The sequence below is a fragment of the Flavihumibacter solisilvae genome (assembly GCF_000814475.1).
In the GTDB taxonomy this organism is placed as follows: Bacteria; Bacteroidota; Bacteroidia; order Chitinophagales; family Chitinophagaceae; genus Flavihumibacter; species Flavihumibacter solisilvae.
The window spans coordinates 115,344-173,014 of record NZ_JSVC01000021.1 but is presented as its reverse complement, the minus strand read 5'-3'; the positions used below and the strand labels follow the sequence as shown (position 1 = coordinate 173,014).

At 47.0% G+C, this 57,671-nt stretch carries 46 protein-coding genes (2 of these 46 cut by a window edge); 24 read left to right on the top strand and 22 right to left on the bottom strand.

Annotated elements, in window-relative coordinates:
• From pyrF to OI18_RS18605, 4 genes are all read left to right on the top strand, one after another.
• On the top strand, nucleotides 1–96 hold the 3' portion of the coding sequence (pyrF, locus tag OI18_RS18620; RefSeq protein WP_039142556.1) for an orotidine-5'-phosphate decarboxylase. Its footprint begins 708 nt before the window's first position; only the last 96 of its 804 coding nucleotides appear in the window; the start codon falls outside the window, past its left edge; its stop codon occupies nucleotides 94–96.
• Between the two features lie 69 nt (nucleotides 97–165).
• Entirely contained in the window at nucleotides 166–1,344 is a 1,179-nt protein-coding gene (locus tag OI18_RS18615) for an acyl-CoA dehydrogenase family protein (RefSeq protein WP_039142555.1), read from the top strand.
• Nucleotide 1,345: 1 nt separating this feature from the next.
• A complete protein-coding gene (locus OI18_RS18610; protein WP_039142679.1) occupies nucleotides 1,346–1,852 on the top strand; it encodes a shikimate kinase in 507 nt (168 codons plus the stop codon).
• Nucleotides 1,845–2,237, top strand: coding sequence for a DUF423 domain-containing protein (locus OI18_RS18605; protein ID WP_039142553.1), 393 nt, complete (start codon nucleotides 1,845–1,847; stop codon nucleotides 2,235–2,237). The genes OI18_RS18610 and OI18_RS18605 overlap by 8 nt, the downstream gene beginning before the upstream one ends.
• On the opposite strand, the gene OI18_RS18600 is transcribed toward OI18_RS18605, so the two are convergent.
• Entirely contained in the window at nucleotides 2,217–4,133 is a 1,917-nt protein-coding gene (locus tag OI18_RS18600; RefSeq protein ID WP_039142551.1) for a sensor histidine kinase, read from the bottom strand. The genes OI18_RS18605 and OI18_RS18600 overlap by 21 nt on opposite strands.
• A 48-nt stretch (nucleotides 4,134–4,181) precedes the next feature.
• Between OI18_RS18600 and OI18_RS18595 the strand changes: the two genes are divergently transcribed.
• Nucleotides 4,182–6,731, top strand: a complete 2,550-nt coding sequence (locus OI18_RS18595; RefSeq protein ID WP_039142550.1) for an FtsK/SpoIIIE family DNA translocase — start codon at nucleotides 4,182–4,184, stop codon at nucleotides 6,729–6,731.
• Nucleotides 6,732–6,846: 115 nt separating this feature from the next.
• A complete protein-coding gene (gene lolA1, locus OI18_RS18590; protein ID WP_039142677.1) occupies nucleotides 6,847–7,500 on the top strand; it encodes an outer membrane lipoprotein periplasmic chaperone LolA1 in 654 nt (217 codons plus the stop codon).
• Nucleotides 7,501–7,557: 57 nt separating this feature from the next.
• Here the strand turns inward: lolA1 and OI18_RS23955 are convergent, their stop codons facing one another.
• A complete protein-coding gene (locus tag OI18_RS23955) occupies nucleotides 7,558–8,544 on the bottom strand; it encodes an AraC family transcriptional regulator (protein WP_052273378.1) in 987 nt (328 codons plus the stop codon).
• Between the two features lie 40 nt (nucleotides 8,545–8,584).
• Nucleotides 8,585–9,148, bottom strand: coding sequence for a UbiX family flavin prenyltransferase (locus OI18_RS18580; protein ID WP_039142548.1), 564 nt, complete (start codon nucleotides 9,146–9,148; stop codon nucleotides 8,585–8,587).
• A gap of 36 nt (nucleotides 9,149–9,184) precedes the next feature.
• On the opposite strand from OI18_RS18580, the gene OI18_RS18575 reads away from it, so the two are divergent.
• A complete protein-coding gene (locus tag OI18_RS18575) occupies nucleotides 9,185–9,709 on the top strand; it encodes a thioredoxin family protein (RefSeq protein WP_052273377.1) in 525 nt (174 codons plus the stop codon).
• A gap of 580 nt (nucleotides 9,710–10,289) precedes the next feature.
• On the opposite strand, the gene OI18_RS18570 is transcribed toward OI18_RS18575, so the two are convergent.
• On the bottom strand, nucleotides 10,290–11,546 hold the full coding sequence (locus OI18_RS18570; RefSeq protein ID WP_039142546.1) for an aminotransferase class I/II-fold pyridoxal phosphate-dependent enzyme: 1,257 nt from the start codon (nucleotides 11,544–11,546) through the stop codon (nucleotides 10,290–10,292).
• A gap of 122 nt (nucleotides 11,547–11,668) precedes the next feature.
• Between OI18_RS18570 and pafA the strand changes: the two genes are divergently transcribed.
• The 4 genes from pafA to OI18_RS23950 all read left to right on the top strand — a co-directional run bounded on the left by pafA (nucleotide 11,669) and on the right by OI18_RS23950 (nucleotide 18,165).
• Nucleotides 11,669–13,306: an alkaline phosphatase PafA gene (gene pafA, locus OI18_RS18565; protein WP_039142544.1), complete on the top strand. Its 1,638-nt coding sequence runs from the start codon at nucleotides 11,669–11,671 to the stop codon at nucleotides 13,304–13,306.
• 104 nt (nucleotides 13,307–13,410) lie between these two features.
• A complete protein-coding gene (locus OI18_RS18560; protein ID WP_039142542.1) occupies nucleotides 13,411–16,275 on the top strand; it encodes a M16 family metallopeptidase in 2,865 nt (954 codons plus the stop codon).
• Nucleotides 16,276–16,306: 31 nt separating this feature from the next.
• On the top strand, nucleotides 16,307–17,371 hold the full coding sequence (locus OI18_RS18555) for a radical SAM protein (RefSeq protein WP_039142540.1): 1,065 nt from the start codon (nucleotides 16,307–16,309) through the stop codon (nucleotides 17,369–17,371).
• Nucleotides 17,371–18,165 carry an FkbM family methyltransferase gene (locus tag OI18_RS23950; protein ID WP_052273375.1) on the top strand — a complete coding sequence of 265 codons (795 nt, stop codon included), beginning with the start codon at nucleotides 17,371–17,373 and terminating at the stop codon, nucleotides 18,163–18,165. The genes OI18_RS18555 and OI18_RS23950 overlap by 1 nt, the downstream gene beginning before the upstream one ends.
• A gap of 26 nt (nucleotides 18,166–18,191) precedes the next feature.
• Here the strand turns inward: OI18_RS23950 and OI18_RS18545 are convergent, their stop codons facing one another.
• From OI18_RS18545 to OI18_RS18525, 5 genes are all read right to left on the bottom strand, one after another.
• Complete coding sequence (locus OI18_RS18545; RefSeq protein ID WP_039142538.1) at nucleotides 18,192–19,250, bottom strand: class I fructose-bisphosphate aldolase; 1,059 nt, start codon at nucleotides 19,248–19,250, stop codon at nucleotides 18,192–18,194.
• 119 nt (nucleotides 19,251–19,369) lie between these two features.
• Entirely contained in the window at nucleotides 19,370–20,437 is a 1,068-nt protein-coding gene (fbaA, locus tag OI18_RS18540; RefSeq protein WP_039142536.1) for a class II fructose-bisphosphate aldolase, read from the bottom strand.
• A gap of 109 nt (nucleotides 20,438–20,546) precedes the next feature.
• The gene (locus OI18_RS18535; RefSeq protein ID WP_039142534.1) at nucleotides 20,547–21,653 is read right to left on the bottom strand and encodes a hypothetical protein; all 1,107 of its coding nucleotides are present in this window, start codon (nucleotides 21,651–21,653) and stop codon (nucleotides 20,547–20,549) included.
• Nucleotides 21,654–21,657: 4 nt separating this feature from the next.
• A complete protein-coding gene (locus tag OI18_RS18530; protein WP_039142532.1) occupies nucleotides 21,658–22,449 on the bottom strand; it encodes a helical backbone metal receptor in 792 nt (263 codons plus the stop codon).
• Nucleotides 22,450–23,153: 704 nt separating this feature from the next.
• Nucleotides 23,154–24,515 carry a pyridoxal-phosphate dependent enzyme gene (locus OI18_RS18525; protein WP_039142530.1) on the bottom strand — a complete coding sequence of 454 codons (1,362 nt, stop codon included), beginning with the start codon at nucleotides 24,513–24,515 and terminating at the stop codon, nucleotides 23,154–23,156.
• Between the two features lie 50 nt (nucleotides 24,516–24,565).
• On the opposite strand from OI18_RS18525, the gene OI18_RS18520 reads away from it, so the two are divergent.
• From OI18_RS18520 to OI18_RS18505, 4 genes are all read left to right on the top strand, one after another.
• Nucleotides 24,566–25,225, top strand: coding sequence for an alpha/beta fold hydrolase (locus OI18_RS18520; protein ID WP_039142528.1), 660 nt, complete (start codon nucleotides 24,566–24,568; stop codon nucleotides 25,223–25,225).
• Between the two features lie 87 nt (nucleotides 25,226–25,312).
• Nucleotides 25,313–27,577 carry a Tex family protein gene (locus OI18_RS18515; protein WP_039142526.1) on the top strand — a complete coding sequence of 755 codons (2,265 nt, stop codon included), beginning with the start codon at nucleotides 25,313–25,315 and terminating at the stop codon, nucleotides 27,575–27,577.
• A 122-nt stretch (nucleotides 27,578–27,699) separates the two neighbouring features.
• On the top strand, nucleotides 27,700–28,542 hold the full coding sequence (locus OI18_RS18510; RefSeq protein WP_039142524.1) for an aminotransferase class IV: 843 nt from the start codon (nucleotides 27,700–27,702) through the stop codon (nucleotides 28,540–28,542).
• A 29-nt stretch (nucleotides 28,543–28,571) separates the two neighbouring features.
• A complete protein-coding gene (locus OI18_RS18505; protein WP_039142523.1) occupies nucleotides 28,572–29,858 on the top strand; it encodes a cryptochrome/photolyase family protein in 1,287 nt (428 codons plus the stop codon).
• 22 nt (nucleotides 29,859–29,880) lie between these two features.
• On the opposite strand, the gene OI18_RS18500 is transcribed toward OI18_RS18505, so the two are convergent.
• Complete coding sequence (locus OI18_RS18500; protein WP_039142522.1) at nucleotides 29,881–30,693, bottom strand: 1,4-dihydroxy-6-naphtoate synthase; 813 nt, start codon at nucleotides 30,691–30,693, stop codon at nucleotides 29,881–29,883.
• A complete protein-coding gene (gene mqnB / locus OI18_RS18495) occupies nucleotides 30,690–31,346 on the bottom strand; it encodes a futalosine hydrolase (RefSeq protein ID WP_052273374.1) in 657 nt (218 codons plus the stop codon). The genes OI18_RS18500 and mqnB overlap by 4 nt, the downstream gene beginning before the upstream one ends.
• Nucleotides 31,347–31,467: 121 nt before the next feature.
• Between mqnB and OI18_RS18490 the strand changes: the two genes are divergently transcribed.
• Genes OI18_RS18490 through fabD form a run of 3 tightly spaced genes read left to right on the top strand, consistent with a single transcriptional unit; the run spans nucleotide 31,468 to nucleotide 33,441 of the window.
• A complete protein-coding gene (locus OI18_RS18490) occupies nucleotides 31,468–31,884 on the top strand; it encodes a 6-pyruvoyl trahydropterin synthase family protein (RefSeq protein WP_039142520.1) in 417 nt (138 codons plus the stop codon).
• 26 nt (nucleotides 31,885–31,910) lie between these two features.
• On the top strand, nucleotides 31,911–32,507 hold the full coding sequence (folE, locus tag OI18_RS18485) for a GTP cyclohydrolase I FolE (protein ID WP_039142518.1): 597 nt from the start codon (nucleotides 31,911–31,913) through the stop codon (nucleotides 32,505–32,507).
• A 43-nt stretch (nucleotides 32,508–32,550) separates the two neighbouring features.
• The gene (gene fabD, locus OI18_RS18480; protein ID WP_039142515.1) at nucleotides 32,551–33,441 is read left to right on the top strand and encodes an ACP S-malonyltransferase; all 891 of its coding nucleotides are present in this window, start codon (nucleotides 32,551–32,553) and stop codon (nucleotides 33,439–33,441) included.
• On the opposite strand, the gene OI18_RS18475 is transcribed toward fabD, so the two are convergent.
• Together OI18_RS18475 and OI18_RS18470 are read right to left on the bottom strand one after the other, a co-directional pair.
• The gene (locus OI18_RS18475; RefSeq protein ID WP_039142513.1) at nucleotides 33,434–33,886 is read right to left on the bottom strand and encodes a GNAT family N-acetyltransferase; all 453 of its coding nucleotides are present in this window, start codon (nucleotides 33,884–33,886) and stop codon (nucleotides 33,434–33,436) included. The two genes, fabD and OI18_RS18475, sit on opposite strands and share 8 nt — an antisense overlap.
• A 62-nt stretch (nucleotides 33,887–33,948) precedes the next feature.
• The gene (locus OI18_RS18470; protein WP_039142511.1) at nucleotides 33,949–35,745 is read right to left on the bottom strand and encodes a serine hydrolase; all 1,797 of its coding nucleotides are present in this window, start codon (nucleotides 35,743–35,745) and stop codon (nucleotides 33,949–33,951) included.
• 78 nt (nucleotides 35,746–35,823) lie between these two features.
• Here OI18_RS18470 and OI18_RS23945 point away from each other — a divergent pair, with 78 nt between their 5' ends.
• On the top strand, nucleotides 35,824–36,321 hold the full coding sequence (locus tag OI18_RS23945; RefSeq protein WP_052273372.1) for a DinB family protein: 498 nt from the start codon (nucleotides 35,824–35,826) through the stop codon (nucleotides 36,319–36,321).
• A gap of 7 nt (nucleotides 36,322–36,328) precedes the next feature.
• Here OI18_RS23945 and OI18_RS18460 read toward each other — a convergent pair whose 3' ends face one another.
• Nucleotides 36,329–36,760, bottom strand: a complete 432-nt coding sequence (locus OI18_RS18460; RefSeq protein WP_039142510.1) for a PKD domain-containing protein — start codon at nucleotides 36,758–36,760, stop codon at nucleotides 36,329–36,331.
• Between the two features lie 234 nt (nucleotides 36,761–36,994).
• On the opposite strand from OI18_RS18460, the gene OI18_RS18455 reads away from it, so the two are divergent.
• The 3 genes from OI18_RS18455 (at nucleotide 36,995) to OI18_RS18445 (ending at nucleotide 39,085) form a co-directional block, all read left to right on the top strand.
• Nucleotides 36,995–37,438 carry a hypothetical protein gene (locus tag OI18_RS18455; protein ID WP_039142509.1) on the top strand — a complete coding sequence of 148 codons (444 nt, stop codon included), beginning with the start codon at nucleotides 36,995–36,997 and terminating at the stop codon, nucleotides 37,436–37,438.
• 70 nt (nucleotides 37,439–37,508) lie between these two features.
• Nucleotides 37,509–38,042 carry a hypothetical protein gene (locus OI18_RS18450; RefSeq protein WP_039142507.1) on the top strand — a complete coding sequence of 178 codons (534 nt, stop codon included), beginning with the start codon at nucleotides 37,509–37,511 and terminating at the stop codon, nucleotides 38,040–38,042.
• Nucleotides 38,039–39,085, top strand: a complete 1,047-nt coding sequence (locus OI18_RS18445; protein WP_039142505.1) for a nucleoid-associated protein — start codon at nucleotides 38,039–38,041, stop codon at nucleotides 39,083–39,085. Before OI18_RS18450 ends, OI18_RS18445 begins: the two co-directional genes overlap by 4 nt.
• Here OI18_RS18445 and OI18_RS18440 read toward each other — a convergent pair whose 3' ends face one another.
• Complete coding sequence (locus OI18_RS18440; protein ID WP_039142503.1) at nucleotides 39,086–40,078, bottom strand: beta-ketoacyl-ACP synthase III; 993 nt, start codon at nucleotides 40,076–40,078, stop codon at nucleotides 39,086–39,088.
• Nucleotides 40,079–40,185: 107 nt separating this feature from the next.
• Here OI18_RS18440 and ruvA point away from each other — a divergent pair, with 107 nt between their 5' ends.
• Complete coding sequence (gene ruvA, locus OI18_RS18435) at nucleotides 40,186–40,770, top strand: Holliday junction branch migration protein RuvA (RefSeq protein ID WP_039142501.1); 585 nt, start codon at nucleotides 40,186–40,188, stop codon at nucleotides 40,768–40,770.
• 82 nt (nucleotides 40,771–40,852) lie between these two features.
• Nucleotides 40,853–48,022 (top strand): T9SS outer membrane translocon Sov/SprA, encoded by a 7,170-nt coding sequence (sov, locus tag OI18_RS18430; RefSeq protein WP_240312795.1) that lies wholly within the window; start codon nucleotides 40,853–40,855, stop codon nucleotides 48,020–48,022.
• Between the two features lie 2 nt (nucleotides 48,023–48,024).
• Here sov and OI18_RS18425 read toward each other — a convergent pair whose 3' ends face one another.
• From OI18_RS18425 to OI18_RS18395, 7 genes are all read right to left on the bottom strand, one after another.
• Nucleotides 48,025–48,777 (bottom strand): SDR family NAD(P)-dependent oxidoreductase, encoded by a 753-nt coding sequence (locus OI18_RS18425; protein WP_039142499.1) that lies wholly within the window; start codon nucleotides 48,775–48,777, stop codon nucleotides 48,025–48,027.
• Nucleotides 48,778–48,810: 33 nt separating this feature from the next.
• Entirely contained in the window at nucleotides 48,811–51,336 is a 2,526-nt protein-coding gene (locus tag OI18_RS18420; RefSeq protein ID WP_160290259.1) for a PKD domain-containing protein, read from the bottom strand.
• 166 nt (nucleotides 51,337–51,502) lie between these two features.
• Nucleotides 51,503–52,264 (bottom strand): alpha/beta fold hydrolase, encoded by a 762-nt coding sequence (locus OI18_RS18415; protein ID WP_039142495.1) that lies wholly within the window; start codon nucleotides 52,262–52,264, stop codon nucleotides 51,503–51,505.
• Nucleotides 52,261–53,874, bottom strand: coding sequence for an apolipoprotein N-acyltransferase (lnt, locus tag OI18_RS18410; RefSeq protein ID WP_039142493.1), 1,614 nt, complete (start codon nucleotides 53,872–53,874; stop codon nucleotides 52,261–52,263). The genes OI18_RS18415 and lnt overlap by 4 nt, the downstream gene beginning before the upstream one ends.
• 117 nt (nucleotides 53,875–53,991) lie before the next feature.
• Nucleotides 53,992–55,494 (bottom strand): IMP dehydrogenase, encoded by a 1,503-nt coding sequence (guaB, locus tag OI18_RS18405; RefSeq protein ID WP_039142492.1) that lies wholly within the window; start codon nucleotides 55,492–55,494, stop codon nucleotides 53,992–53,994.
• A gap of 56 nt (nucleotides 55,495–55,550) precedes the next feature.
• Complete coding sequence (gene dprA, locus OI18_RS18400; protein ID WP_039142668.1) at nucleotides 55,551–56,657, bottom strand: DNA-processing protein DprA; 1,107 nt, start codon at nucleotides 56,655–56,657, stop codon at nucleotides 55,551–55,553.
• A 57-nt stretch (nucleotides 56,658–56,714) separates the two neighbouring features.
• A protein-coding gene (locus tag OI18_RS18395; RefSeq protein WP_039142491.1) for an OmpA family protein crosses the window boundary here: on the bottom strand, nucleotides 56,715–57,671 show its 3' portion. It continues 951 nt past the right edge of the window; only the last 957 of its 1,908 coding nucleotides appear in the window; the start codon falls outside the window, past its right edge; the stop codon is at nucleotides 56,715–56,717.

The window sequence follows — 57,671 nt, the reverse complement described above, 5'->3', positions numbered from 1 at the left end:
GCGATTATTTATGCCGCCGAAAATGAGTCTTTTGCCACGGAGGCCGCTGCCATTGCACAGCAATACAGCACCGAAATGTCGCAGTATTTCTCATAAGTTTCATTCCTTATTCACCGATTGACCTATTCACTTATTGACCTACATTAGCTCAACTAAATATTTGCCATGTCCACGGACCAATTTCAATCGCCCGATTACCTGAACCTGGATGAGTTGCTTTCAGAAGAGCACCTGATGGTAAGGAACGCAGTTCGCAATTATGTAAAAAAAGAGATCTCTCCGATTATAGAAGATTACGCGCAGAAAGCTGAGTTTCCAACGCAGATTGTTAAACAGTTGGGTGATATGGGATGCTTCGGCCCCACTATTCCGGTCGACTACGGTGGTGGCGGACTGGATTATATCAGCTACGGATTGATGATGCAGGAATTGGAGCGGGGTGACAGCGGTGTCCGTTCAACCGCTTCCGTGCAGGGCTCACTGGTAATGTTCCCGATCTATGAGTTTGGAAGTGAATCGCAACGCCGGAAATACCTTCCAAAACTGGCAAGCGGCGAATGGTTGGGTTGTTTCGGGCTTACCGAGCCCGATCATGGCAGCAACCCTGCAGGCATGCTGACAAATTTCCGGGATGCCGGTGACCACGTGATCCTTAACGGTTCTAAAATGTGGATCAGTAATGCGCCTTTCGCGCAAGTTGCTGTCGTATGGGCGAAGGATGAGCAGGGAGAAATTTATGGTTTGATCCTGGAGCGGGGAATGGAAGGTTTCAGCACACCGACTACTCATGGTAAATGGAGTCTCAGGGCCTCTGCTACCGGCGAATTGGTTTTCGATAATGTGAAAGTGCCGAAGGAGAATATCCTTCCCAATGTAAAAGGGTTGAAAGGGCCGTTGAGTTGTCTTACCAAGGCACGTTTCGGCATTGCCTGGGGTACGGTAGGTGCAGCAATGGATTGTTACGATGCCGCATTGCGGTATTCAAAAGAAAGGGTACAGTTCGACCGGCCGATCGGTGGTTTTCAGCTGCAGCAAAAGAAGCTTGCGGAAATGGTGACTGAAATTACCAAAGCACAGTTGATCAACTGGCGTGTAGCCGTATTGATGAATGATGGCAAGGCGTCAGCATCGCAGGTGAGTATGGCAAAAAGAAACGGCTGCGAAGTGGCTCACAATGTATGCCGTGATGCCCGCCAGATCCTCGGCGGAATGGGCATAACAGGCGAATTCCCTGTAATGCGCCATATGATGAACATCGAAAGCGTCATCACCTACGAAGGTACCCATGATATACACTTACTGATCACCGGTATGGATGTTACCGGACTAAATGCTTTCAAATAACATGCGCATTTACCTGATAGGATTTATGGGAAGTGGCAAGTCGCATTGGGGACGACTTCTGTCAGCCAGCATGAAAGTACCTTTTTATGATCTCGATGATGTTATAACGCAGCATGAGAATAAGACGATCCCCGAAATTTTCAGCGAAAAAGGAGAGGAGTATTTCAGGATGCTCGAGAAAGAACTACTTACCACACTTACAGAAGCAAACGGGAATATGGTTATTTCCTGCGGTGGCGGAACTCCCTGCTTTTTTGGCAACATCGATTTCATGAAAGATAATGGTAAAGTGATCTGGCTGAATACTTCAACGCCGGTGCTGTTGCAACGCCTGATGAAGGAGAAGAATCACCGGCCCTTGCTTCGCGATATTCCTGATTACGAAATGAAGGCCTTTATCGTTAAGAAACTGCACGACCGGAAACTCTATTATGAACAGGCACATCTCGTGCTGCCGGAAGAAACGCTTTCACTTGAACAAATAAAATCTGCAATTGAGCATGAGTAGGTCTATCCTGTCTTCAGCCGCCATTTTAGGTGCACTTGCCGTGATCCTTGGAGCCTTTGGCGCACACGGTCTAAAACAATATGTTCCGGTTGAAACGGTGTCAACTTTCGAGACCGGCGTCCGTTATCATTTCTACCACGTGTTTGCGTTACTCGCTACGGGGCTTTCAGCTATCCATTTTCCCGGCATCCGGATGAAACGCGCTGCACAGTGTTTTTTTACCGGTATCCTGCTTTTCAGCGGATCACTTTACCTGCTTACTTTCCTGAAAGCAACACAGACAGTGGGGTACAGCGGCATTGGTATTATTACACCTATAGGCGGGTTGTTCTTTGTGGCCGGCTGGCTCTTCTTACTCGGAGGATTACTCAAGCGGGATACTTAAGGTAACGATAGTTCCCTCGTGGGTACGGATGCTGAAATGCCCTTCAATGTTTTCCATTCTTTTGCGCATATTGGTAAGTCCATTGCTGAACTCGCGCATGGTGTCGGGCTGAAGTCCGGTCCCATTGTCGTGGATCTGTATAACCAGGTGCGGGCCGATTTTAAAACTTATCAGCACTTCGCTAGCCCTTGCATGTTTTACAATGTTGTTCAACGATTCCTTGATACAGAGAAAAATATTCCTCCTTTTCTCACCCGTCAGCTCAATTGACGGCAGATTATCAGGGTATTGCACCCGGTACCGGATATCAGTATTGTCGAGAAATTCAGCCGCGTACGCCCGCACATATGCGATCATATTGTCTACGGAATCATTTGAACTTTTCATTGTCCAGATGATCGTATTCATCTTAGTGATCAGGTCATTCGCAGAGTTGGAGATCTTATCAATTTCCGGCAATGTATAGTCTTTCATCTTTGCTTTGGCAAGTTCACTCATCAGCCGGATAGCAGTTACCCCTGAACCCAGTTCATCATGCATGTCGGCAGAAATGCGATTACGTTCCTCCTGTTTCGCGGCAAGGATGGCCATCTGTTTTTCCATTGCGCCTTTTTCATACTCCATAAGCAATCTTTCCTTTTCCCTCGCCCTTGCACTGATATCCTGGCGGTTTTTGAACGAAAGCGCAACAAGGAAGAATACCAGTTCGAAAAGGATTCCCATTTCATACCAGAACAATGAATCGTTAATCAGTGGTGATACAGCATTGGCAAACCGGTGCGACGAGTTGATCAGGAAAAGTGACAGCAAACCGCCGGCGAACAGGAAGGTATGGCCGATGGCAAGGTACCGCAGAATCTGGCTTCGGTTAAAAAGCGCATACCCGATAAAGAAGATCGTACTGAAAGACCATGCATATTTTATAAAATTCTCCGTCAGGTTTTGCCACCTGAACTCGTCACTGAAAAAATTAAAGAAAGTAAAGAGAATCATACCGCCGACGGTCAGCAACTGGACGCTGTAAAGCACTTTTTCAAGGCGCAGGAATTCTGCACGTGCATTCACAAACCTTCGCAGGAAAATAAAGTAGAATATGGTGCCTGTCGCCTGTAAGATGAAGTCAAAATAACTTTCAAAATAAAAATTTGATCCGGTGGGCCGTTTAAACATGTAGGCCTTCAGGAAAAACATCAGCCCCAGCAACCCTGCATATGCGGAATAGTAAAGAAACGCCGAATTGCGGTTCATGTAATACGCAGCCAGGGAATAAAAGATCATCATCAGCATTATGCCGCAGATGAGATAAGTGATAATGGAACTGAGCCTGCGCTCATTCTGGAACTGGCTGATCAGCAAGGGTAGATAATACTCGTATGTAAGCGTTGGCGTAATAGTGTTGACAGTTGTCTTGATAAAATCCAGTTCAGTAATATAAACAGCGAATTCTCCTGGCGCCAGGTCGAGTTTCCTGACCACATTCCGGTTTACTGTCTGGCCGGTGGATGAACTGGATACCAGTTCAAACTTTCCCGATCCCTGCTTCCATTTATATAAATTGATGTTGTTGAAATAAAAGCCCGGAAGAAAATACAGACTCGTGGAAGAGTCTGTATCATTTAAAATACTGAATTGAAGGAAGCAGGGTTTTCCGATATATCTCGGGCTCAGCTTCCGGTTCATAGCAAGGGGAATGGACTGCAGCCCAGGCAGCCGGAGAATGTGTTCTGTATTCACTATTCTCGTGGAATCGATAAAGATTCCCGTTTCATTACTAATTGGCCGGAACAACCGGAAAGAACTAACACGTATAGTATCCCGTCCCGGGTTTTGTAACTGGGCTGAAGCAGGCAGATTATATATGATCAGGAAAAAAAATATAAGCAGTTGCCGGTGCATAGCTTCCAAAATACAATTTCTTTTGCTGCTAAATGTATATTTGTGGCTATGGCAAATAAGCTGAAGTCCAAGAAAAAACCAATACCCGAACCGGTTGATCTGCGGCCGGAGAAAGAGGAGAAAGTTGAGGTGAAATCGCTGGTGAAAGACGAACGTACTCATAAGATCATTGGTGCGGTCCTGCTATTGCTGTCCGTTTTCCTTTTTATAGCCTTTACATCGTACCTGTTCACATGGAAGGAAGACCAGGATAAGGTTTTTCGCGGCGGAAGTGACTTCCTTTTTGGCGACGACATCAGGGTGGCAAACCTGCTCGGCAGGCTGGGAGCCTGGGCTTCACATTTTTTCTTTTATAAGGCGTTCGGGCTGGCTTCCTATTTTGTCTGCAGCCTGTTTTTTGTCTCAGGTGCCAACCTCCTTTTTGGCAAAAAATTGTTCCGCCTGGCCCGGAATGTCCGTTATGTACTTATTGGCCTACTGTATTTCAGTGTAGCGTTTGCTTTTTTTGCGAGTGCCAGCACATTTCCATGGGGAGGAGCTGTCGGTACAATGATCAGCAACTGGATGGAAAGCTTCCTTGGAACGGTAGGCACAGGAGCGATCCTGCTGGTGGGTGGACTTGCCTATTTCATCTGGCGGTTCAACCCGGTTTTCACAGTTCCCAAAATGCCTTCCCTTCCTGTGAAGAAATCGCAGCCGGAAGTTCAGCCCCTTGCCAGTGAGGAAGAAGTTGGGAAAAATGAAGATGAACCCTCACCGAAGCTTTTTATTGAAGACAAGGCTAAGAAGAATGGTTTGAAAAAAGAAAGCGGGATCGTTGTGATACCTCCCCCGCAACCAATTGACGAATTTCCACTTGAAGTAATTGAACGAGAAGAAGTGAATAGGGAAGAAGAAGAAATTCCGTTTGAACCGGAACCGTCCCTGCCACCGGAACAACCTGAAAGACTGACTCATGTGGAAATGCCACCTCCTCCCGTTAAACCGGTAATTGTTTCCGCTCCGGTAAATGATCTTGAACTTGAAATAAAACCGGCTGCCCCGGAGAAGGAGGAAGAGGACGAAGGCAGTGAGAATAAGACAGAAGAGCTTGCACCTTATGAGCCGACACTCGACCTGAGGGATTATAAATACCCGGGGATGGATCTCCTGGAAACCCATGGCAGTGAAAAGATCGTACAGGATCCTGCTGAACTGGAAGCGAACAAGAACCAGATCATCAACACACTCAAGAACTACGATATCCTGATCCAGAAGATCAGTGCCACGGTTGGCCCTACCGTGACGCTTTATGAAATTGTACCGGCTGCGGGCGTGCGGATCTCGCGCATCAAGAACCTCGAAGATGACATTGCCCTGAGCCTCGCCGCGTTGGGCATCCGGATCATAGCGCCAATTCCGGGAAAGGGAACCATCGGGATTGAAGTGCCGAATGTGAAAAAGACTGTTGTGAGCATGAAGACCCTGCTGAGCTCGGATAAATTCCAGCATAACAACTATAGCCTGCCAATCGCAGTAGGGAAGAAAATCGACAATGAGAATTTCATTGTTGATCTCGCTGCAATGCCACACCTGTTAATGGCGGGTGCGACAGGTCAGGGAAAGTCAGTGGGCTTGAACGCAATACTTGTATCGCTCTTATATAAGAAACACCCGTCGCAGCTTAAGTTTGTGCTGGTGGATCCGAAAAAAGTCGAATTAAGCCTTTACAGGACCATTGAAAGGCATTTTCTTGCCAAGCTGCCGGGCGAAGAAGAAGCGATTATTACAGATACAAAAAAAGTGATCAATACGCTTAATGCCCTGTGTATTGAGATGGACAACCGGTATGACCTGCTGAAAGAGGCGGGAACAAGGAATATCAAAGAGTACAATGAGAAATTTGTAAAGCGCAGGTTGAATCCGCAGAAAGGGCACCAATACCTGCCTTTTATTGTACTTGTTATTGACGAGTTTGCCGATCTCATCATGACCGCAGGTAAAGAAGTGGAAATGCCAATTGCCAGGCTTGCACAGCTCGCCAGGGCGGTAGGAATTCACCTGATCATTGCAACCCAGCGTCCTTCGGTAAATATTATCACGGGTACCATTAAAGCAAACTTCCCCGCGCGGATCGCATTTAAAGTTTCATCAAAGATCGATAGTCGAACCATCCTTGATGCAGGCGGTGCTGAACAGTTGATCGGAAAGGGAGATATGCTCATCTCTTACAATGGTGAGCTCACCAGGCTGCAGTGCGCATTTGTCGATACCCCGGAAGTTGAAGACGTTACCGCTTTTATCGGCGAACAACGCGGTTACCCCCAGGCATTCCTTTTGCCGGAATATGTTGACGAGAAAGACATGGAGGGAAAGGACTTTGACCTGAATGATAAGGATCCGTTATTTGAGGAAGCGGCCAGACTGATCGTCCAGAACCAGGTTGGCTCCACTTCACTGCTCCAGAGGAGGATGAAACTGGGATACAACAGGGCAGGCCGATTGATGGACCAGCTGGAAGGCGCCGGAGTGGTAGGTCCGAATCTCGGAAGCAAAGCCAGGGAGGTGATTATTAAAACTGAGGTCGAACTGGAAGAATTGCTCTCCCGGATCGTTTAGGAAATACCTTAATATTTGTTAAAGCGTTCACCGGCGTTAATCCTGGATTCCAACCATTGGTCCAATCACTGCATCTAAAAGAATATCTTTGCACCCATTGTTCAAAAAAGTACTTATGAAGAAACTTTCCATTTTGCTGGCCGTGATGTTTAGCGTGGTATCAATAAACTTTGTGATGGCTCAGAGCGATCCGGCGGCGAAATCCGTGCTTGATGCGGTTAGTTCAAAGTTTAAATCGTTTAAGGCAGTTCAGTCCTCATTCAGTCTCCAGGTTGAAGACGGAAATGGCAAGGTACAGGGTGTTAAGAAAGGGACAGTTTACATGAAAGATGGAAAATACCGGGTTAATATCACTGGACAGGATATTTATTGCGATGGCAAAAATATCTGGACTTACGACAAGGCTGCCAATGAGGTGACCATCACCAAATTTGAGCCTGGACAATCCACCATTACTCCGCAAAAACTGTTCACCAATTTTTACGATAAGGACTTCTACTATAAGATGAATGGTGAAAAGAAAGTTGGCACAAAGACACTACAGGAAATTGAGATGACTCCTACGGACAAAAGCAAGGCTTTTCATAAGGTTTACGTGTATGTAGACAAGGGAACCAAGACCATTCACAGCACGAAAGTTCTTGAGAAAAATGGCAACAAATACACATATACAGTGAGCAATATGAATTCTAAAGCTGCAATTGCTGATGATATGTTCGTATTTGACAAGAAGAAGTATCCAGGTGTCGAAGAAGTGGACCTGCGCTGACAAAGAAACTCATTTAATAAGAATCCCCGGAAAGGACGGTCGTCCGCGGGGATTTTTTTATGCTCGTATCTCGCTTGGCAGAATGTTAAACTCCTTTTTAAATGCAGCTGCAAAATTGCTGAGGTTGGAGTAACCAACCTGCAACCCGACCTCTTTTACTGTAAAATCTCCGCTCAGCAGCATATCGCGGGCCACATTCAGGCGTTGTTTCTGGTAATAAGCATATATGCTGGTGCCATAAACTTCTTTAAACAACTTTTTCAGTTTCGCAGAGCTCATGGCTGCCTCCTGGGCAAGCTGGTCAATTGTCGGGGGGCGACTGTAAACATCTTTTGTCAGCAATGATTCAACGCGCATCAACTGGTGCACATCATGTTTCGAGATCTTGGGACTGGCCATGAGCGTGCGGCTCTTCTCATACAACCTTGCAAAAAAGCGTTCGATCAGTAGCATGATCCGGTTCTGGATGGTGGCAATCCGTAGCGGACTGTCTTCTTCAGATTGCAGGATTTCATTGAAATACCGGCGGTATTCGTTATCGATCGGTTCAATAGTGTAGCTGCCTGTTTTCATATTCAGGTAGGTAGTGAGCACTTCTTCAGGATCGGTTATCCGTAAGTGTTCTGCAAGCCACTCCTTGCTGAAAATGATATTAATGCCTTTTATGGAAGTGCCCTTGCGCCCAAGGTATGAAACGTCAAAAAGAGTACTTGTGAGATAAATGCCTGCATGGTGTTCATTGCGCGTACGCAGTACTTCACCATCTATCTTGAGGGTCATTTCCTCTTCGATCTTTATGTCCTCATACCTGAGTACATAATACTCTTTAGGAATCTTCTCCCGTTTAAGATAATACTGGTCGTTAAGCTTGTAATCGGAAATGATGGCTTGTAAGCCATTGGGAAGCTCAATACATTGCAGGTAGCCGTCGGCAACGTGATGAGGGAAAATTATTTTGTTGTCCTTCACACTTGTGCCCATCGTCGCGGCAAGATCGCTTAGGAGCTTGAAATAATCGTATGAATGGTATTCAAAACTGAACAACAGACTGCAATTTTGAATTGGCAAATTAAATAAAAGCTGGCTATTCTCCGCCCCAGCGGAAAGTCTTAACAGTTAAGCCTGCTAGATCCAGTACGCGGTCCACCACTGTAGCGACAACCGCTTCGACCGTTTCCGGTTTACTGTAAAATGACGGACTGGCCGGGCAGATGATACCCCCCGCCAGTGTAATAGTCTCCATATTACGGATATGGACCAGGTTGTAGGGGGTGTCCCGGGCTACGCAGATAAGTTTACGTCTTTCCTTGAGCATTACGTCCGCCGCCCTTGTGATAAGGTCGTTTGAAATGCCGGTAGCTATTCTTCCAAGGGTACCCATTGAACAAGGAATAATGATCATGGTGGAATATTTTCCGGAACCGGATGCGAAAGGCGCGTTAAAATCGTTCTTATCAAAGAACCGGATACCGGGATAGTTGTCGTAACCGCTCGTTCCAAGTTCTGTTTGCCATACTATGCGGGCGTTGTCGGTCATAACAACAGACAATTCCTGCCATTGGTCTTTCATTGTGACCAGCTTGTCGAGCAATAGTTTTGGATACACTGAACCACTAGCGCCGGTGATAGCTATAACAATTCTTTGCATCCTGGTGTTTTATTTTTGGTAACAACAAAGTTAAACATGCGAAAGTTTATCGTCCCCATAATTCTGCTCTTCGCCGTGAATACCGCTATCGCGCAGGAATCAACGGATAAGGATATGCGATGGATCAGTCTTGCTGATGCCGAAGCTGCTGCCCGGCAGTCGCCCAGGCCCGTACTCATTGATCTTTACACCGACTGGTGCGGCTGGTGTAAGGTTATGGACAAACGAACTTATCGTAACAAGAATGTGATCAGTTACTTAAAGGAAAAGTTCTATACGGTAAAGCTGGACGCAGAAACCCGCTCGGCGGTGGATTGGCAGGGAAAGAAATATCCCTTCAACACGCAATATAAGACCAACGAGATCGCCATGGCGCTGACCGGCGGGCAGTTATCATATCCTACCACCGTGATCATCCCGGCCCCTGGTGAGACACCACAGCCCATTCCCGGCTACCTTGCCCCGAATGAGCTCGAACTGATCGTTAAGTACTTCGGCGATGGCGCGTACAAGCGGATGCCATTCCCGGAGTTTCAGAAGAAGTTCAAAAGCACATGGTAAGAATATTTTAACAAGCCTGCAACGTATTACATTTAGTTACCGTCATACCCTATACCTGTGGTAGGCGATTTGCCCCTTTTGTGTCGTTTTTACACACGTGACCTAAAAATCAGCTAGGTAAATACTTAGATCAGATTGATTCGGGTCAAAAACTCCCTTTTGCCCAAAAAAAAAATTCCCTCTTGCAACCAATGTTACCTCATTAACATCTTATATTTGAATTTTCATAGGATAAGGTTTAATGGTTAATGGTATTTGATTAGTGCATCCCGCCTCCCGGCGGGATTTTTTTTGTCCCTGTTCTATTCCTTCCTTCCTCCAAAATCAAACAATCAGTAATGACGGATTAATGCGTTCCTAATGTATCAAAGCTATTCCATGCATTCTGGGGACATCCTACAGTTATCCTGGGGTCATCTTAGGGTAAAAAGCCTAGAATAACCCTAAGATGACCCTAGGATGACCCCAGGATATATGATCTGGAAATGAACTAATCTGCAGCGATTATAAGGCCATTAAAAGGAAAGGGTACCCGGTTCTACCGAACCAGGTACCCTTTCAATTCTTGTTCCAGCCTTTTTTAGATGGCTTCAGCCATATCCGGGATCTCAGCCGCTTTATATGCGCCGGCATCCAGCTTGGCCTTAGTTTCAGTAAAAGCTTTAAGTGTAAGTTCGATATCTTCCGCGCTGTGGGCCGCTGTAGGGATCAGTCGATAAATGATCTGGCCTTTCGGGATCACAGGATATACAACGATTGAGCAGAAAATATTGTAGTTCTCACGAAGGTCAAGCACCATCGCAGTTGCTTCCGGTACATCGCCCTTCATATAAACCGGGGTAACCATGGTGTTGGTTTTGCCGAGGTCAAATCCCTTCTCCCTAAGCCCGTTCTGCAGGGTACGTGTTACGTTCCAAAGCTTTTCACGTAATTCCGGCATTGATTTCAACATCTCCATCCGCTTAAGCATCCCTTCAACGATGATCATAGGCAGGCTTTTTGCGAAGATCTGTGAGCGAGTGTTGTAACGGAGATATGCGAGTACGTCTTTAGGACCGGCGATAAACGCGCCAATGCTACCCATGGATTTTACGAATGTGGAGAAATACAGGTCAATTCCTTCCTGGCAGCCCTGCTCTTCGTCAGTACCTGCCCCGGTTGGACCCATCGCCCCAAATCCATGTGCATCATCGATGAGTATGCGAAACTCATATTTCTGCTTCAGTTCAACGATCTCCTTTAATTTGCCCTGGTCGCCACTCATGCCATATACGCCTTCCGTGATCAGCAGGATTCCGCCTCCCGTTTTTTCGGCCATTTTAGCGGCACGCTGCAATTGCTTTTCGCAATCTTCAATGTCGTTATGCTTGAAAGTATAGCTATAGCCCATGTGCATGCGGATGCCGTCAACTATACAGGCATGGCATTCAGCATCGTAAACAATAATATCCCGTCTTCCCACCAGTGCGTCTATACAGCTCATGATACCCTGGTAACCGAAGTTCAGTAACATGGCGTCTTCCCTGTTAACGAACGAGCTCAATACCTTTTCCAGCTGTTCGTGGTGAACACTGTTTCCGCTCATCATTCGGGCGCCCATCGGATAGCCCATTCCCCACTTTTCTGCAGCGATTGTGTCAGCCTTCCTGGTTTCAGGATGGTTTGCCAGTCCGAGGTAGTTGTTCAGGCTCCAAACGATCCGCTCTTTTCCGCGGAAGGTCATGCGGCTGCCCAGTTCCCCTTCGAGTTTAGGAAATGCGAAATAACCATGTGCACGTTTCATGTGCTGACCAATCGGCCCTCCATCTTTCACCAGCTTTTCGAAGATATCTGCCATATGTACAAAATAATTGTGGATTTAAAATTGTCGCAAAGGTAACTTTTTTGCGGTTTTATTATCAAATGGTTAAGGGATCCGTGAAAGTGTTGGGCCATTATCTTTGCGGAAACTAAACTTTCATGGTACGTCGTATTTGTTCCGTGTTAATTTTATCTGTATCCCTTTGTTTTTCTGCTGTTTCCGAAGCCCGCGCCCAGCCTCAGAGACCAAAACTGGTGGTTGGACTGGTAGTTGACCAGATGAGGTGGGACTATCTGTATCGTTACGCAGACCGCTACAGCGCGGATGGCGGGTTCAGGCGGATTCTCACACAGGGTTTTTCCAATGAAAATACTTTTATTCCCTATTCCCCTACGGTTACAGCGTGCGGACATGCTTCTATCTATTCCGGTTCCACTCCGGCGGTCCATGGTATAACCGGAAATGCATGGTATGATAACCACCTGAACCGTGTTGTATACTGTACTGAAGATAAAAAGGTGAAAACAGTAGGAAGCACTTCTACCGCCGGCGAAATGAGTCCGGCAAACATGCTGGCTTCTACCATTGGGGACGAATTGAAACTGGCGACAAACTTCCGTTCCAAGGTAATCGGCATTGCATTGAAGGACAGGGGCGCGATCCTGCCGGCCGGACATGCAGCAAATGGTGCGTATTGGTACGACGGCCGTACTGGTAACTGGGTGACATCTACCTATTACCGTAACGACCTTCCGGCCTGGGTATCTGATTTCAACGCTTCAAAGATGGTTGACAAGTATTACCAGCAGGGGTGGAGCACGCTTTATCCGCTTAATACTTATGTAAACAGTACCGCCGATGAAAAGGAATATGAAGGCAAACCTTTTGGCACAAACGCAAAAGGGTTTCCTTACGATCTCAAGGAAATGATCGGGAAAAATTACGGTGCAATTGCAACCACACCGCATGGTAATACGATGACGCTTGCCCTGGCGAAAGCAGCACTCAAGGCAGAAGAACTTGGACGCGATGAGTTCACCGACCTGCTTGCAGTCAGCCTTTCTTCTCCCGATTATGTAGGGCATACTTTCGGTCCGAACTCCATTGAGGCTGAGGATATTTACCTCCGTCTCGACAAGGAACTTGGCGAATTCTTCAACTTCCTGGATAAGGAAGTTGGAAAGGGACAGTACCTGTTCTTTATTTCAGCTGACCATGGTGTGGCGCACGCGCCTGGCTTCATGAAAGAGAATAAGATCCCTTCCGGACTGTTTGATGATACAAAACTGGTGACAGAGTTAAATGGTCACCTAGGCAGCCTGTTTGGCCAGCAGCAACTTGTGCTGAGTATTATGAGCTTCCAGGTACACCTGAATCATAAAGTGATCGACAGCCTTAAAATGGATGAGGGTGCAGTTTCCGCTGCTGTTATCAAATTCCTGAAGAAGCGGGATGATGTAGCCCGGGCCTTTGAACTGGAAAAAGTGGCACAAACCACCCTGCCGGCTAAGATCAAAGACATGATTACACTCGGTTACCTGCCGGTTCGTAGCGGCGATATCCAGATTCTCATTCACCCCGCGGTTTATGATGGTGGCCCTACCGGCACCGGGCATGGCGTATGGAACCCATATGATGCACATATACCGCTGGTCTGGTACGGCTGGAAAATCCCCGCCGGCAAGTCAAATCACGAAGTTTATATGACCGATATTGCACCCACGATAGCTGCATTGCTGCAAATCCAGATGCCCAATGGTTGCCTGGGTAAGCCGATAGAGGCTATTACCCGTTAAAATACCACCGCTGAACCCGTATTATAACCCGAACAGAAAAAGAGTTCGGGTTATTTTTTTTGAAGCCCATACATTAGCATTCTATTAGAATTAAACCCATTGCTATGTTCCCATCTTCATTTTTCACCCGGAGAATAATTATATTCCTGTTTCTCATAACAGGTATTTTATCAGCTGGTGCCCAGGTAAAGTTGGACAGTGAACTTAGTCCCGACCCCGCTGTCCGGATCGGAAAACTTGATAACGGCCTTACGTATTATATCAGGCAGAATAAAAAGCCTGAGCAAAAAGTAGAATTACGACTGGCACTCAATGCCGGCTCAATAAATGAGGATGATGATCAGCTAGGTCTTGCTCACATGGCCGAGCACATGGCTTTTAACGGAACAAAAAATTTCAAGAAGAACGAGATCATCAGCTTCCTGCAAGATATAGGCGTGGGCTTTGGCAGTGACCTGAATGCCTATACAAGCTTTGACGAAACGGTTTATATTCTGCCAATCCCGACAGACAAGCCTGAAAACCTGGAAAAAGGATTCCAGGTCCTTGAAGACTGGGCTCACCAGGTAACTTACCTTGACGAGGACATTCAATCTGAAAAAGCGATCATCCTGGAGGAAAGCAGGTTGGGAAAAGGCGCACAGGACAGGATGTTCCGGCAGATCTATCCTAAACTATTTGCCGGATCAAGGTATGCCGAAAGATTACCAATAGGTTCAGACAGTATAATCAAAAACTTTAAGCCTGATGTGATCAGGAGGTTTTATAAGGACTGGTACCGGCCAAATCTCATGGCTGTAGCGGTGGTTGGGGACATCGATCCTGACAAGGCACTGGAAATGATCAAAAAGCATTTTTCCGGAATGAAGAACCCGCCGAATGAACGGAAACGTGAATTTGTCACCATACCGGCCTACTCTTCCAGCGAAGCAGTTGTTGTTACTGATAAGGAAGCAACTGGTTACAGCATCAGTATAAATTATCCCATTTATCCTGCAGCGCCGGAAAAAACAGTTGGCGATTACCGGCGGAACCTGGTAAGGCAACTGTTCACGAATATGCTCAATCAAAGATTACAGGAGCTTACCCAGCAGCAGAATCCTCCTTTTGTAGGCGCAGCTACAGGCATGGGTAATTTTATCCGGGGGAGTGAAAACTTCCGTGCATTTGCAGGGGTAGGCACGGGTGATATTAAGCGGGGCCTTGAGGCATTGACAGAAGAAATCGAACGGGCAAAACGTTTCGGCTTTACCGCGACGGAGCTGGATCGTGCCAGGAAGTCTTCATTGTCGAGCATGGAAAGAATGTATAACAATCGTGACAAGACCGAATCTTCGTTATATGTGGAAGAGTATGTCAGGAATTTCCTGACTGGTGAAATGATGCCGGGTATTGAAAAGGAATTCAGCTTATATAAAGAGTTGTTGCCCGGGATCACACTCGATGAAGTGAATAAACTTGCTGCTTCGGTTGCATCGGATAAAAACAGGCTGGTGTATGTGACCGGCCCAGAAAGTGGTACTGCTGCGGTTCCTGCGCCAGCTGATCTTCTCGCAACGATTGCTTCCAGGGAGTCTGCGGAACTCAAGCCATACGAAGAAAAAGCTGTGGCTGCATCGCTTTTGACCACCTTGCCAAAACCGGGGAAGGTCGTAAAGAGAAGTGAAGACAAACTGATGGGAACAACTAAACTGACGCTGAGCAATGGCGTGACTGTAACCCTCAAGTCAACTGATTTTAAGAATGACCAGATTGTAATGGGCGCAAGCAGGCCAGGAGGTAAGAACTATTATGGGGCAGCAGATCGATATAATGTGGAGTATGGGATCCAGGCTGTATCAGCTATGGGTGTAGGTGAGTTCAGTCCCACCGATCTCCGGAAGGCGCTGGCCGGCAAATCAGTTTCTGTAAGTCCAACTATGGGCGACATCACCGATGGCTTTAATGGAAACTCGGGTAATAAGGATGTAGAGACCATGTTCCAGCTGATACACCTCTATGTTACATCACCGAGAAAAGACACGGCATTGTTCAATTCATTTATACAGCGGAACAAATCCCAGTTTGCTGCGATCGGGTCAAATCCGCAAACAGCATTCATAGACACCTTGTTTAAGGTTATGTATAATAACAACCCGCTGGCGCCTATCGCGGTTCCCCAGTCAGCGTATTTTGACAAATTGAATGTGGACAGGATTTTATCCATTTATAAGGAACGAATTGGTGATGCCAGCGGAATGCATTTTGCTTTTGTCGGCAGCTTTAAGACTGACTCGATGATTCCCTTGATTGAAACCTACCTGGGCAGCCTGCCATCCAGCGGTAAAGTGTTCCAGGTTAAAGACAATAAAGTAAGGCCGGTGCAAGGCGAGAAAAAACTCGTCGTGCACAAAGGTAAGGAACAGAAAAGCCTGATACTTGCATTCTATTCCGGCGAAGTGCCTTACAGTGAAGACCTTGAGCTGAAAGCCAATGCAATTGGTGAGATCCTTAATATCCGGATCATCGAAGAACTGAGGGAAAAGATCCAGGGCATTTATGGCGGAGGCTTTTTTACAAGTGTGGAAAAGACCCCGTACCAGAACTATTCCATGGTACTGCAGCTTCCCTGTGGTCCGGAAAAAGTTGATACGCTGCTGAAAGCTGCCAAATCAGAAATAGCTATATTGGTGCAGAAAGGACCCGCTGCGTCTTATCTTGAAAAAGTAAAGAAGCAGTGGATTGAACAATACAAAACTGAAATTAAGGAGAACAGTACCTGGCTTTCCGAATTGCTTGACCAGCAGTCGATAAATGCTGATCCGAAATATTTCCTGCAATACGAAGCAATGGTGCAGAAGCTTACCGTACAGGATATTCAACAGGCGGCAAAAAAACTGTTCGATGGAAAAAATTTGTTTACAGCCGTTCTGATGCCACAGGAGGGTGACGGCGGATCGTCAAGTGCACCTGTAAAAAAAGGTTTCTGACCAGTGTACTGTTGCGCCACTAATATGAGCAATGACTAAGAGGTTTATTGAAAATGTAATGAAGCGGGTCCGGCATATGCCCGGTGGTCCGGACCTGTTCAGATATGCAGGCAACAAGTTGAATCATCTTGCCTTGAAAACGACGAGGCAGACGCGGGTTGCACATCCGTCTACGGTTATGTTGGAACTTAGTGCCCACTGCAACCTGAAATGCACTATTTGCCCGCGCGAATATGGGTATGGTGAAGAAATGGACATGGGGTTAATGAGTGAATCCGATGCCAAAAAAATTGTTGATGAGCTTGTGCCTTATGTTGATTCAATCGGGTTGACCGGTATGGGTGAAACACTCATGTATAAGAAGATCGACCGGATTGTTGATTATATCAAGGAGAAAAATAAGGGGATTGTTGTATCGATCTCAACGAATGCCGTGTTGCCAAAGACGGTAGAGAAGATATCCCTGATGGCCGGCAAGCTCGATACGATCCAGATTTCCATTGACGGTATCAATGACGTTTATAATGCCATACGCGTGCAGTCGGATTTCGAACTGTTCCGCGGGAATGTTAAGGCCATTACCGAGATCTGCCGGAATACATCCACAAACGTAATGCTGAACATGGTTGTTACCCAGGAGAATTTCTTTCACTTGAAAGAAGTCGTTCAGTTTGCTGAGGAGATGGGGATAAAGTATGTGAACTATACAATTTTCAACCTGGCCTGTATTACAGGCGTTGATCTTTCCTATTATGATTTTTATCAAAGCCAGGCGTTCAAAGATGAAGTCAGTAGATTGAAGTCGCATCCCACGAATGTTGAGATAACCTGGAGTGGATTAGGGAGTGAAAAGGGTTTCCAGACCTGCGGTCTGCCCTGGGGCCATTTTTATGTTTGCTGGAATGGTGAAATGGCCCCCTGCTGTGCGAAGCCCTTTCCAAAAGAAAAGAGCTTCGGTAATGTGTTTAAAGAAGGATTAATGCCGGTGCTCAACAGCGAATCATTTCGTGAATTCAGGAAACTGTGGCTGAAAAACGAAACTCCTGAATTTTGCCGTGGTTGTCATTATACGGATTGTAAGAAAATAGAGATTTAGTGGCTGCATCGAAATCATACTGGTATTACAAACTCAAGTTCAGTATTCCAGGACGGATATATACCCGCTTGTTACATCCCGGCCTGGCCGGGGACCACAAAAAAGCCTTGTCGTATTACGGCAGGATCCTTAAAGCAGGACGCGGTTTAGTCTTTGACATTGGTGGCAATGTAGGAATACTGACTGAAGTTTTTCTTGCTTTGGGAAAGCATGTAGTAGTTTGTGAGCCGGATCCTGAAAATTTCAAGGTGCTGAGTGCCCGTTTTTCAGGTGATCAACGGGTTTCGCTGGTTCAATCTGCTGTTTCAGATTCGCCTGGTTATGCGTCGGCCTGGCTATCGCCGGCACATGGAAGATGCCTCTCCACGCTTAGTCGTAAGAGAGCCGATGAAATGGAAGGAAAATTAACGAACGAAGGTGTTATTCATTTTGACCAGGTTGATCATATTCAGACTACTACTCTTGACCAGCTTATTGCAATATATGGTGTTCCGGATTACATCAAAATCGATGTTGAAGGAATGGAGAAGGAGGTACTTGAAGGGCTTACAGTTAGCGTACAATTGATCAGTTTCGAAGCGAATCTGCCGGCGTTTTTCCAGGAAACAAAGGAGATTATCAACAGGCTTGTCAATCTTTATCCATGCGCCTTGTTCAATTGTTCTGCAAATGATGAAACATTTATGTTTGATAATTATGTGCCGGCTGAAATGATAGGGAAGGTGTTGGACAGTCAATCGTTTACTTACATGGAGATCTTTTGTATGATGCAGGGAAAACAAGGACAGATATAGAAACCATCTGTCCTTGTGAGAAAGTATCACGCAATAGTAATATCCTTATCCAGGTATACATCCTGGATTGCATTCAGCATTTCCACACCTTCCGTAAAAGGACGCTGGAATGCTTTGCGGCCGAGGATAAGTCCCATACCACCGGCGCGTTTATTGATCACTGCCGTTTCCACTGCATCGGCAAGATCACTGGCTCCTTTACTTTCACCTCCTGAATTGATCAATCCCACTTTTCCCATGTAACAGTTTGCCAGCTGGTAGCGGCACAGGTCGATCGGGTGATCTGTAGTGAGTTTCTCGTAAACCAGTTTGTGCGTTTTGCCGTGTTTGGTAGCAAGGTATCCGCCGTTATTGGTAGGAAGTTTTTGTTTGATGATATCTGCCTGGATTGTTACGCCCAGGTGGTTGGCCTGGCCTGTCAGGTCTGCGGAAGTATGATAGTCAACCCCATCTACTTTAAACGCATTGTTCCTGGTGTAACACCATAAGATCGTGGTCATGCCCAGTTCATGGGCCAGCTCAAAAGCTTCTGCAACTTCTTTAAGCTGGCGGCTGCTTTCTGCGCTGCCCCAGTAAATTGTTGCGCCAATAGCTGATGCGCCCATGTTCCATGCGGATCTTATTGTGCCGAAAAGCGTCTGGTCGTACCTGTTAGGCATGCTAAGGAATTCATTGTGGTTGATCTTCACGATGAAAGGGATCCGGTGGGCATATTTCCGGCTCATCAGGCCAAGTACACCAAAAGTTGAGGCGACGCCACTACAACCGCCTTCAATGGCAAGCCGGATGATGTTTTCCGGGTCAAAGTAAATTGGGTTAGGAGCGAAGGCAGAGCCTGCACTGTGTTCAATTCCCTGGTCAACGGGAAAAATGGAACAATACCCGGTATCAGCCAGCCTGCCGTGTGAAAGCAATTGTTGGAGACTTCTCAGCACCTGGTTATTACGGTTGCTGTTGATCCAGACTTCTTCTACATGTGTGGGAGAGGGGAGAGTAAGGGTAGACTTGTCAAAAGTCGAACTTTTGTGATCCAGCAGGTAGCCTGCTTTGTCACCCAAAAGGTCAATGATCTTCTTAGATGGCATAATCGTTTATTTTTTGGCAATCGTTATAGAAAGCGCAAAACTAATACTAATGGCTTGATAGCAAGAAAAAAGCAGCGCTTTCGGGGCGCTGCTCTTTTTACGTTTGAGTTTTTAATTTCTTAACCGTTCCTGTTTATGCAGTTCAGGTCCTCAAAAGCTTCCTGTAATCTCTTCACAAAAGTATCCTGGCCCTTTCTGAGCCATACACGTGGATCGTAATATTTCTTGTTTGGCTTATTTGCGCCTTCTGGGTTACCCAGCTGGCCCTGGAGATAGCCTTCATTTTTCTTGTAATTTCCTAAAACACCTTCCCAGAACGCCCACTGCAGGTCGGTATCGATGTTCATTTTGATAACACCATAACCAAGTGCTTCACGGATCTGCTCTTTGGGTGATCCGCTGCCACCATGGAATACAAAGTATACCGGCTTTTCCTGTGTCTTGTATTGTTCCTGGATGTAAACCTGGCTGTTATGGAGGATCTCAGGTCGGAGTTCCACGTTACCGGGACTGTATACCCCGTGAACATTCCCGAATGCTGCTGCAACTGTAAAGAGACGGCCAACTTTTCCCAGTTCTTCGTATGCATAAGCTACGTGCTGTGGCTGGGTATATAATTTGTCATTTTCAATGCCGCTGTTATCTACTCCGTCTTCTTCACCACCGGTAACGCCAAGCTCGATCTCAATTCCCATTCCAAGTGGCTGCATGCGCTTGAAATACTGAACTGAAGTCTGGATGTTTTCCTCAATTGATTCTTCAGAAAGATCAAGCATATGTGAGCTGAACAGGGGTCTTCCTTTTTCTTTATGGAATTCCTGGCCGGCATCAACCAGTGCTGTAATCCACGGCAGCCACTTGTGTGAAGCGTGGTCAGTATGCAGTATTACGGGTACACCGTAATATTTGGCGACGTTGTGGATATGAAGCGCACCGGAAATCGCACCGGCAATATTGGCCTGGAGGCTGTCGTTCGGCATTCCCTTGCCGGCAATGAACTGTGCCCCGCCATTTGAAAACTGGATAATTACGGGTGAATTCACCTTTGCAGCAGCTTCAAGTGTTGCATTGATGGAGTCAGTGCCGATGGTATTCACGGCAGGCATAGCAAACTGGTTTGCTTTGGCGTCCTTATACAAGGCTTCTAATTCTTCGCCGAATAATACGCCGGCGCTGTACTTTTTCATCTGTTTTTCTGGTTGTTTAATGAATCAAATACAGGCAGTGGCAATCGTTAATGGAGCGCTAATATACCTAATACCCGGTAAAATGGGGGAATTTAATCGGTTTGGAACCCTAATCTTCAAAACGACCCTGGAAACGGGGAATCATGAGCAGGTTTTTGCGGAGACAGACCTTGAGGTGCTGTTTTACCAGTTTGCCCATTGTGTGGGTTTTCCCTAACGCGACATTTCCGTGAAATTCAGCTAGTTCCCCGGCAAGCTGGTGAATTTTTTCGGGCGTGGAGATCTGGTCCCGGCCCATTGTATCCAGCAGCTCTTTGATCCGGTAACGTGCAGATACAAGCCGGAAGGCCATCATGGTCCGTTCTTCAGTCTGGTACTGGGCGATGGAATCCGAATTCAGGTATTTGAGTGTCGTCTGCACGAAAGGGTTGTTTTCTTTGAAGAATTGTGGCAGGTAAAGGTTTTTCCTGCCTTCATACGATTGCTGGTCAAAATCGATAGCCCTGATCCGGTATTGAAAATCTTCAATGTCCGGAGTAATATCCACGACGAAATTGTAACTGCGCATATCCCCAAGCAGTCGTACAAAGCAGCGCTCGTTGAATTTCACAAACTCTTTTGCGAACCTTATTTTGTTGGTGTCGGAATTATCGAGATAGGACTGGATAAAAATGTCCCCGGGAATACCTGGGATGTGCTCTTCCACAAGCGTGTTCCTGCTTGTGAAAAAAGTGATCCGGTTCGGCGACAGCAGGTGCTCCAGCTCCAGGCCGTAGATCCGGCTGGCATCTGCAATTTTTATGTAATAGTGGTCGTAATTATCGTTGAACTTATTTACGATCCTGATGCGGAAGGGCTGAGAGTTGCCAAAGGCACAAAAGTCAATTCGGGCAACATCAAGGTGTTTACTGAAGCTCATATCGCCCTCTGTTTTCAGGATAGCGTAGATCCTGATCAGTCCTTCGCGGATATAATCCCACTCGCGCATATCGTATACTACAGTCTCCCACATGGTATCCTTACCCTCTTTATCCTTAACCGGCAAAGAGTAGGTGAATCTCTGGAGATCCCTGTAAGCAACCGGCAGTCTTACTTCACGACCATGATGTTTCAGGAAAGCACGCAGCCTTTCGATTACCGGAAACATCGGTTTTTTGCGGGATGGCTTATCATTGCCGCTTCCTAAATGTGGAGGTTGGTAGGTATTGAGCGACATGAGATCAAATTACGGAACATTCAGCAATGAGGCTTTTGAAATAGTCGGCTGCTTGCAGCAACCTGCTGCCATACCAGCTGAAGAACTCACCATCCACCAGCCGGATCCGGGAATTGCCAAGAGCGGCCTGGAGTTCCATGGCATCTTTTTCCCTGAAAGGATAAGGTTCTGAGGAAAGAAAAAGGAGATCGCATTGCCTGCTTTTCAGTTCTTCCACGGAAACAACCGGGTACCGCACGCTGTCTGCGAATACATTGGTATATCCACACCTGGTCAGCATGTCATGGATAAATGTGTCACTTCCTACTGTCATATAAGGGTCTTTCCAGATCAGGTAGGCAACTCTAATCGCACTTCCGACCGGGGGAAAGCTGGTGAAAGACAACTGTATCTGCGATGAAATCCTCAGGGCTTCCTGTACAGTTCCTGTGAGTTCGCCCAGGCCCTGGATCATTTGTAATGCCGAGCCTAGATCGTTTATGTCACTGATCCATATCGGGTAGTTTGTGGATAGAGAATCAATCTGCTCCTTAATATTTTCTTCTTTGTTGGCAATGATAAGGTCAGGTTGGAGTGCGGCTATGCGGTCGGAATGAACATCTTTTGTGCCGCCTACGCGGGTTTTGGAGCGGAACCAGTGGTCGGGGTGAATGCAGAATTTCGTAATGCCGACAACTTCGTTGCCGAGGCCAAGATCGGCCAGCAATTCGGTCTGCGAAGGAACGAGGGAAACGATCCTTTGGGGTAACCGGTCCAGGCGGATCCGGCGGTTTAATTGATCAGTAAATGTCAGCATGAGCAGCTTTGATGCAAATTACCGACTATGGGATCAACACAAAATAATGGATTAAAAACGGGGGTTGTTTAAGTACCACTTTCGGCCTCCTGCCTTACAACTTGGACGAGATGCAGGGCAGGAGGATACCGGATTCATCACATAGCTTTCGCCAGGATTGGATAAGTGGTTTTAAGGATTTGGCCGGCTTTATCACCGGGACATTGGATTCAAGAAACCATTACTAAACTTACTAAGATTTGGACGCTTGGTTACTGGACATTGGTTTGGGTTCTGGTTTCGGGTTTCCTACGGTTTTTCAAAGGTTTGGGCTGCTGATTCCTGGTTTTTGGTTTTACTTAGGATTTAGGAAAAAATGAAGTTGACTGATATTGGATTTTTTAAAAACTGGTTCACTTCTTAGGAATTGGATCTGTTTGGATTTTTGGATTTTGGATTTTCATTCAGTTCTTCCGGATATTGGATACGATTGAATTATCAATCAACTTCTGATACAAAAGTAGTGGCACAATGATTGGTATACAAGAGCGCATTTGCTCAATTTTAACACTTCGGTATTTACTGCAACACTCGTAACTCTTCCGGAGTGCGACCCGTGACTATACGAAAATTCAAATAGTATAAATACTATAAAAGAGGGGTAAAAACAAATCCGGGTAGGCTGAAAGCCTTACCCGGACTGAGTTTTATTATTTTTGACAGTTTTACTTGCCCATTGCCTGGATAACATCGTATTTGGTGACGATGTGGTAGTTTCCCGCGTCATCGAGGCTCAAAACTGCGCCATTTTCGCGGTTTATGAGTGTACTGAGCTTCTCAACAGGGGTATGAAAGTCCACAACCGGAAAGGCCGGTTCCAATACCGATTCAACGGTGGCGTTTTTAATATCAGGGTTGGAAAAGACTTTCTGGAACAGGCCGCTCTCGCTTATCGATCCCAGTAACCCGTTACCATTAAATACAGGAATATGTTCAATGTCATATTTTTTCATCAGCTCAACGGCGTCAGCCACAGTGCGCTGGGGCGTGATGGTAATGAGTTTATTTTGACTGCCGCGCCCGCTCACAATATCACGGAAGGATTTTACGTCCAGGAACCCGCGTTCAAGCATCCATTGATCATTATATACTTTGGCGACATAACGGCTGCCGTGATCATGAAAGATACACACCACCACATCTGTAGGTTTGAGCCTGTTTTTTAACTGCATCAGTCCCTGTAGGCAACTACCTGCACTGTAACCACAGAATAAGCCTTCCTCCCGTGCCAGCCTGCGGGCCATCACTGCACCGTCCTTATCGGTAACCTGTTCAAAATGATCGATCACACTCATGTCATAATTATCCGGAACAAAATCTTCCCCGAATCCTTCCGATACATACGGGTGAACTTCATTCATGTCCATCTCACCGGTTTTGAAGTACTTGGTAAGCAGGGAGCCAAAAACATCTATAGCCCAGACCTGGATTGCGGGATTTTTTTCTTTCAGGAACTGTGCAGTTCCGGTTACTGTTCCGCCGGTTCCAGCGGTGCAAATGAGGTGGGTGATTTTCCCGTCGGTCTGTTTCCAGATTTCGGGACCGGTTGTTTCGTAATGCGCCAGCCTGTTTGCCAGGTTGTCGTACTGGTTGGAATGAAAGGAATTGGGAATTTCTTTTGCGAGTTTGCGCGCGACGGAATAGTAGGAGCGCGGATCATCGGGTTCCACATTGGTGGGACAAACAATTACTTCCGCACCGACTGCTTTAAGGATATCCATTTTTTCCTTGCTCTGCTTGTCAGTAGTAGTGAAAATGCACTTATACCCTTTTACTACTGCGGCGAGAGCCAGGCCCATTCCCGTATTCCCGCTTGTACATTCTATAATGGTTCCCCCAGGCTTCAGTTTTCCTTCCTGTTCAGCAACTTCCACCATTTTAAGGGCCATCCTGTCCTTAATTGAGTTACCCGGATTAAAATAATCAACCTTGGCCAGGACCATGCCCGGCACGTCTTTTGTAATTTTGTTGAGCTTTATCAGCGGCGTATTGCCGATTGTTTCCAGTATATTGTTTTTTATATCCATAGCAAGCGATTAATGCTACGCAAAGGTAAGATTTTAGAGGAGGGGGTATTATGAAAGTGTATTTTATACCAGGACTTGGGGCTGACAAACGGGTATTCAGGCATATATGTTTACCGGAAGGATTTGATATGATCCATCTCGACTGGCTGCGGCCGGAAGCGGACGAAAAGCTGGTTCATTATGCCGAAAGGCTTGCCGGCGGCATAGATATGAAGGAACCCTGGTCGGTGGTCGGACTTTCATTCGGGGGCATGCTGGCGGCAGAGATCAGCAGGCAATTCACTCCGAAACAAACTATCCTGATTGCAAGTGTACCTGCATCAGAACATCTTCCGCGGTATTTCAAATTCCTTGCACCCTTGAATCTTCACAAAATATTACCGATGAAAATCTTCACGAATGCTTCACTGGCCAAACGATTGTTTACGGCAGAAACGCGTGAAGATAAAATGTTGCTCCGGCGGATCATCAGGGAAACGGATCACGATTTCATTCGCTGGGCACTGGGGGCGATCCTGGGCTGGAAAGGAGGGATCGGGAACAAAAATGACAAACCCGATTTTTTTCACATACATGGAACGAAAGATATCCTGCTGCCAGCGCGCTATGTACAGCCAACCCATTTCATTGAAGGGGGCGGGCACCTGATGATCATGAACCGCGCGGGCGAAATAAATACCCTGCTTAACCAGATCCTCACCCGTCAATAAATTTTCATCTATTCATTTATTGACTTATTCACCTATTCACTTATTTAACTTTTTCTCCCTTATTTTGCCACCCCGAAAATTGAGTAAATGGAACAGAAATATCTACAGGTAATTGCCAGCAAGCTGTCGCTCGGAATGAAACAGGTGAACAATGTTTTTGATCTGCAGGCGGAAGGTGCAACGGTGCCTTTTATGGCACGCTACCGGAAGGAGGCTACCGGCAATATGGATGAAGTGGCCATCAATAATGTGGTTGAAGAGATCAAGTATTTTACGGAGCTTAACAAGCGCAAAGAGACTGTTCTCAAAACTATTGAAGGATTAGGAAAACTAACTCCTGAACTCGCCTCAAGGATCGAGGCCAGCATTGATGCTACCGAACTCGAAGACATTTATCTTCCCTATAAGCCCAAGCGTAAAACCCGGGCAACACAGGCAATTGAAAAAGGCCTGGAGCCACTTGCAAAAATTTTGTTTGAGCAGGAAATACAGGACGTTGAGTCTGCTGCTGGCTCCTTTGTAAAAGATGAAGTGAAGGATAGCAAAGAAGCTTTGCAGGGGGCGCGTGATATTATTGCAGAATGGGTGGCAGAGAACGAACAGGCGCGTAATGTGGTCAGGAAACAATTCCAGGAATCATCAGTGCTGGCTTCACGGGTACTGAGTTCAAAGAAGGAAGAAGCTGAAGCTCAGAAATACCGCGACTATTTTGAATTCAGTGAACCATTATCCAAATGTCCTTCGCACCGGATCCTGGCAATCAGGAGAGGGGAGAAGGAAGGTTACCTGATCATGGATATCAACATAGATAAGGCAGAAGGTATTGAATCACTGGAGCACATCTTCGTTAAGAATGGTTCTGCAGGAGCAAAAGAAGTGAAGACTGCGGTCGCAGACAGTTTTGACCGGCTGCTTAAACCATCAATCGAGAACGAATATCGGATGAGCAGTAAGACAACTGCGGACGATGATGCTATACATGTATTCGCCGAGAACCTGCGGCAACTCCTCCTGGCTGCACCGTTGGGCAGTAAAAGAGTGCTTGCACTTGACCCGGGATTCCGGACTGGTTGTAAGCTTGTTTGCCTGGATGAACAGGGAAACCTGCTATACAATACGGCCATTTATCCCCATCCGCCACAGAATGACTGGCAGGCCGCCAGCGCTACTTTAAGACAACTCGTCGACAGGTACAATATCGAAGCAATAGGTGTCGGCAATGGAACAGCAGGCCGCGAAACTGAAACGCTTGTACGCGGTATTGACTTTGGAAGGACCATAACCGTTTTCCAGGTGAACGAAAGCGGGGCATCCATTTATTCAGCATCTGATGTTGCACGTGAAGAATTTCCAGACCAGGATGTGACGGTTCGTGGAGCCGTAAGTATCGGCAGAAGGCTTTTGGATCCGCTTAGTGAACTGGTAAAAATCGATGCAAAATCGATCGGCGTCGGGCAATACCAGCACGATGTGAACCAGGCGAGGCTCAAGGACAGTCTCGACAAGGTAGTTGAAAGTTGTGTGAACCATGTGGGCGTTGATCTTAATACGGCAAGCAAACACCTGCTGATGTATGTCTCCGGCTTAAGTGCCACCCTGGCAAAAAATATCGTTGAGTATAGGGCGAAGAATGGTGCATTCAAAACCCGTGAAGAGGTGAGGAAAGTGAGCCTGATGGGTCCAAAAACATTTGAGCAGTGTGCCGGCTTTCTCCGCATCCGGGACGCAGCGAACCCGCTTGATAACAGTGCGGTGCATCCTGAAAGTTACCACGTTGTGGAAGCGATGGCAAAGGACCTCGGAATTTCAGTTTCAGAACTGATTAGCCAGGCTACGCAAAGGAAACAGGTTAACAGGAAAAAGTACATCACAGAGACTATTGGAGAATTTACCATTGATGATATCCTGAAAGAACTGGAGAAGCCTGGTCGCGATCCCCGTGCGCAGATTGAAGTATTCCAGTTTGACGAAAACATCAAGAGTATCGAGGATGTGAAGGTAGGGATGGTAGTACCAGGAATTATCACCAACCTTACCAAGTTTGGTGTATTTGTAGATATTGGTGTGAAGCAGGATGGACTTATCCATATCTCCCAGCTCAGCAATACATTTGTAAGTGATCCTTCAGAAGTTGTGAAATTACAGCAGAAGGTAACGGTTACCGTTACGGAAGTGGATGTTGCCAGGAAGCGGATCGGCCTTTCAATGAAGGAACACAGTCAGAAGAGACAGGATTCCGGGAACCGGAGACCTGACCAGGGAAGCAGGAAGCCAGCAGGCGGAAATAAGCCGGAGCCGGCAAATGCTTTCCAAAGCAAACTCATGGAGCTGAAGAAAAAGTTCAAAGACTAAGGCAGAACTATTAAAAGTTAAAGCCGGAATTCAGAATAAGGTCAAAAGTCAATAAATTAAAAAGGGTGTCACATGTGCTGGCACCCTTTTTACTTTATAATTTTAGATCCTGAATTTCGACTATGTCGCACCTTTTATTCCATGATGGCCAGTATTATCGTGATGACAAGCTTCTGGCGGGAGCGGGTAGCCGCGGATTGAGATATGGCGACGGGTTGTTTGAAACCATGAAGGTGAATAACGACAGCATCCAATTGGGAGCCTTCCATATGGATCGGCTTTTTGCCGGCCTTGAGTTGCTGGAATTTGACCTTCCACATTATTTTACGGCTGATTACGTTCTTGACAGGATATTACAGCTTGCGCACAGGAATGGACATGCAAAACTGTCGCGTGTCCGGCTGATGGTCTTCCGGGGCAATGGCGGGTTGTATGATCCCGAAAGTAATTTTCCTCACCATGTAATCCAGACGCAACCGCTTCCTGAAGCCAATCACCGCTGGACGGAACATGGTCTTACAATCGGGATACACCGGAAAGCCATCAAAAGCATGGATGCTTTGGCCAATTGCAAGACCAATAATTACCTCGTGTATGTAATGGCAGCGCTGGAAGCCAGGCATATGAAATGGAATGACGCCTTAGTGCTTAATCATGCCGGCAGGATCTGTGATGCGAGCATCGCAAATCTCTTTATCGTTTCCGGTGACAACATAATAACTCCTTCCCTTGCTGAAGGCCCGGTAGCAGGTACAATGCGCAGGTACCTCGTGGATGAATTGAAGAAACAGGGGCGGGCGGTAAAGGAACAGGAAGTGACTGAAGAAATGTTGTTTGCAGCCGATGAAATATTTCTCACCAATGCCAGCTATGGCCTGAGGTGGGTTGCGCGGGCAGGCGAAAAAAAAATGTCGTCAAACTTCACGCGGGAAATTTATGAATCACTGATAAGACCGCTGTTTTGACATCTCTGCAGAATCGCTCATTAGCCATTATGTGGTTTCGACGTGATCTTCGCCTTCATGACAATGCAGCATTGTATCATGCATTGCGAAGCGGTAATCCTGTTTTGCCTGTTTTTATTTTCGACAGGAATATCCTCGATGACCTCGATGCGGGTGACCGCAGGGTTTCGTTTATCTATGACTGCGTCGTCAAAATCAGGGCATCACTGGCTGAAACTGGTGCAGCATTCGAAGTGCGCTATGGATACCCCGAAGAAATTTTCCGCCAATTAATAGAAGAGTACCCGGTGTCGGCGGTGTTCACGAACCGGGATTACGAGCCCTATTCAACAGGCAGGGATACTGCAGTAAAAGCATTGCTGAATGAAAGGGGTATTGAATTTGCTGACTATAAGGATCAGGTGATATTTGATGGAAATGAAGTGGTAAAAGACGATGGCCGGCCTTATACCATTTTCACGCCCTACAGTAAACGCTGGAAGTTGCGGTTCAATTCCGCAGGCGTTTCAGCCTATCCAACAGAAGAATATTTCAGCAATTTCCACCAGCAGGAAATCCTGCCTTTGCCTTCTTTGATTGAAATGAGTTTTATGTCATCAGGAGAAGACTTCCCTGCAGCCGTCATACCGGGAAAGACAATTAGAGAATATGAAAAGACGCGTGATTTTCCTGCGCTTGAAGGAACTACCCGACTTGGTGTGCACCTGCGATTTGGAACCATAAGTGTGCGGGAGCTGGTAAATGCAGCAACGGGTATGAGTGAAAAATTTTTAGGTGAGTTAATCTGGCGAGAGTTTTACCAGATGATCCTGATACATTTTCCCCATATAGGAAGGGGCAGGGCATTTCGACAGGAATATGACAACATCAGGTGGCGAAATAATGAATACGAATTTGAACGCTGGTGCCAGGGAAAAACGGGTTATCCTATTGTTGATGCGGGAATGCGACAGCTCAACCAAACAGGGTTTATGCATAATCGCGTCAGGATGATCACGGCATCATTCCTGTCCAGGCACCTGCTCGTTGACTGGCGTTGGGGTGAAGCATATTTTGCATCCCTGCTGCTTGATTACGAGTTTGCTTCGAACAATGGCGGATGGCAATGGGCGGCAGGCAGCGGGTGTGATGCCGCACCGTATTTCAGGATTTTCAACCCTTCACTTCAGGCAAAAAAGTTCGATCCCGATGGAACTTATATCCGGCAATGGGTTCCTGAAATAAATTCGGCTGATTACCCTGCACCGATAGTAGAACATGAACTGGCCCGCAAGAGATGCCTGGAGGTTTATGCTGCCGCACTACAGCGGAAATAGTGAATTCAGGAATTATTCAGCGTTATCGGCTGTTCAGTTGTTCAAAAGTTGAAACCAACTGGTCGACTGCACGATGTCCGGCTTCGCCAAGAGCCTTTGAATAATCGTTCACGTAAAGGTTGATGTGTGAGCGCATCACTTCTTCACTCATTTCCTGAGAGTGTTCACGGATAAACGATGACAATTCAGGGTATCGCTTCCACGCATGCACTATACTGGATTCAATGAGCTTTTCGATGTTGGCGACAAGACCTGGAGGCAAGGTTCTTTTCGCGACGATGCCACCAAGGGGAATGGGGCAGTTTAGTTGCTGCTCCCAGAATTCGCCGAGGTCAATCAATTTATGAAGTCCTTTCGACTGGTATGTGAAGCGGTTCTCATGAATGATCACACCTGCATCGGCGGAGCCGTTCAGAACAGCCTGTTCAACGTCGCTGAATAACATGAACGTTTTTTGATTTGCCTCCGGGAATGCCATGGAAAAAAGCAGGTGTGCAGTAGTGTTCTTACCAGGGATAGCTATACGGAGCCGGGGTACGTCCTCCGGCGGAATTGCTGACCTGGCAATCAATAATGGGCCAACTCCCGATCCCAGTGCGCCGCCGGATTCCAGCAACCTGTATTTGTCTTTAAGCAACGGGTAAACTCCATAACTGATTTTGGTCAGGTCAAGCTTCCCGTTTAACGCCCATTCATTCAGCGTTTGTACATCTTCGAGATAAACATCGAAAGAAAGAGGGGATGTGTCTATAGATCCATTGACCATCGCATCGAAGATAAACGTATCGTTGGGGCAGGGTGAAAAACCCAGGGAAAGACGATTAAACGGATTCATAATGATTCTAACAATCTGATCAGTTCCTTGTTCAGGTTAGCGATTGCAAGAGGCAGGTTCCACTTCTTTTTGTTTCGCTCCGTGACATAATTGGAAATACTGCGAAGCTGCAGGAAGGGTATATGTTCCATGAGGCATACATAGTGCAGGGATGCACCCTCCATTGATTCAAGATCGGCAGCATAACGACTGACATACGATTCAGATCTTTTTCTCAGGGTTGTGATTTCATTCACTGTTACACCAATTCCTTTTTTAAGCCGAGTCCTCTTAATCATATTGGAATAGGGATTCGGGAGCACTCCCTTTTTATACGGCAACTCATTTAATGCTGCGAGTGACAGGTCAAATACATCGAGGAACCCGTCTTTGTGTTGAACGCCCTGGTCTGCCAGTACATCCTGCTTAACCACGAAAACGGTTCCCGGTTTTATTTCCGGATCAAATGCGCCTGCAACGCCTGCCTGGATTACCAGGTCCGGTTTTTTATGCTGAAGGTAGCGGGTAAGCGAGTATGTCGCTGCGTTGCTTCCGACGCCCGTAATGAGGATGTCAACATCAAAATCAATATGATCAAGTTTTTCAGTGTTTCCCAGATGGTCAGTGAAGGGGGCAATTTCTGCTGCTGTGGAGGCAACCAGTAAACAATGCATGCGAACGCGGTTTACCGGCAAATGTCGTATTTCCTTTCAAATCGGCGAGATATTGTAATTTTGCCATCCAACAACTTGGTCGGCACACTTCCGTCTCAGTTGTAGCTGGTAATCAAAAGCTATGGTTAAAAAAGTATCTGTTTTCAGAAAGGAGCATTTTAATGCAGCGCACCGGCTGCATAATCCGGATTGGGACGATGCCCAGAATTTTGAAGTGTTTGGAAAATGCAGTTTTCCAAATTACCATGGCCATAACTATGACCTGATTGTAAAAGTTACCGGCGAACCGAACGCGGCCACGGGTTATGTAATTGACCTGAAGATTCTCTCGGATATCATTCAGCGGGAGATCATTGAAAGGTTTGACCATCGTAACCTGAATACGGACACGCAGGAATTCCGTAAGCTCAACCCAACAGCGGAAAACATTGCTATCGTTATCTATGACCTGCTTCGTCCACATATTGATCCGAAGCATGAACTGGGTATACGGCTGTATGAGACTGAAAGGAATTTTGTGGAGTATAATGGCAACTGAAAATTGCGTTATTAAATTTTTAATACATGGCTTATAAAAAAGTCGAGCATTACGAGGACCGGATCACTTCCGGGCTGATAGAGAATTACCGGGAATCGCTTGAGCTCCTGGGTGAGAATCCAATGCGTGAAGGTTTACAGAAGACTCCGGAACGCATAGCAAAGGCCATGCAATACCTGACCCAGGGATACCAGATGGATGCCAGGGCTATCCTGAATTCAGCAAAGTTCCATGAGAACGTCAGTGAAATGATCATCGTAAAGGATATCGAACTTTATAGCATGTGCGAGCACCATATGCTGCCATTCTTCGGAAAGGCACACATTGCCTATATTCCTAACGGGTATATTACCGGACTGAGTAAAGTGGCGAGGGTAGTTGACGTGTACAGCAGGCGACTGCAGGTACAGGAACGCCTGACGACCCAGATTTTGAATGCAATAAAGGATTCACTCGATCCACTGGGAGTAGCTGTAGTAATCGAAGCCAAGCACCTGTGTATGATGATGCGGGGGGTGCAGAAACAGAATTCAGTAACGACCACATCTGCGTTCTGGGGAGAATTTGAAAAAGCGGAAACACGCAGTGAGTTCACTAAGCTCATCTCTTCTAAACTGAGCTGAGTCTATATTTCATTTTAATTAAGTTTTTAACACGCGTTCACTTATGAAACATGCTTATGTGTTTCCAGGCCAGGGTTCCCAATTTCCGGGCATGGGAAAAGAACATTATGACAACAATGCATTTGCCAGGAAATTGTTTGAACAGGCAAATGAGCTCCTTGGTTTTCGCATCTCCGATATTATGTTCACCGGTTCAGAGGAAGATCTTCGTCAGACCAAGGTGACCCAGCCAGCAGTTTTCCTTCATTCTGTAATCGCCTACAGGTCTATTGAGCAGGCAAAACCGGATATGGTTGCGGGGCATTCACTGGGTGAGTTTTCATCACTGGTAGCAAACGGCACACTCAGTTTTGAGGACGGACTCAGGCTTGTTTCCATCCGTGCTATGGCTATGCAAAAGGCTTGTGAGAGTCAGCCTTCGACGATGGCAGCAGTACTCGGCCTGGCCGATGAAATAGTGGAGGAGATCTGTGCTGCAGTGCAAAATGAAACGGGTGAAATTGTTGTACCTGCGAATTATAACTGCCCGGGACAGCTGGTTATTTCGGGTACCATCAAAGGGGTAGAAGTGGCTTGTGAGCGGTTGAAAGCTGCCGGGGCCAAGCGTGCGCTGATCCTGCCTGTTGGCGGAGCGTTTCATTCACCGCTTATGGCGCCTGCACGTGAAGAACTTCGTGCCGCGATCGAATCAACCAAATTCCAGCAACCTGCTGCGGCGGTTTACCAGAATGTGGTAGCCCGTGCAGTTATAGACAAAGACGAGATCAAGCAAAACCTGATCGACCAGTTAACAGGTGCTGTACGCTGGACCCAAGGGATCCAATCCATGGTCAGGGACGGCGCGACCTCCTTTACCGAAGTAGGACCTGGTAAAGTGCTGCAGGGTCTTATCCTTAAAATCAACCGGGATTCCGCTGTTAATGGTGTTAACTGAAATTCAGGGAACAATTAATCCACTCGTCGTCCAGGGTTGCATTATATTTTTTGTAAAAGTTGATTGCCGGCTCGTTCCAGTCGAGCACCTGCCACATCATGCCTGAGAAGCCTTTTTCCTTTGCTTCAGTAATCAATGCATCGAAAAGAAGTTTTCCAAGGCCACGGCCGCGCATCTCTTTTGTAACGATGATATCCTCAAGGTACAGTCGTTGCCCCTTCCATGTACTGTAACGCACGTAGTATAACGCAAATGCCTGCACGAAACCGTCGATCTCCGCAACAAATGCCCACCATACAGGATTGGCGCCAAACCCGCTATCGGTAAAATGTTCAAGTGTTACCGTTACTTCGTTTGGCGCTTTTTCAAATTCCGCAAGTTCGCGGATCAACTCAAGGAGGCGGGGGCAATCTGCTTCAGTGGCACGGCGGATTGTTATGTTCATTCTTAAATTCAAAATTTTAAAATCAAAATTAAAAAGATCAGCTTAATGGGCTTTAGCGGCGCTTATTTTTTACGCACTGCGGTGAAAATGCCGTTCGGCTGAATTGAAGTGAGTGCAGTTACCTGACCGGTATTATCGACCTCGAATTTTATTATGAATCCTTGCAGTCCTTTTAATCCAAATTGATTTTCTCCCTGTGGTACCAATTCATATTCCGGCTGCCCGGGTACAAATAATGTAAGCGTTTTTTCACCTTTCAGAGATACTTTCAATACCACTGACTGGAGTTCATATTCACCTGTAAACTTTTCCAATTGGAGCCGGGACACTGTTTTTATGACCAGTTCCTTCTTGAAAAGAATGTCTTTAACGCCCTGCTCCATACTTACTTCGAAAGCTTCGATATCTCCACCTTCGCCTGTAACAAAACGGATTTTGGTTGCGTTCATGTCTTCTTCGCCTTCGTCGATTGTCAGGTGGCGAAAGACATCGTAGTGATAGTGTTGCAGGTAGTTGTTTATTTTTTTGCCAGAGTTGTAATCAAGCCAGAGTGTGTCGCGGTCCCAGAAAACCCTGGCAGTTCCGTAACCGGGATGACTATAGTTGCCTGCATATTCCTCTTTATTATGAAGCGGTTTGGTACCTGGTTTCTTAGTGAGGCTATCTGTATTAACCCGCTTGCCATTGCCTGCTTTTCCTTTCGCAAACTGTTCTTTTTGCATCCCGTTCCAGTTCCGGTAGGGAAGCCGGAGCATCCGGTCAGCAATAAAGTTGCGGACGATGTTGGTCACCGTTCCATTTGACGAAACAACGAAAATACCTATGCTGTCTGTTGGGAAATAGCATGTGGTGGAAATGAAGCCATCGATTCCTCCACCGTGTTCTGTGCGCAGGTGGCCGCGGTATGAGGAAAGAAACCAGCCTAGTCCGGAAACACCCAGGTGCAGGTCTGGATTTTCCTTTGAGGGGGGAGCACCTGGTACTGCCATTTGCTGGGAAGTGGCCTGGGTTACAAAAGAAGCGGGGATGATCTCTTTGCCATGGAAACTGCCCCCGTTGATCCAGGTGATCAGCCATTTACTCATGTCATCAGCGCAGCTGTTGATAGCTCCTGCCGGACCGATGGCATCCAGGTTGCGAAAAGGAATTGCAGTAATAATGCTGTCTTTTTTTATCGCATAGGCGAGTGAATGGTCAGGTGATTTTTCCATTTCGGTAACTGACATATTGGTTGTATTCATGCCAAGCGGAGTAAGAATCCGCTGCCGGAGATTTTCTTCCCAGCTTTTACCTGTTAATTGTTCGATCAGTACCCCCTGCGCCATAAACATGAAGTTGTTGTATTGAAACACTTCCCGCAGCTGCCTGTTGGGTTCCAGGAACTGGATCCTTTCCAGGAGTTCCTTTCTTGTTGCGGATGATCCATACCAGGCGATGTCATGGCGCGGCAGTCCTGTCCGGTGGCACATCATATCGCGTGTAGTAACATGTGCGTTTAGGTCGTCGTTGTAAAACTTAAGTGAGGGTAAATAATTACGTACCGGCTTGTCGATATCAATCAGTCCTTCAGATTCCAGCATGCCAACCATTGAAGCAGTGAACGCCTTAGTGCAGGATCCTATAGCGAAAAGAGTGCGTGACGTTACCGGTAAATTCTGCTCATAATTGCGATATCCGAAACCGCCGGTAAAGACAACGCGATTTTTTTCCACTACCGCAATACTTACTCCTGGTGTATGCCAGTCTTTCAGGACCTTGTTTACAAAAGTATCCAGTCCTTTCAGGCGCTGGTCGGCTTTTGGTTGAGCCTGCATGCTGCAGGCAAGAAGCACTGCAGGCATGGATAATAAGAGTTTCATTTTTCAGGGTTTATGTTTACGCCGGCGGTATCTTTATCAACGATAGTCAGATGGCAGAATCAAATTTAATTGAAATAGATGAAGACATTACTGCAGCAATATGCTGCCTATCATTTCTGGGCAAACCAGCAGCTGTCGATCCGGATACTGGAACTTGATGATAGTTTCGCGCATAAGCCTTTGCCCAGCAGCTTTCCATCGCTTCACAAAACACTGCTGCATATGTGGAGTGCTGAAACTATCTGGTGGAAGCGGCTGCAGAAGGATCTTCCGGCGCGGGCAGATACTGCGCCCTTCGAAACGGATACTCCGGCACTGGTTAAAGATTTGCTGGAACTGAACGAACAGTGGATAGATTGGCTGAAAGACCTTCCGGAAACTGCCTTTGAGCAACAATTCAGTTATACCAACCTTAAAGGAATTGCATTCGAGCAACCTCTATACCAGGTGATACATCACCTGTTCAACCACGGCACCTATCACCGTGGCCAGCTTGTCACAATGTTACGAGCATTGGAAATAGATAATATTCCGCAGACCGACTTTGTGCATTGGGCGCGGGGAACCAACAAATAGCATGTGGCTAATCGTCATAATTACCTTCATGGTCGCAATCCCTGCCGGAATCACTTTTGGTCAGGACTGTAATATTCACCTGGTCTTTCGCTGTTTGCATGTTATTATCTGTAACCTTCAGCTCAAAAGTATACCGCCCCTGTACCAGGTCGCTGACTTTTAATGCGGCATTTTTTACGTCAGAATAGCTGGAAGATGCCGGCCCGGAAATCTTCGTCCATTCGTAACCGGTGATCCAACCTTCAGGGGCATCACCAGAACCCTTCAGCTCGGTATAATTGTTTGGAAGCACGAGAGAAATATCTGCGCCTGCATTGGCTGACAATCCTTTTTCCTTCTTTGGTTCATCACAGTTTTTGTCGCAGGAATACAGGGTGAAAGAAATGATGGACAGGGCAAGGCCTGCAAAAACCGAGTTGCGGATTTGGGAACTTCTCATAACATTCCGTTTTTAAGAGTTGATAAGGTTGCATGCACCCGGGCTGTTTCACAAGTACCCTTTTTATCCTGGAATGTGGCAGTAGTCTCTATCCTAAACCTCTGTCTAATTTACGATTTTTAAAGGGTAGCGAATAATTGCAATTGCGGTAAATTCTTATTATCTTATTAGAGAGTAACCTTTCCCCTTCCGCACCTTCCCGGCTCGTGCATTTTTCACCCTAAATACAGCAACATGAAAAAGTGGTTTACCCGCCTTACCATGGCCTGCCTGTTTGCATGCCTTTTCTGCTTAACTGCATCAGCACAGGACCTCAAGGCAAAAAAAATGGACAATCCACAATGGAAATGGGTCGTCCTGATTGACTTTAAACCTGGCAAAAATGACCGGGCAAATGAGATTATCCGGAATTATTTCATGAAGGCGGATCAGAGTGCCGGCCTTCCCGGCCCTTCCTATGCTTTGGATCTTATGTCCGGGGACTGGGATATCCTGGTTTCATTTGATATGAAAGGTGGTGTGGACGATCTGAACTGGGAAATTTCCCCGGATGATGAAAAGTGGATGAAAGCTATTGGGACGCTTGCCGGCAGCCCGGATAAAGCAAAGGCGATCCTTGATGAATGGGCAAGCCTGATCCAGCGGGAGACAAGGTTTCTCGCGAAGGTTCATAAGTAACCTGGTCTTTTCAAAATACGCCGGTAGCCAGATGCCGGCGTATTTCTTTTCTATGTAACTTACCCGGACTATGCTAAGGTCTTTCCTATTGCTGGTGCTGGTTTCCGTGTGCAACTGTCTCTCTGCACAACGTAGCGACTGGCGTACCCGGATTGACCGGCTGGTGGAACTGGCTGACAGTCTTTCAATGGTTTCGCAACAGACATTTCACATCAACAAATTCACTTCTGAAGACCGCCCGATCAGGGAAACATGGCATTACACTGTTCATAACGGTCGCGTGATCATTTTCGAGGTGCATTATTTCCTTGACTCCCTGGAATTCCAGGAAGTGTATTATGTAAACCGCGACCAGCTGGTTTGCATGGAACAATATGAGATTCTCTATCCTGAACAGGATGAAGACAGGATACTTAAAGGTGCGGTCGGATTTTTTGATGGTCTCTCCATGCGCCAATACGTAACTATGGGCGAGCGCTCCGGCAGGAATGAACAACTTCCCTCATATGAAGTGATCAGCCAGTTTAAAGACAGGTACCGCGAGCTGCTTACCAACAGGCCTTTGCTGGAAAAAAAAGGCAAAGCAGTTATCTTCGTGCCATGACCGGAATAGAAGCTGTTACCCTCGAAAAGGCAATCGTACATAAAGTTGGAAACCCCACCCGCGGTGAAGAACTGAAATTATCTGCCAATACACTTACCCTTAATGATGAGATCGTAAGGGGACTGTTGACCCGTTATTTCCTGGCGCCATTCAATGAACATGAGTTGTATCACTTTACACATATCAGTGACCTCGATATGAACGAGGTTTACAGTTATGCCAAAAATATATTTGAAGACCCGTCCTGCTTCCAGCGGGAGTCAGTATTTCTTGCCCAGTTGTTATATAACAAATCAACACATGCAAGAGTAAAGGAAGGAGAGCTCTATGTCGTATTGTTTGACAAAGTGCTGTTTGAAGGAGAAGAGAAGAAGGCGCTGGGCATTTTTAAGTCGGAGACCAAGGAAACCTTCCTGAAAGTGTTTTCGCATGGCCAGGGCTGGGAAATTGCGGCAGAAGATGGCATTAATATAAACAAGCTTGACAAAGGCTGCCTTGTATTCAGAACGGATCAGAATGAAGGATTTAAGGTATGCGTTGTTGACAATACGAATAAGCAACAGGATACGCAGTACTGGGTAACGGATTTCCTGCAGGTTCAGCCATTTACAAACAGTTATCACCATACCAACCAGACCCTGGGACTTTGCAAACTGTTCATTGAGAAAGAGTATGCGGAGAAGTTTGATATTTCGCGTACCGACCAGCTCGAGATGATGGGCAGGTCGATGGAATATTTTAAAAGCCGCGAGCAGTTCAACCTGCAGGAGTTTGCTGAAGAAGTGATCCACCACCCGGAGGTGGTGGATACATTCATGGACTATAAAAGAAACTTTGAAGCGAACAGGAACTTCGCCATTGATGAAGACTTTGATATCAACCTGACTGCTGTAAAAAAGCAGGCCAAGGTTTTCAAGACGGTTTTAAAACTCGACAAGAACTTCCACATTTATATTCACGGCCGACGTGACCTCATTGAAAGAGGTTATGACGAAGAAACCGGGCAGAAGTACTACAAGCTCTATTATGAAGAGGAGAGCTGATCAATAAGCCCACTTTACCAGGGTTGCACCCCAGGTAAATCCGCCGCCAAATGCAGCCAGGACTATATTGTCTCCTTTATTCAGTTGCTTTTCCCATTCCCACAGGCAGAGTGGGATCGTAGCTGCAGTGGTATTGCCAAATCGCTGGATGTTGATCATTACCTTCTCTTTTGGAAGTCCCATACGCTCAGCCGTGGCATCAATAATCCTGAGGTTGGCCTGGTGGGGAACCAGCCAGGCGATATCTGCGCCGTTAAGCTGGTTGCGTTCCATCAGTTCTGCACTGACGTCAGCCATGCCTTTGACTGCAAACTTGAATACGGTCTTACCTTCCTGGAAAGCAAAATGCTCACGGTTTGTCACCGTTTCAATGGATGAAGGCTTGGCAGACCCGCCTGCTTTCATATTCAGAAAATGTCGTCCGCTGCCATCGCTCTTCAGGATGCTGTCCATAACACCAAGTCCGTCCTCAGATGGTTCAAGGAGCACGGCCCCTGCACCATCGCCAAAAATCACGCAGGTATTTCGGTCGGTATAGTCAACAATCGCGCTCATTTTATCCGCACCGACAACTACTACTTTTTTGAAGCGCCCGCTTTCGATATAGGAAGCTCCGGTAGTGAGTGCGAAAAGGAAGCCTGAACAGGCGGCACTCATATCGTAGCCCCATGCGTTATTGGCTCCGATCTTATCGCAAACCACGTTGGCAGTTGCGGGGAACACCATATCAGGAGTTACGGTGGCAACGATCATACAATCAATTTCTGAAGGCTCGATACCACGCTTTTTGCAGATCTCCAGGACTGCGGGAACAACCATGTCGGATGTAGCTTTACCTTCTCCCTTCAGAATTCGTCGTTCGGAAATACCGGTACGGGTGCGAATCCATTCGTCGTTAGTATCTACCATCTTCTCCAGGTCAAAATTGGTCAGTTTGTCTTCGGGAACATATCCGCCAACAGCAGTTATGGCGGCAGTGATTTTATTGGTCATGCGTTAAATTGTAAAAGCGCGTCAAAATTAAGGCAAATTGATGGTAACCAGTATATCATGCATACCCCAGTTGGATGCAATAGCCGAATAGATTATTTTGCAGCCTTATGATCGCTTATCTGAAAGGAAATTTTAATCTGGTTACGCCAACCTACGTATATATTGATGTACAGGGAGTAGGATATGAAGTTTTTATTTCATTAAATACATACGCGGCAATACAGGGCAAGACACAGGGCCAGCTCTATACCTGGCTGCAGGTGAGGGAGGATGCCCATATCCTTTATGGATTTGCCGAGAAGTCGGAAAAGGAGATTTTCCTGCAATTGCTGGGTGTAAACGGTGTCGGCGCTGCAACGGCGCGGATGATGTTGTCTTCAATGAAGCCGGAAGAGGTGTCACGTGCGATTATACAGGGTAATACGAGGCAGCTTGAGGCAGTGAAGGGAATAGGGAAAAAGACGGCTGAGCGAATTGTCCTTGAATTACGGGATAAGCTGGGCAAGCAGGCTTTGGAGGCAAATAATTCAATGCCATTGGGCAATACCACAGAACAGGATGCGTTAAATGCACTGCTGGCATTGGGTATCGCCCGTCCGGCAGCCGAACAGGCCCTCAAAAAGGCAATTGTCAGCCACCCGGCGTCTGAACGCGTTGAAGACATCATCAAATCAGCATTAAAAAACCTGTAAGCCTATAGCCGATTTCTACCTAACTAATTACCTGGGAAAAAAGACTGTGGGCATTCAATTTTTAAACCGTTACCGGTTGGCCGTGCTGTTTATTCTGGCTATGGGAACCTCTATGCAGGTATCCTATGCGCATGCATGGCAGCAGGATACGACAGTCAAAGTAACCGGCGATACACTCAAATTCCCCATCCGTGACAGGCGGTCTGACCAGTCTAACGCTCCCCGCCGAAATCCATTTGATCTCCGCGATCCGGCCAATATCAACAAAACAGTAGAATACGACCCGGAAACGAGGCAGTATTATATCATCGAGAAGATCGGAACCCGTTACTACCGCACTCCGACTTATATGACTTTTGAGGAGTACCTGCGATACAGGGCGAAGCAGCAGGAAGACGAGTATTTCAGGACGAGGGCAGATGTGCTGAGTGACCTGAACCAGAAGCGCATTAAACCGAAGCTGACCGTTTCGGAGTCTTTTTTTAATCGCATATTCGGCACCGGGAAAGTAGATATCCGGCCGCAGGGCAATGTTGACATCACTGCAGGGTACCAGGGCCAGAACATTAAAAACCCCACCTTGCCAGAACGTGCAAGGAAGAATGGCGGATTCGATTTCGATATGAATGCCAATCTGAGTGTGCTGGGTAATGTGGGCAGCAAGCTGAAACTTCCTATCTCTTACAATACACAGGCAAATTTCGATTTTGAGAACCAGTTGAAGCTGGATTACACCGGGAATTCCGATGAGATCATCAAACGGATCGAGGCGGGTAATGTGTCCTTTTCCACAAAGGGATCGCTGATGCCAGGAGCACAATCACTGTTCGGAATCAAGACCCAGCTTCAGTTTGGAAAGTTATTTGTAACCGGTGTGCTTGCCAACCAGCGTGCACAGCGTCAGTCGCTGGGACTCATCGGTGGTGCGGCGTCCACGCAGTTTGAATTCAGGGCCAATGATTATGAAGAGAACCGGCACTTCCTGATGGCGCAATTTTTCCGCCAGAATTATAATAAAGCGATGGGAAGTCTGCCTGCGGTAAATTCACTGGTAAACATCCTGCGGATTGAAGTGTGGGTGACCAACCGCACTGGAGCAACAACCGAGACGAGAGATGTAGTGGCCCTTGCTGACCTTGGAGAAAAGAACCCTTATAACTACAACTCGATACCCGGGCCGGACAGTTTGCCCAGCAATACAGTAAACAACCTGTACCGTGACCTGACAAGTGACCCGAGCAGCCGGCGTTCTGCGCAGGTTACCACGAAACTGGCAAGCCTGGGTCTGCGGCCCGTGCAGGATTTTGAAAAAACTTTTGCCCGTAAACTTGGTCCTGCTGACTATTACTTCAATCCGCAGGTCGGATTTATTTCACTGAACCAGCCCCTGCAATCGGACGAAGTACTGGGGGTGGCATACCAATATTCATATAACGGTCGTGTTTTACAGGTTGGTGAGTTTTCCCAGGATGTACCTCCGGATACCACTGCCATCATCGCTGGTAACCCCAAAGTGTTGTTCCTGAAAATGCTGAAAGCCACATCCCAGCGTACTGTGCTCCCGATCTGGGACCTGATGATGAAGAACGTGTATGCGCTCCGCACCCGTGACGGGGGATATATTTCGAGTGTACAACCGGCCGATTTCAAGCTGAATGTGCTGTACGAAGAACCGAGCCTGGGTACAAAACGTTACCTGCCGGAAGGCCCAAAAAGCGGACTGCCACTCATTTCCGTTTTGAACCTCGATCGCCTTAACAATAACAGGGACCCACTGCCCGACGGGGTATTCGACTATATAGAAGGATTTACGATCATTTCCGACCAGGCCCGGGTAATCTTTCCCCTGCTTGAACCATTCGGAAATGACCTGGACAGCGTAGCGTTTGCCGGTGTTTCGCAGGATGTAAAGGATAAATATATTTTCCGTCCGTTATATGATACGATTAAGGAAATCGCAAAGACATACGCAAACCTTGACCGGTTTATTCTTAGTGGTTCCGCAAAGGGGCAGGCTGCTTCAGACATTTCGCTCGGGGCCTTTAACGTTCCGCCAGGATCCGTATCGGTTTCATCCGGTGGCAGAACGCTTGTTGAAGGGATCGATTACGTGGTTGACTATAACCTGGGTTCGGTGCGTATCCTCAACCAGGCTATCCTGAATGCCGGTATCCCGGTGAATGTGCAGTACGAAAACAACGCGACTTTTGGAATCCAGCAGCGGAATTACCTTGGGCTCAGGTGGGATTATATGGCGAAAAGTACGGAAAAGGAATCGCTGACAATCGGCGGTCAAATTGTAAGGCTGGGCGAAAGACCCTACTTCACAAAAATGAATTACAACGAGGACCCGATCCGGAATACGATGTACGGCCTCGACTTCACTTATACTTCAGAATTTCCGAGGCTCACCCGCTGGCTCGATAAACTACCGTTTTATACGACCAATGAAATGAGTACCATCACGGCTTACGGGGAAGGAGCTTTGCTGAAACCAGGCCACCCGCCCCAGATTGGTAAAGGGAATGAGGGATTGATTTATATCGATGACTTTGAAGGAACAAGGAACAGTATTGACCTCCGCTTTCCAATAATTAACTGGTCGCTGGCCTCAACTCCGCAAGGGAATGGGCTATTCCCGGAAGGATCGCTTAAAGATTCGCTGGCCTATGGTTTCAATCGCGCAAAATTCAGCTGGTATAATATTGAACCAAATCTTCAGGACCGGAAAGCACCTAACAACCCGGTAGCCGGTTACCAGGATTATAATGACCCGCGGATCAAGGCAATCCTCCAGCAGCAGCTTTTTCCGGCAAAAACACCGGATTATGGCCTGGCACAGCTGATTACCTTTGACCTTGCCTATTACCCAACAGAGCGGGGGCCTTATAACTTTGATACCCGGGCAGGAAGCGTTTCTTCAAACGGCAGACTCCTGAACCCGTCAACACGGTGGGGTGGTATCATGAGGGGCCTTGACCAGGTCGATTTTGAGACCGGGAATGTGGAGTTCATTGAATTCTGGATGCAGGACCCTTTCCTGGTACAGCCAAACAGTACCGGGGGACAACTGTACTTTAACCTGGGTAATATTTCAGAAGATGTATTAAGTGATGGAAGAAGGTTTTTTGAGAATGGCCTTCCGACGCCAAATATCCAGGCTGGTGTTGACTCAACTACTGATTGGGGAAGGGTTCCCAGCAACCCCATCCAGGTTACCACTGCATTCAGTAACGACCCGGCCGACAGGCCTTTCCAGGATGTAGGTTTTGATGGACTGGATGACGATGCGGAACGCAGGAAATTCAATTCTTATCTTGGTCAGCTGGCGGCCACCTTTGGAACCGGATCAGCAGCATACCAGTCGGCATTAAGTGATCCGTCTGCGGATAATTTCAAAAATTACCGCGATGGCTCTTACGATAATGAAAAGGCGGATATCCTGGCACGTTATAAAGCGATCAATAACCCGCATGGAAACTCGCCGATTGCTGAAAGTAATTCAACACTCACGACAGCATTTACCCTGTACCCTGACCAGGAAGATCTCAACCGTGACAACACCCTTAATGAACTGGAAGAATATTTCCAGTACAAGGTGGACCTCACACCGCAGAATCTCGTAGTTGGTCAGAACTACATCACGGATAAAAGGGAGTTTACTTCCGATGGCGTAAACCAGAAGTGGTATCTTTTCCGGATACCTGTTGCCGAGTATGAGCAGAAAGTTGGTAATATCCCGGATTTCAAATCAATTCGTTTCATCAGGATGTTCATGACCGGGTTTGAAGACTCAGTTATTGCCAGGTTTGCGAAGTTTGAGCTGGTCCGTAACCAATGGAGGCGGTTCTCATTTGAGGTAGACACTACAGGAACGTACAAGCCATTGCCTGCGAACACCGGTACATCAATTAATGTGCTGGCAGTGAACGTTGAGGAGAACAGCAACAGGATGCCTGTCAACTATCTCATTCCTCCCGGTATTGAACGGGTGCAGCAACTGAGCAATAACAATGTGAACATTCTGCAGAATGAACAATCGATGAGCATGCAGATCTGCGGATTGAACGGCAACGAGGGGAGGGGTGTATTCAAGACACTCAACCTCGACCTGCGCCAATATGGAAAGCTGAAGATGTTCGTGCACACGGAAAGTGTGCAGGGAAGCGCGCCTGTACGCGACAATGACCTGTCAGCAGTTATCCGTATCGGAAATGATTTTGTGGGCAATTATTACGAAATCAGGATCCCGCTGAAAGTAACGCCATTCGGACAATACGCAGCTGACCAGAGTAACCTGGTCTGGCCGCTTGAAAATGAGCTCGACCTTTCGATGCAACGACTGATCGACCTGAAGATCAGGCGTAACAATGCCAGTCAGCCGAACCTGTATTTTAAGGAAACAGATGATGATGGCAAATCATATGCGATTATCGGTAACCCCAACCTGGGTGAAGTAAGAGGCATGTTCCTCGGAATCGTAAACAACGGTACCAGCGCATTGTGTACTGAAGTATGGTTCAATGAGCTGCGGCTTTCATCGATCGACGAAGACGGTGGCTGGGCAGCAACGGGAAGAGTTGATATCAAACTCGCTGACCTGGGAACATTGTCCCTTTCCGGAGCGGCAAGAAGCATCGGTTTCGGCAACCTCGACCAGCGCGTAAATGAACGCAGTCGTGAAACCTTTACACAATTTGATGCTGCAACAAGCCTTGAGCTGGGTAAGCTGCTGCCAGCAAAGGCGGGCGTGTCAATCCCGGTATACGCAGGTTATTCACAGACTGTCCTTACGCCTGAATACGATCCTTATGACCTGGATGTAAAGCTGGAAGATAAATTGAAGGCGGTTAACGGATCCGCCCGGGATTCCATTCGCAAGGATGCCATTGACGTAACCACCATGAAGACCGTCAATTTCACCAACGTAAGAAAGATCAATACCACAGGCAAAAAGCAAAAGCTTTACAGCATTGAAAACTTTGATGTAAGCTATTCTTATACCAAGACGGAACATTACAGTCCATTGATCGAAGCGGAAGAAATGGTGCGCCATCGGGCCGGCCTGGGTTACAATTTTACTGCTACTCCCAGGTATTGGGAACCATTTAAGAAAATGATGCGGAATTCGTCGAAATGGTTCGACCTGGTAAAGGATTTTAACCTGAACTATGCGCCATCATTACTTGGTTTCAGGGCAGATGTTAATCGCCAGTTCGGTGCTGTCCGTCCCCGAAATGTCGGTGGACCCAAGGGCATCATCCCGGAAACCTTCGACAAATATTTCACCTTCGACAGGTACTACAATCTCCGGTGGGACCTGACCCGGTCGCTGAACATCGATTTTACTGCGGTCAATCGTGCGCGGGTTGATGAGGATTCGGGCAGGCTGGATAAAACAGAACGCAGGGAAATGTGGCAGTTGTTCTGGCGTGGTGGAAGGAATACAACTTATGACCAAACGTTAAACGTTACTTACTCGCTACCTACCGCCAAACTACCAGCCTTAGATTGGACGACGGTAAGGCTTGGATATGTTGCCCGATACAACTGGCTTACGGCCTCACAGGATCCATTTGCGAAAAGTCTCGGCAACTTTATCGGAAACGCGCAGGAAAAAAATGTTACCGGTGAATTTGACATGACCCGCCTGTATAATAAATGGAGATTCCTAAGGGCAATGGATTGGGACCAGGCGCCGGCACAACAGGGAGCAGACAGTACCATGAGAGGGACAGATACAACTGGTTCAGGAAAGAAAGGCAGGGCTAAACGCGATCCTAACCAATTGCCTGAGCTCAATACATTTGTGAAGGTTATAGGTCGGATCATTACTTCGGTTAAGCGTGTAAGTATTCAATATTCTGAAGTGGGTACAACATCGCTGGCCGGCTATACCGACAGCACGAAATTCCTGGGAATGAACCCCAAATCAAATGCACCTGGATGGGGCTTTGTATTCGGGAAACAACCGGATACGTTATATATCAATGATTTTGCAAAACGGGGCCTTATCACAAATAGCCCGCTGCTCAATAACCTTAACAGGCAGGATTTCAATCAGCGGATAAGCATTACTGCGCAGCTCCTGCCGGTCCGGGATCTTGTGATCGATGTGAACTTTGACAAGACCTTTGGTAAGAGCTACTCCGAACTGTACAAGGACACCATCGGCACGGGGAATTTTGCGCGATTAAGTCCATATGTTGCAGGATCCTTTAATGTAACGTATGTTTCGTTCCAGACGCTGTTTGGCAAGTTCGAGCCAAATGAAGTAACGGAAACGTTCAGGCGATTTGAACAAAACAGGATAATACTCAGCCGGAGAAACGCAGAAAACAACAAATACTGGCAAAGTCTTGATCCCTCGGAGAAGTTCCTTCCTGATGGCTATTACACCGGCTATGGCAGGTATGCCCAGGATGTACTGATACCTTCATTCATTGCGGCTTACACAAACAAGGATCCCAACAGTGTTCCGCTTATTAAACAGGAGAATGGAAATATCCGTTCAAACCCGTTTTCAGGAATAATACCAAAACCCAACTGGCGTGTAACGTATACCGGACTTACCAGGATCCCGGGAATGGAAAAGACCTTTACCAATTTTACCCTTACTCATGCATACACGAGCAATCTCAGTATGAACAGTTTCAATAATAACCTGATGTTCAGTGATCCGCTCGGCTACAATGATCCTGGATTCATTGATACTGCAACAGGAAATTTTTATCCTTATTTCCTGGTTCCGAACATCACCATTGCAGAGGCATTCGCACCGTTCCTGGATATAGACATGCAGTTCACTAACCAGCTTACCGCAAGATTTGAGTACAAGAAAAGCCGCCAGTTAAGCCTGAGCCTGATAGACTTCCAGCTGAGCGAAGCGAGATCAGAAGAGTTTACAATAGGAGTGGGATGGAGAAAGCGTGGACTCAACCTGCCGTTTAAGATCAAACTTCCGGGTATGAAGAAGTCTGCAAAAGAATTGTCAAACGACCTTAACCTGAGGCTGGACCTGAGTCTTCGGGATGATGCAACAGCTAACAGCAGGCTTGACCAGGAAGCAGCATTGCCGACTGCGGGCCAGCGTGTGATTACCATTTCACCTTCTGTCGACTACGTACTGAATAATCGCATAAACCTAAGGTTGTTCTTCGATCAGCGACGAACAGAGCCGAAGGTCTCGACGTCCGCACCTATTACCACTACACGTGCTGGGTTGCAGGTGCGGGTATCACTCGCACAATAAGGCTATTGTTTATCAGTATAAAAAGAGTTTGCCTGTGCGGTACAGGTAATAACAAGGTCGTTTATGCAAACATGCGGGGGAAGGGTCGCACAATACCAGGCAGCATCGGCAATATCCGCTGCTGTCAACGCTTTATAGCCTGAATAAACTGCATCTGCTTTTCCGGTATCACCTTTGAATCGTACCATTGAAAACTCTGTTTCAGCGGCGCCGGGATGAATAGCGGTAACTTTTATTCCATGTCTCAGTAAGTCTATCCTCATTGCTTTGGAAATTGCATCGACCGCATGTTTTGTAGCGCAATAGACATTCCCTTTTTCATAAACTTCCTTTCCTGCAGTAGACCCGATGTTGATGATATGCCCGCCTTTGTCAGGGAAATACGGCAATACGGCACGACTGACATACAATAGGCCCTTCAGGTTGGTATCGATCATCTGATCCCAGTCGTCGAGATCGGCTTCGTCGAAATAATCCCTTCCCAATGCGAGTCCTGCGTTATTAATGAGGAGATCAATAACTTTCCATTCATCGGGAAGTCCGGCAAATATTTCCTTTACAGCATTTCTTTCCTGCACATCAAAACATAGGGCAAGGCATCTGATTCCGAAATCTTTTTCCAGTTGCTCCCTGATATCCTGTAACCGTTCATTTCTTCTGCCGGTTATTATGATATCATATTTATTTGAGGCGAATTTCTCGGCACAGGCTTTTCCAAATCCGGAAGTTGCCCCGGTAATAGCAACGATGGGCATTTTGATCTTGTAGTTTGAATGTTGAAGTTCAGGTTAGCGGATCAAAACTACGGTTCCTTTTTTGAAGATCATCTTACCTGTAAAGTCCCTTCCCTGTACCATCCATACATAGGATCCCGTTCCCTGCTCCTTACCGCCGATTCTGCCATCCCAGCCACGGCCGGCTTCCGAAGTACTGAATACCATCTGTCCATACCTGTTATAAATCCGGAAGTAGTCAAACTGGGAAATACCTACCGGGATGGGGCGGAAAATGGCGTTGGCGGTTCGGCCCGGGGTAAACGCATTTGGTACAAAAATGTCAGGGTTGGTTTTGAATACTGTTATATTAATGGTGTCGAAAGCAAAACAATCTTCAGGGGTAGAAACCCTAACCTGGTAGGTTTGGTTCTGTGACAGGTTTGCGACCGGGTTGTTGATGTTTGAAGCGTTGAGACCGAAGGATGGAGACCACTGATAAATATCGCCGCCCCTTGCATTTAACTGGAGCGGTTGACCCACCACTATTGAAGTGTCGTTCCCGGCAAACGCCCTTACTGGCGGACGCACGCCGACAAAAACGGTGTCCCTGCCAGGTTTGGGACAACCAATATTATCTGTAACCGTCAGTACGTATGCAGTTGAACGTCGCGGATATGCCAGCGGGTTCAGGGATTGCGCATCAATTAGGGAATTGGCAGGCGTCCAGGTGAATGCGGATCCGGCGATGGTTGCATTAAGTTGTGTGGTATCGTCGTAACAGATGAAAACGTCCTGCCCGGCATTGGCACCGGGATATGGAACAGTTCTTACCATCAATTCATCAGTTTTGAAGCAATTGCCAATTCTGGATGTTACCGTATAGACTGTCGTTGTTGTCGGAGTAACGAATGGCGTTCGCGATTGCGGGTCATTCATACTAACTGCCGGGCTCCATTCATAGCGGAGTCCATCCCCGAAAGCTCGCAGCATAACGGGGTCAGTGAGGCAGATTGTTGTGTCAGGAGCGGTGGACAGGGTTACTTCATCTACAACCCTGACCAGTATATTATCAGTTGCCACACAGCCATTGTCATTCAGTGTGACAGAGTAGGTAGTTGTTGTTTTCGGGAAGACAAGCGGGTTAGCGGTATTGGCATTGAGGATGTTTGTTCCGGGTGTCCAGCTGAAAGTGGGATTGAGGGTGCCCGGGGCATTGGCAATAAGCGGCAGCGTATCTATACTGCAAATTAGTGTGTCTTTGAATGGAAGCACAAGATTCGGTTTATCGCGGACTTCGATCTGCGCTGTTGCCGTGCCTGTACAACCGAACTGGCTTTCGACATTTAGAGTAACTGTTTTGAACCCAAGCGTATTGTATTTATAAACAGGGTTGCGTAATTCGGAAACATCAGTGGTTGATGTTTCGTCTCCGAAATCCCAGTTCCATCTGATCACATTCCCATACCTGGAGAAAGTAGTATCAACGAATGAAAATGGAGTGAGCAGGCATGAACCGTTAGCGATAAAGCCGGGAAAGAAACCCGGGTATACTTTAGCTATTGTGGTTGTGGAATCGAGACACTGTCCACCCGCAAGAATTACTTTCAGTTTTACGGTGTAACTGCCTGTGTCTGCATATCTGTGTTCAACACCACCAAGAGCGGTATTTGCCGTATCAGGTTTTGTTCCGTCCCCGTAATTCCAGATATATAGAGAGCCGGCAGGATTCATTTGACCATTCTGGAAGGTCACCAGGAAGTCGTCGCAGAATTTATAGTCTGGCGCAAGGACAGCCTTCAATGGAAGGCAGTCAGAGATAGTGAGGTGAATATCTTTCCGGTGAATATTGATGAGTTTTCCATTCCGGAATTCACTGATACAGGCAGAAACAACATACTGGCCTACGTCAACCGGTGCCGTGCCCCTAACAATTCCGGTTTTTGGATCAATGCTCACGTTAATGCCTAACGGAGTAGACCCCGGAAAACTTGGCCGGTAGGGAAGCGTAATATAGGGAGGTGGTGCAGCCGGATTCGGGGTCGGACAGGTGTAGCAATTTTCTCCCTGGGTCTGGCCACCACCATTATATGCGCTGCACAATGCATAGGAGAGGGAATCTTTTTCAGTACCATCACTGGCCGAAAAGTCAAAAGTGAAGTTTGTGCCTGCACAAATTGCCACCGCGTCGTTACCGGAAACGACGGGACTACTGTTATGCTCGTTTGAAGGAAGTATGTCGGTACCAGGGATCTCGCAAAAATAAGTGGCGCCTGTATCATCGCTGTTGCCGGAAATATTCCTGATCCCGGCAATGCGGCAGCATCGCTGGAAAGAAATTATATATCCCTGGGGTGTATTTGGCAGTTCGATTTCCTTGTAATAAAACCTCAGGTTGTAGCAGATGTCGGAAGGTGGGTTGGTGATGCACGGGTTGGAATTCGGATCATAACTGATCCTTCGTTCTTCCGAGAACGGAGCAATTTCAGGTTGCCCGATCTGGCGATTAGTACTTCGATCGAAGATGGTAAATGGAACCTGGCGGTCGAACTGTCCCTGGTTGTTTTGAAAACAATCAATGTAAAGTTTTAAAGTAAGCATATACCGTGAGGTATTTGCCGTTCTGCCCGGACCTAAATATTTATATGAAAGTTCTCCCCCCCGAATGTGGTTAGCCAGTAAGTTATTACTGGCAATCAATAGCAGCACAAATAAGGTAGTTAGAAATTTCATTCGTACGGAGTTTACCCGGGTATTCCTTTCATTGTCATAGTTTTCGTAAAAATTCTAAGAGAGAGGTATTGGTTTTATCGGGTTCTTCGATCATTCCCATATGGCCGGATGTTTCGAGTATATGAATATACGACAAATCAGGTAGATGTATCTGTTGCATGGAGTCAGAAAAAGGTACTGCCTGATCTTCTTTTCCAACGATAAATTGAACTGGTATGGATGCATTTTTGAGAATCCCTGTCCGGTCTGGTCTGATCATCATTGCTTCATAAAACGAAATGAGTGACCCCGGTAGTATGTGTTTGTTTTCGGCTATGATTTTATCTATCATTTTAACCATGGCCGTCCTGTTTTTTACTGCAAACATGTTGGGTATAGCCGATTCAAGAAATGGCTTCGTTCCATACTGGCGGATAATATCAATGCTTTTTCGACGTGTGTCTTTCTTCTGTTCGTTGTCAGCGAATGCAGTGGAATGTATAAGGCTGAATGCCTTAAGTTTTAAGGGGTATTTTTCTGCAAAGGCAAGGGTCACATATCCTCCCATGGAATGCCCTGCCATCACGACCTTGTCAATCTTTTCATGATCGAGTATTTCAGCGAGGTCATCTGCCATTGATTCGATTGAAAGTCCCGGCTTCCCCGCTGATTTGCCTGCGCCCGGCAGATCGGGAAGGAATACCCGGTATTTCGCAGCAAGTGGGTTAACCTGCTGTTCCCAGATCCTGCTGTCTTCGCCGAACCCGTGAACGAGAAAAATCGGTTCTCCGTTACCGGTAGCAGTATAGTGTATCATATCGCGGCGTTTTTTCGCTTACGTTCCCCCAGCATCTGGTAGGTGGAATAGCCGATGAGCACGATCGCAAGAGCGATCATTACCCTCGAAACCCAATCCCCGAAGCGGGAATAAAAAGTCATTCCCTCACGTGCCGGTATAACCTGGGATATCACGGATTCCTTATCCCAACCCTGCGGTTGCAGGACCCTGCCATAAGGGTCGATAAAAGCGCTTATTCCGGTATTTGCACTTCGCAGGACCCATCGTCGGCTTTCGATTGCGCGCAGCCTTGCATATTGCAGATGTTGTTTATGTCCGGGTGTATTTCCCCACCACCCATCATTTGTAATGATGCCGATCACATTGGCCCCGTTGCGCATGAACCCGGTCATGAATTCTCCGTAGATGCTTTCGTAACATATGGCGGGCGCAATAGCAAATCCACTTGATGCATCAGCGAGAACTGTCCTTTCTTTCTGTCTCGCATAACCGCCCGTGGTTCCACCAAACTGTTCAAACCAGTCTCCCATAAAGTTCAGGAAAGAAGGCAGGGCTTCCACGCCCGGCACAAGTTTGGATTTATGGTAACTGGCAACGATGCCATTCGAATCGAGTATTGCTGCGGTGTTGTAGCTGTCGTACCAGGTTTCCGTTCCCTGGATCTTCCTGGAATATTCGGTTTTTTCTGCCTCCCGGTAAAGCCGGTAACTTTCGATTCCGCTATACAGTTTCAACTGCGGATTTCTTTTGAGAAACTCCCAGATTGGTGTGAGTGCGCGAATTTTCCTGATGCTGTCTTCCAGGATTCCGTTGGGCATATTGATGGCAGTTTCAGGCCATACAACCAGTGCCGTGTTGTTGTCACAGGCTGATTCACTTAGCGTGATAAGCCTGGCGAGTTGTTCCTGCTGGGTACCCTCGCTGAATTTCATATACGGATCAATATTCGGCTGTACCACCACGACCTTCTTGCCGGAGATACCGGTTTCCCGTGAGTCGAGCCGCATATTGAATGTGCGCACCATAAACGAGATTGCCAGGGGGATTCCGATCGCCGCGGCCATAAACCATACCAGCGACCTGATAAGCAGTTTCCGGTTACTGCCAACCGAGATGAGTTGTTTGAACAGGACAATATTGATGATCAGGATCCATAAGGATCCACCGCTGGTACCTGTAAACTGGTACCATTGTACCCACTCGGGTTGTGCAGCGAAAACATTCCCCAGTGTAAGCCAGGGCCAGCTAAGTTCCCAATTGAGGTGAATATATTCAAAAGTGATCCAGCATGCCATGAATGCCCAGTAGCTATAGTTGCTTCCCAACCGTTTATGTACGTTGTATAAAGCCAGCCAGGGAAGCAGCATGAACAGGCTGTTAGCAAGAATAGCAGCAACGGTACCCGGACCGGTTGAGTTCCAGATCCACCAGGTAGTGGCGGAATTCCAGACGAGCATTGCCACGAAGCACCAACCGAGAAAGCTCAGCCTGCTGAGATTGCGTTCAAGAAGAAAAAACAGTGGGATAAAAGCCAGGAAAATAAGGAATGTGGCAGGCAGGGGCGGCCATGCTGCGGCCAGCAACAATCCTGATGACAGGGATAATATTGCAGGGTGTAGCTTTTTCAAACAAACGGATTTTTAAAATAAAAAATGGTTAAACGGACATGGTTCCCTGGCTAAAGATAGAGCCATTTGACCATCTGACCATTTAACCATTCAGGTATGGTAAAGTTGAGCCTGTACTTACTTCCGGGAGTAGTTCGGAGCTTCTTTTGTAATGTCCACGTCGTGTGCGTGGCTCTCTTTCATTCCTGCATTGGTGATCTTTGTAAACTTCGCCTGGGCTTTGAGGGTTTCGAGATCCTTTGAACCACAATATCCCATTCCGGCCCTTAATCCGCCTACAAACTGGGCAACTACTTCTTTCAGGTATCCTTTAAAGGCAACACGACCTTCGATTCCTTCAGGAACAAGCTTTTTAATATCGTCTTCCACGTCCTGGAAGTAGCGATCGCTGGAGCCCTGTGCCATAGCACCGATAGAACCCATGCCCCGGTATTCCTTGAATTTCCTTCCTTCATAAATGATGGTTTCGCCCGGACTTTCCTCCACACCTGCAAACACTGAACCCATCATCACGCAATCCGCGCCTGCGGCGAGTGCTTTCACCATGTCACCGGTATAACGTATACCTCCGTCTGCGATCAGGGGAACACCCAGAGGTTTCAATGCGCTGTATGCTTCCATGATGGCAGTGAGTTGCGGAACGCCTGCACCGGCTACTATCCTGGTAGTACAGATGGAACCAGGACCAATCCCGATCTTAACGCAATCTGCTCCTGCTTCTGCAAGGGCTTTGGCGCCATCGGCAGTGCCTACGTTTCCAGCAATTACCTGGAGGTTTTTAAAGTTCTTTTTGACCCTTTTAAGCGCATCCATGACTCCCCTGGAGTGGCCATGTGCGCTATCAAGGCAAATAACGTCGACGCCTACGTGTTGCAATGCCGCTACGCGGTCGAGCATATCTTTCGTAATTCCGATCGCGGCACCTGCGAGAAGGCGGCCGAAACTGTCTTTATTGGCATTGGGGAAGCTTTGCAGTTGCAGGATGTCCCGGTATGTGATAAGACCAATCAGGGTGCCGTCTTTTTTAACGACAGGGAGCTTTTCGATTTTATACTGCTGCAGGATCTTTTCCGCCTTTTTAAGGTCGGTTCCATCGGGTGCGGTAACCAGCCTTTCACTGGTCATTACTTCGCTTACCTTCCGCGTTTTTGAAGTTTCAAACCGGAGGTCACGGTTGGTAAGGATCCCGACCAGTTTATTTTTCTTATCAATAATGGGAATACCACCGATCTTGTTTTCCTTCATCAGGCGGAGAGCGTCGCCGATTGATGCATCTTCCAGCAGTGTAACAGGATCGATAATCATCCCGCTTTCACTTCTTTTTACCTTACGCACCTGTTCCGCCTGTTTTTCGATGGTCATGTTCTTGTGCAACATGCCTATGCCACCTTCCCGTGCAAGTGCAATGGCGAGGTTAGCCTCAGTAACCGTATCCATGGCTGCTGAAAGCATCGGGATGTTAAGCTGGATTTCTTTTGTAAGTCTTGTCTGGATATTTACCTCCCGGGGCAGAATCTCGGAATAACCGGGGACCAGGAGTACATCATCGAAGGTCAGGCCTTCTCCAAAAAATTTGTGTGACAGATCAATCTTAGGGGTAGAACTCTTTCTTATTGCCATGTGCAAAGATAGGGCAGGCGGGAAATTAGTCCCAAATGAATTTTTCCGGCCAGGGTTCAACGAAGCCTGTAACGCTTGCCAGGTAAGCATTTTAACATACCTGTAAGTTCCAGCTGCAGTACGATGGATGCAACTTTTGTTGCGGTGAGTCCGCTTCGCAGATAAAGCTCATCTATGGGAAGGGTACCATGTATACCCAACAGGTTTACAATGGTTGTTGCCTCGGGGTCTATGTCGCTAAAAAGCGGAAGCTGTACGTTTTGCTTTTCGGGTAGCCTCTCATCCTGCCAGCGCATCGCTTCAATAAAACTGTCCGCGCCGGTGATCAGCGAGGCTTTAAGCTTATTGATAAGTAGGTTGCAGCCGCTGCTTTTAATATCGGTTACCTTGCCGGGAAAGGCAAAAACGTCGCGGTGGTAATCAAAGGCAAATTTAGCTGTACCCATGCTTCCACCGTCGACGCGAGTCTCAACGACAATGGCGGCTTTACAGATACCTGCGACAATGCGGTTCCTAACGGGAAAATGATGCATTTCAGGACCTATACCCGGATGGAATTCAGAGATGAGGGCTCCATTGTACTTTATCATCTCCCTGGACAGGGAATAATGTTGCGGGGGATAGACGGTGTGAAGCCCATGTGCCATAACGCCGATAGTAGGCAGGCCGGCTTCCAGGGCTGTTTTATGTGCTACACCATCAATGCCATATGCCATACCGCTAACTATTGTGACCTGCTCACCGGCAAGTTCCCTGATAAGTTTTTCCGTCTGGTGCCTTCCATAATCACTACAGCGACGGGTGCCGACCACTGCAACCATCCTGGGAACATTCAGATCTGCCTTTCCCTTACAATACAGCAGGGTGGGAGGATCATTGCATTCCAGTAAAAGCCGGGGATATTCCGGATCGCTCAGGAATAGGAGTTCCAGGCCATGATTTTCTGCTTGTTTCAGGGTTTTTTCGCACTCACTGAAACCATTGAACCTGGCGATTGCGCCAGCCCGCACAGAACCAATACCTTCAAGGTTTTCCAGTTCATACTGAGATGCGGCAAATATTGCACTGGCTGAACCGAAATGCCCGACAAGTGATTTGGCATGTACCGGGCCGATCTTTTTTATGTTTGACAGGGCGATCTGACACACTCTTTCATGATCCATCTTTTTATGCGACAAGATAGATACAGAATGCGTCCATTACCAGAGTGAAAAAACGGTTTATTGGGCTACCACTTTCAGTTCAGTGCGCCTGTTCCTTGCTTTTCCTTCATCCGTATCATTTTCAGCAACCGGCATGGTGGCGCCAAAGCCCTGGAAACGGAGGCGTTTGCTGTCAATGCCCTTGCCAACAAGGAAATCGACTACTGCCCGTGCCCGATCATTACTCAGTTTCAGGTTATCTGCAGCTTTTCCAACGTTGTCTGTGTGGCCGTTGATCTGAATCTGTAGTGTCGGGTTCTCTTTAAGTAGCTGAACAAGTTTGTCAATTTCGAATTGCGAGCTGCTGTCCAGTGTAGAACTGTTGGTTTCAAAAAAGATGTTCTTCAGCACCATGGTAGCATTGGCGGAGATTGGCTTCAATGGAATATCGATATGATAAGTTGAGTCGGGCGATTTTTTGCTGAGCGGGAAATTTTCAGAATAAAAGAGATATCCTTTCCTGTTAACATTGAAGGCATAGTCCCGGCCAACAGGAAGTGTGATCAGGTAATTGCCTGTTTCATCAGTCTGCACCCGGCTTACCAGCTGTCGGCTGCTGATGTCTGTTAGCTCAACGGCGCTGGGCAATCCCTGCCGGGTTTTTTCATCAATCACCCTGCCTTTAACCCAAAGGGTTTTGATCGGCTGAACATCAGGACGCATCCGGAATGTGTAAAGGTCCAGTCCGCCCCTGCTGTCTGCCCTGTCACTTGCATAGTATGCGGTTAAACCATCGGCAGTTATGACAAGGCTACCTTCGTTTTCAATTGTATTTATGGGGTAGCCCAGGTTGCGAGGGAGGCTGAAAGTACCTTTTGGTCCTTTTCGCGCAAGAAACAGGTCATCACCCCCATAACCCTGCAGGCCATTCGATGTAAAGTACAGGCTCTGGTTATCGGCATGAATAAACGGGCAGCTTTCATCGCCGCTGGTATTTATTTCCGGGCCCAGGTTCTCAGGTTCACTCCATTTGCC

Coding starts and splice junctions, on each gene's coding strand:
- OI18_RS18615 (WP_039142555.1), top strand. CDS start 166: ATGTCCACGGACCAATTTCAATCGCCCGATTACCTGAACCTGGATGAG.
- OI18_RS18610 (WP_039142679.1), top strand. CDS start 1,346: ATGCGCATTTACCTGATAGGATTTATGGGAAGTGGCAAGTCGCATTGG.
- OI18_RS18605 (WP_039142553.1), top strand. CDS start 1,845: ATGAGTAGGTCTATCCTGTCTTCAGCCGCCATTTTAGGTGCACTTGCC.
- OI18_RS18600 (WP_039142551.1), bottom strand. CDS start 4,133: ATGCACCGGCAACTGCTTATATTTTTTTTCCTGATCATATATAATCTG.
- OI18_RS18595 (WP_039142550.1), top strand. CDS start 4,182: ATGGCAAATAAGCTGAAGTCCAAGAAAAAACCAATACCCGAACCGGTT.
- lolA1 (WP_039142677.1), top strand. CDS start 6,847: ATGAAGAAACTTTCCATTTTGCTGGCCGTGATGTTTAGCGTGGTATCA.
- OI18_RS18580 (WP_039142548.1), bottom strand. CDS start 9,148: ATGCAAAGAATTGTTATAGCTATCACCGGCGCTAGTGGTTCAGTGTAT.
- OI18_RS18575 (WP_052273377.1), top strand. CDS start 9,185: ATGCGAAAGTTTATCGTCCCCATAATTCTGCTCTTCGCCGTGAATACC.
- OI18_RS18570 (WP_039142546.1), bottom strand. CDS start 11,546: ATGGCAGATATCTTCGAAAAGCTGGTGAAAGATGGAGGGCCGATTGGT.
- pafA (WP_039142544.1), top strand. CDS start 11,669: ATGGTACGTCGTATTTGTTCCGTGTTAATTTTATCTGTATCCCTTTGT.
- OI18_RS18560 (WP_039142542.1), top strand. CDS start 13,411: ATGTTCCCATCTTCATTTTTCACCCGGAGAATAATTATATTCCTGTTT.
- OI18_RS18555 (WP_039142540.1), top strand. CDS start 16,307: ATGACTAAGAGGTTTATTGAAAATGTAATGAAGCGGGTCCGGCATATG.
- OI18_RS18545 (WP_039142538.1), bottom strand. CDS start 19,250: ATGCCATCTAAGAAGATCATTGACCTTTTGGGTGACAAAGCAGGCTAC.
- fbaA (WP_039142536.1), bottom strand. CDS start 20,437: ATGAAAAAGTACAGCGCCGGCGTATTATTCGGCGAAGAATTAGAAGCC.
- OI18_RS18535 (WP_039142534.1), bottom strand. CDS start 21,653: ATGTCGCTCAATACCTACCAACCTCCACATTTAGGAAGCGGCAATGAT.
- OI18_RS18530 (WP_039142532.1), bottom strand. CDS start 22,449: ATGCTGACATTTACTGATCAATTAAACCGCCGGATCCGCCTGGACCGG.
- OI18_RS18525 (WP_039142530.1), bottom strand. CDS start 24,515: ATGGATATAAAAAACAATATACTGGAAACAATCGGCAATACGCCGCTG.
- OI18_RS18520 (WP_039142528.1), top strand. CDS start 24,566: ATGAAAGTGTATTTTATACCAGGACTTGGGGCTGACAAACGGGTATTC.
- OI18_RS18515 (WP_039142526.1), top strand. CDS start 25,313: ATGGAACAGAAATATCTACAGGTAATTGCCAGCAAGCTGTCGCTCGGA.
- OI18_RS18510 (WP_039142524.1), top strand. CDS start 27,700: ATGTCGCACCTTTTATTCCATGATGGCCAGTATTATCGTGATGACAAG.
- OI18_RS18505 (WP_039142523.1), top strand. CDS start 28,572: ATGTGGTTTCGACGTGATCTTCGCCTTCATGACAATGCAGCATTGTAT.
- OI18_RS18500 (WP_039142522.1), bottom strand. CDS start 30,693: ATGAATCCGTTTAATCGTCTTTCCCTGGGTTTTTCACCCTGCCCCAAC.
- mqnB (WP_052273374.1), bottom strand. CDS start 31,346: ATGCATTGTTTACTGGTTGCCTCCACAGCAGCAGAAATTGCCCCCTTC.
- OI18_RS18490 (WP_039142520.1), top strand. CDS start 31,468: ATGGTTAAAAAAGTATCTGTTTTCAGAAAGGAGCATTTTAATGCAGCG.
- folE (WP_039142518.1), top strand. CDS start 31,911: ATGGCTTATAAAAAAGTCGAGCATTACGAGGACCGGATCACTTCCGGG.
- fabD (WP_039142515.1), top strand. CDS start 32,551: ATGAAACATGCTTATGTGTTTCCAGGCCAGGGTTCCCAATTTCCGGGC.
- OI18_RS18475 (WP_039142513.1), bottom strand. CDS start 33,886: ATGAACATAACAATCCGCCGTGCCACTGAAGCAGATTGCCCCCGCCTC.
- OI18_RS18470 (WP_039142511.1), bottom strand. CDS start 35,745: ATGAAACTCTTATTATCCATGCCTGCAGTGCTTCTTGCCTGCAGCATG.
- OI18_RS23945 (WP_052273372.1), top strand. CDS start 35,824: ATGAAGACATTACTGCAGCAATATGCTGCCTATCATTTCTGGGCAAAC.
- OI18_RS18460 (WP_039142510.1), bottom strand. CDS start 36,760: ATGAGAAGTTCCCAAATCCGCAACTCGGTTTTTGCAGGCCTTGCCCTG.
- OI18_RS18455 (WP_039142509.1), top strand. CDS start 36,995: ATGAAAAAGTGGTTTACCCGCCTTACCATGGCCTGCCTGTTTGCATGC.
- OI18_RS18450 (WP_039142507.1), top strand. CDS start 37,509: ATGCTAAGGTCTTTCCTATTGCTGGTGCTGGTTTCCGTGTGCAACTGT.
- OI18_RS18445 (WP_039142505.1), top strand. CDS start 38,039: ATGACCGGAATAGAAGCTGTTACCCTCGAAAAGGCAATCGTACATAAA.
- OI18_RS18440 (WP_039142503.1), bottom strand. CDS start 40,078: ATGACCAATAAAATCACTGCCGCCATAACTGCTGTTGGCGGATATGTT.
- ruvA (WP_039142501.1), top strand. CDS start 40,186: ATGATCGCTTATCTGAAAGGAAATTTTAATCTGGTTACGCCAACCTAC.
- OI18_RS18425 (WP_039142499.1), bottom strand. CDS start 48,777: ATGCCCATCGTTGCTATTACCGGGGCAACTTCCGGATTTGGAAAAGCC.
- OI18_RS18420 (WP_160290259.1), bottom strand. CDS start 51,336: ATGCTTACTTTAAAACTTTACATTGATTGTTTTCAAAACAACCAGGGA.
- OI18_RS18415 (WP_039142495.1), bottom strand. CDS start 52,264: ATGATACACTATACTGCTACCGGTAACGGAGAACCGATTTTTCTCGTT.
- guaB (WP_039142492.1), bottom strand. CDS start 55,494: ATGGCAATAAGAAAGAGTTCTACCCCTAAGATTGATCTGTCACACAAA.
- dprA (WP_039142668.1), bottom strand. CDS start 56,657: ATGGATCATGAAAGAGTGTGTCAGATCGCCCTGTCAAACATAAAAAAG.